The 52,760-nt window shown below is 58.3% G+C and carries 53 protein-coding genes and 7 pseudogenes (1 of these 60 only partly in view); 27 read left to right on the plus strand and 33 right to left on the minus strand.

Translation table 11 applies throughout. From position 1 onward, the window contains the following. From KX729_RS25935 to KX729_RS25950, 4 genes are all read right to left on the minus strand, one after another. A protein-coding gene (locus tag KX729_RS25935; RefSeq protein ID WP_219745378.1) for an MFS transporter crosses the window boundary here: on the minus strand, positions 1-705 show its 5' portion. The gene continues 549 nt to the left of window position 1, outside the view; only the first 705 of its 1,254 coding nucleotides appear in the window; it begins with the start codon at positions 703-705; the stop codon falls past the left edge of the window. Between the two features lie 123 nt (positions 706-828). Beyond that, positions 829-2,283: an NCS1 family nucleobase:cation symporter-1 gene (locus KX729_RS25940; protein ID WP_219745379.1), complete on the minus strand. Its 1,455-nt coding sequence runs from the start codon at positions 2,281-2,283 to the stop codon at positions 829-831. Positions 2,284-2,518: 235 nt separating this feature from the next. After that, entirely contained in the window at positions 2,519-2,968 is a 450-nt protein-coding gene (locus tag KX729_RS34610; protein WP_219745433.1) for an MFS transporter, read from the minus strand. 315 nt (positions 2,969-3,283) lie between these two features. Beyond that, the gene (locus KX729_RS25950; RefSeq protein ID WP_219745380.1) at positions 3,284-3,850 is read right to left on the minus strand and encodes an MFS transporter; all 567 of its coding nucleotides are present in this window, start codon (positions 3,848-3,850) and stop codon (positions 3,284-3,286) included. A 256-nt stretch (positions 3,851-4,106) separates the two neighbouring features. Between KX729_RS25950 and KX729_RS25955 the strand changes: the two genes are divergently transcribed. Together KX729_RS25955 and KX729_RS25960 are read left to right on the plus strand one after the other, a co-directional pair. Further along, complete coding sequence (locus KX729_RS25955; protein ID WP_219745381.1) at positions 4,107-4,523, plus strand: hypothetical protein; 417 nt, start codon at positions 4,107-4,109, stop codon at positions 4,521-4,523. A gap of 10 nt (positions 4,524-4,533) precedes the next feature. Beyond that, on the plus strand, positions 4,534-5,103 hold the full coding sequence (locus KX729_RS25960; RefSeq protein ID WP_219745382.1) for a DUF309 domain-containing protein: 570 nt from the start codon (positions 4,534-4,536) through the stop codon (positions 5,101-5,103). Positions 5,104-5,110: 7 nt separating this feature from the next. On the opposite strand, the gene rpsU is transcribed toward KX729_RS25960, so the two are convergent. The 4 genes and pseudogenes from rpsU to KX729_RS25980 form a co-directional block, all read right to left on the minus strand. Further along, positions 5,111-5,365, minus strand: coding sequence for a 30S ribosomal protein S21 (gene rpsU / locus KX729_RS25965; RefSeq protein WP_219745383.1), 255 nt, complete (start codon positions 5,363-5,365; stop codon positions 5,111-5,113). A gap of 142 nt (positions 5,366-5,507) precedes the next feature. Next, the gene (locus KX729_RS25970; protein WP_219745384.1) at positions 5,508-5,768 is read right to left on the minus strand and encodes a DUF982 domain-containing protein; all 261 of its coding nucleotides are present in this window, start codon (positions 5,766-5,768) and stop codon (positions 5,508-5,510) included. 283 nt (positions 5,769-6,051) lie between these two features. After that, a pseudogene (locus KX729_RS25975) lies at positions 6,052-6,258 on the minus strand (DUF2270 domain-containing protein); the annotation flags it as partial. A 90-nt stretch (positions 6,259-6,348) separates the two neighbouring features. Continuing rightward, positions 6,349-8,109 (minus strand): SLC13 family permease, encoded by a 1,761-nt coding sequence (locus KX729_RS25980; RefSeq protein WP_219745385.1) that lies wholly within the window; start codon positions 8,107-8,109, stop codon positions 6,349-6,351. 890 nt (positions 8,110-8,999) lie between these two features. Between KX729_RS25980 and KX729_RS25985 the strand changes: the two genes are divergently transcribed. From KX729_RS25985 to KX729_RS26000, 4 genes are all read left to right on the plus strand, one after another. Further along, positions 9,000-9,500: a YciE/YciF ferroxidase family protein gene (locus tag KX729_RS25985; RefSeq protein ID WP_219745386.1), complete on the plus strand. Its 501-nt coding sequence runs from the start codon at positions 9,000-9,002 to the stop codon at positions 9,498-9,500. A 150-nt stretch (positions 9,501-9,650) separates the two neighbouring features. Continuing rightward, complete coding sequence (locus tag KX729_RS25990; RefSeq protein ID WP_219745387.1) at positions 9,651-10,310, plus strand: DUF6766 family protein; 660 nt, start codon at positions 9,651-9,653, stop codon at positions 10,308-10,310. Between the two features lie 47 nt (positions 10,311-10,357). Continuing rightward, a complete protein-coding gene (locus KX729_RS25995) occupies positions 10,358-11,392 on the plus strand; it encodes an SDR family oxidoreductase (RefSeq protein WP_219745435.1) in 1,035 nt (344 codons plus the stop codon). A gap of 55 nt (positions 11,393-11,447) precedes the next feature. Then, positions 11,448-11,738, plus strand: a complete 291-nt coding sequence (locus tag KX729_RS26000; RefSeq protein WP_219745388.1) for a hypothetical protein — start codon at positions 11,448-11,450, stop codon at positions 11,736-11,738. 214 nt (positions 11,739-11,952) lie between these two features. On the opposite strand, the pseudogene KX729_RS26005 reads toward KX729_RS26000, so the two are convergent. From KX729_RS26005 to KX729_RS26020, 4 genes and pseudogenes are all read right to left on the minus strand, one after another. Then, positions 11,953-12,347, minus strand: a pseudogene (locus tag KX729_RS26005) (low affinity iron permease family protein); the annotation flags it as partial. A gap of 248 nt (positions 12,348-12,595) precedes the next feature. Continuing rightward, complete coding sequence (locus KX729_RS26010) at positions 12,596-13,579, minus strand: L,D-transpeptidase family protein (protein ID WP_219745389.1); 984 nt, start codon at positions 13,577-13,579, stop codon at positions 12,596-12,598. 2 nt (positions 13,580-13,581) lie between these two features. Further along, positions 13,582-14,105 (minus strand): annotated as a pseudogene (locus tag KX729_RS26015) (YidB family protein). Positions 14,106-14,166: 61 nt separating this feature from the next. Next, positions 14,167-15,071 (minus strand): annotated as a pseudogene (locus tag KX729_RS26020) (PhnA-like protein). Positions 15,072-15,380: 309 nt separating this feature from the next. Here KX729_RS26020 and KX729_RS26025 point away from each other — a divergent pair. The 3 genes from KX729_RS26025 to KX729_RS26035 are packed head-to-tail and all read left to right on the plus strand — an operon-like array spanning position 15,381 to position 17,909. Further along, entirely contained in the window at positions 15,381-16,136 is a 756-nt protein-coding gene (locus KX729_RS26025; protein ID WP_219745390.1) for a histidine phosphatase family protein, read from the plus strand. A gap of 5 nt (positions 16,137-16,141) precedes the next feature. Beyond that, positions 16,142-17,026, plus strand: a complete 885-nt coding sequence (locus KX729_RS26030; protein ID WP_219745391.1) for an NAD(P)H-hydrate dehydratase — start codon at positions 16,142-16,144, stop codon at positions 17,024-17,026. A gap of 1 nt (position 17,027) precedes the next feature. Further along, complete coding sequence (locus KX729_RS26035) at positions 17,028-17,909, plus strand: DUF72 domain-containing protein (protein ID WP_219745392.1); 882 nt, start codon at positions 17,028-17,030, stop codon at positions 17,907-17,909. 67 nt (positions 17,910-17,976) lie between these two features. Here KX729_RS26035 and KX729_RS26040 read toward each other — a convergent pair whose 3' ends face one another. From KX729_RS26040 to KX729_RS26080, 9 genes are all read right to left on the minus strand, one after another. Further along, positions 17,977-18,186 (minus strand): DUF3817 domain-containing protein, encoded by a 210-nt coding sequence (locus KX729_RS26040; RefSeq protein ID WP_219745393.1) that lies wholly within the window; start codon positions 18,184-18,186, stop codon positions 17,977-17,979. A gap of 54 nt (positions 18,187-18,240) precedes the next feature. Continuing rightward, positions 18,241-18,843, minus strand: a complete 603-nt coding sequence (locus KX729_RS26045; protein WP_219745394.1) for an SCO family protein — start codon at positions 18,841-18,843, stop codon at positions 18,241-18,243. After that, positions 18,840-19,748 (minus strand): copper uptake system-associated protein, encoded by a 909-nt coding sequence (locus KX729_RS26050; protein ID WP_219745395.1) that lies wholly within the window; start codon positions 19,746-19,748, stop codon positions 18,840-18,842. The genes KX729_RS26045 and KX729_RS26050 overlap by 4 nt, the downstream gene beginning before the upstream one ends. A gap of 11 nt (positions 19,749-19,759) precedes the next feature. Continuing rightward, complete coding sequence (locus KX729_RS26055; protein WP_219745396.1) at positions 19,760-21,133, minus strand: PepSY-associated TM helix domain-containing protein; 1,374 nt, start codon at positions 21,131-21,133, stop codon at positions 19,760-19,762. 84 nt (positions 21,134-21,217) lie between these two features. Beyond that, positions 21,218-21,625, minus strand: a complete 408-nt coding sequence (locus tag KX729_RS26060) for a hypothetical protein (protein ID WP_219745397.1) — start codon at positions 21,623-21,625, stop codon at positions 21,218-21,220. A 213-nt stretch (positions 21,626-21,838) separates the two neighbouring features. Continuing rightward, positions 21,839-22,807, minus strand: a complete 969-nt coding sequence (locus tag KX729_RS26065) for a DMT family transporter (RefSeq protein ID WP_312992027.1) — start codon at positions 22,805-22,807, stop codon at positions 21,839-21,841. A gap of 8 nt (positions 22,808-22,815) precedes the next feature. Continuing rightward, positions 22,816-23,577, minus strand: a complete 762-nt coding sequence (locus tag KX729_RS26070) for an ABC transporter ATP-binding protein (RefSeq protein ID WP_219745398.1) — start codon at positions 23,575-23,577, stop codon at positions 22,816-22,818. Next, entirely contained in the window at positions 23,574-24,581 is a 1,008-nt protein-coding gene (locus KX729_RS26075) for a FecCD family ABC transporter permease (RefSeq protein ID WP_512699458.1), read from the minus strand. The genes KX729_RS26070 and KX729_RS26075 overlap by 4 nt, the downstream gene beginning before the upstream one ends. A 47-nt stretch (positions 24,582-24,628) precedes the next feature. Continuing rightward, positions 24,629-25,633, minus strand: coding sequence for an ABC transporter substrate-binding protein (locus KX729_RS26080; protein ID WP_219745438.1), 1,005 nt, complete (start codon positions 25,631-25,633; stop codon positions 24,629-24,631). Between the two features lie 1,491 nt (positions 25,634-27,124). Here KX729_RS26080 and KX729_RS26085 point away from each other — a divergent pair. Both KX729_RS26085 and KX729_RS26090 read left to right on the plus strand, forming a co-directional pair. Then, complete coding sequence (locus KX729_RS26085) at positions 27,125-28,963, plus strand: putative bifunctional diguanylate cyclase/phosphodiesterase (RefSeq protein WP_219745439.1); 1,839 nt, start codon at positions 27,125-27,127, stop codon at positions 28,961-28,963. 33 nt (positions 28,964-28,996) lie between these two features. Then, positions 28,997-29,959 (plus strand): cyclic di-GMP phosphodiesterase, encoded by a 963-nt coding sequence (locus tag KX729_RS26090; protein ID WP_219745399.1) that lies wholly within the window; start codon positions 28,997-28,999, stop codon positions 29,957-29,959. A gap of 435 nt (positions 29,960-30,394) precedes the next feature. Here KX729_RS26090 and KX729_RS26095 read toward each other — a convergent pair whose 3' ends face one another. Together KX729_RS26095 and KX729_RS26100 are read right to left on the minus strand one after the other, a co-directional pair. Then, the gene (locus tag KX729_RS26095) at positions 30,395-30,781 is read right to left on the minus strand and encodes a type II toxin-antitoxin system VapC family toxin (RefSeq protein ID WP_219745400.1); all 387 of its coding nucleotides are present in this window, start codon (positions 30,779-30,781) and stop codon (positions 30,395-30,397) included. Next, positions 30,781-31,038, minus strand: a complete 258-nt coding sequence (locus KX729_RS26100) for a type II toxin-antitoxin system VapB family antitoxin (RefSeq protein WP_219745401.1) — start codon at positions 31,036-31,038, stop codon at positions 30,781-30,783. Before KX729_RS26100 ends, KX729_RS26095 begins: the two co-directional genes overlap by 1 nt. 218 nt (positions 31,039-31,256) lie before the next feature. On the opposite strand from KX729_RS26100, the gene KX729_RS26105 reads away from it, so the two are divergent. The 3 genes and pseudogenes from KX729_RS26105 to KX729_RS26115 form a co-directional block, all read left to right on the plus strand. Continuing rightward, a complete protein-coding gene (locus KX729_RS26105; protein ID WP_246617857.1) occupies positions 31,257-32,783 on the plus strand; it encodes an FAD-dependent oxidoreductase in 1,527 nt (508 codons plus the stop codon). A gap of 21 nt (positions 32,784-32,804) precedes the next feature. Next, the gene (locus KX729_RS26110) at positions 32,805-33,434 is read left to right on the plus strand and encodes a TetR family transcriptional regulator (protein WP_219745402.1); all 630 of its coding nucleotides are present in this window, start codon (positions 32,805-32,807) and stop codon (positions 33,432-33,434) included. A gap of 121 nt (positions 33,435-33,555) precedes the next feature. After that, positions 33,556-33,800: pseudogene (locus KX729_RS26115) on the plus strand (IS3 family transposase); the annotation flags it as partial. A 33-nt stretch (positions 33,801-33,833) separates the two neighbouring features. Here KX729_RS26115 and KX729_RS33705 read toward each other — a convergent pair. From KX729_RS33705 to KX729_RS26125, 3 genes and pseudogenes are all read right to left on the minus strand, one after another. Beyond that, a pseudogene (locus KX729_RS33705) lies at positions 33,834-34,191 on the minus strand (integrase); the annotation flags it as partial. Between the two features lie 258 nt (positions 34,192-34,449). Next, positions 34,450-34,827, minus strand: a complete 378-nt coding sequence (locus tag KX729_RS26120) for a type II toxin-antitoxin system VapC family toxin (protein WP_219745403.1) — start codon at positions 34,825-34,827, stop codon at positions 34,450-34,452. Then, positions 34,824-35,117 (minus strand): type II toxin-antitoxin system Phd/YefM family antitoxin, encoded by a 294-nt coding sequence (locus KX729_RS26125; protein ID WP_219745404.1) that lies wholly within the window; start codon positions 35,115-35,117, stop codon positions 34,824-34,826. Before KX729_RS26125 ends, KX729_RS26120 begins: the two co-directional genes overlap by 4 nt. Positions 35,118-35,244: 127 nt before the next feature. Between KX729_RS26125 and KX729_RS26130 the strand changes: the two are divergent. Next, positions 35,245-35,598, plus strand: a pseudogene (locus tag KX729_RS26130) (ArsC/Spx/MgsR family protein); the annotation flags it as partial. 337 nt (positions 35,599-35,935) lie between these two features. On the opposite strand, the gene KX729_RS26135 reads toward KX729_RS26130, so the two are convergent. Both KX729_RS26135 and KX729_RS26140 read right to left on the minus strand, forming a co-directional pair. Beyond that, on the minus strand, positions 35,936-36,553 hold the full coding sequence (locus tag KX729_RS26135) for an exopolysaccharide biosynthesis protein (RefSeq protein WP_246617858.1): 618 nt from the start codon (positions 36,551-36,553) through the stop codon (positions 35,936-35,938). Between the two features lie 2 nt (positions 36,554-36,555). Further along, complete coding sequence (locus tag KX729_RS26140) at positions 36,556-36,867, minus strand: hypothetical protein (protein WP_219745405.1); 312 nt, start codon at positions 36,865-36,867, stop codon at positions 36,556-36,558. 309 nt (positions 36,868-37,176) lie between these two features. Between KX729_RS26140 and KX729_RS26145 the strand changes: the two genes are divergently transcribed. The 8 genes from KX729_RS26145 to chrA all read left to right on the plus strand — a co-directional run bounded on the left by KX729_RS26145 (position 37,177) and on the right by chrA (position 43,170). Further along, positions 37,177-37,500 carry an ArsR/SmtB family transcription factor gene (locus tag KX729_RS26145; RefSeq protein ID WP_219745406.1) on the plus strand — a complete coding sequence of 108 codons (324 nt, stop codon included), beginning with the start codon at positions 37,177-37,179 and terminating at the stop codon, positions 37,498-37,500. Beyond that, a complete protein-coding gene (locus KX729_RS26150) occupies positions 37,497-38,024 on the plus strand; it encodes an arsenate reductase ArsC (RefSeq protein ID WP_219745407.1) in 528 nt (175 codons plus the stop codon). The genes KX729_RS26145 and KX729_RS26150 overlap by 4 nt, the downstream gene beginning before the upstream one ends. Further along, positions 38,021-38,482 carry an arsenic resistance N-acetyltransferase ArsN2 gene (arsN2, locus tag KX729_RS26155; protein WP_219745408.1) on the plus strand — a complete coding sequence of 154 codons (462 nt, stop codon included), beginning with the start codon at positions 38,021-38,023 and terminating at the stop codon, positions 38,480-38,482. The genes KX729_RS26150 and arsN2 overlap by 4 nt, the downstream gene beginning before the upstream one ends. Then, positions 38,469-39,509, plus strand: a complete 1,041-nt coding sequence (gene arsB, locus KX729_RS26160; RefSeq protein ID WP_219745409.1) for an ACR3 family arsenite efflux transporter — start codon at positions 38,469-38,471, stop codon at positions 39,507-39,509. The genes arsN2 and arsB overlap by 14 nt, the downstream gene beginning before the upstream one ends. 4 nt (positions 39,510-39,513) lie before the next feature. Then, on the plus strand, positions 39,514-39,936 hold the full coding sequence (gene arsC, locus KX729_RS26165; RefSeq protein ID WP_219745410.1) for an arsenate reductase (glutaredoxin): 423 nt from the start codon (positions 39,514-39,516) through the stop codon (positions 39,934-39,936). Then, positions 39,911-40,636 (plus strand): arsenical resistance protein ArsH, encoded by a 726-nt coding sequence (arsH, locus tag KX729_RS26170; protein WP_219745411.1) that lies wholly within the window; start codon positions 39,911-39,913, stop codon positions 40,634-40,636. Before arsC ends, arsH begins: the two co-directional genes overlap by 26 nt. Then, complete coding sequence (gene arsK, locus KX729_RS26175) at positions 40,633-41,841, plus strand: arsenite efflux MFS transporter ArsK (protein WP_219745412.1); 1,209 nt, start codon at positions 40,633-40,635, stop codon at positions 41,839-41,841. Before arsH ends, arsK begins: the two co-directional genes overlap by 4 nt. 102 nt (positions 41,842-41,943) lie before the next feature. Next, on the plus strand, positions 41,944-43,170 hold the full coding sequence (gene chrA / locus KX729_RS26180; protein ID WP_376776068.1) for a chromate efflux transporter: 1,227 nt from the start codon (positions 41,944-41,946) through the stop codon (positions 43,168-43,170). A gap of 973 nt (positions 43,171-44,143) precedes the next feature. On the opposite strand, the gene KX729_RS26185 is transcribed toward chrA, so the two are convergent. After that, complete coding sequence (locus tag KX729_RS26185) at positions 44,144-44,755, minus strand: hypothetical protein (protein ID WP_219745414.1); 612 nt, start codon at positions 44,753-44,755, stop codon at positions 44,144-44,146. A 394-nt stretch (positions 44,756-45,149) separates the two neighbouring features. Between KX729_RS26185 and KX729_RS26190 the strand changes: the two genes are divergently transcribed. Both KX729_RS26190 and KX729_RS26195 read left to right on the plus strand, forming a co-directional pair. Next, complete coding sequence (locus KX729_RS26190; RefSeq protein WP_219745415.1) at positions 45,150-45,317, plus strand: hypothetical protein; 168 nt, start codon at positions 45,150-45,152, stop codon at positions 45,315-45,317. 372 nt (positions 45,318-45,689) lie between these two features. Then, positions 45,690-45,995: an MgtC/SapB family protein gene (locus KX729_RS26195; RefSeq protein ID WP_376776069.1), complete on the plus strand. Its 306-nt coding sequence runs from the start codon at positions 45,690-45,692 to the stop codon at positions 45,993-45,995. A 239-nt stretch (positions 45,996-46,234) separates the two neighbouring features. Here the strand turns inward: KX729_RS26195 and KX729_RS26200 are convergent, their stop codons facing one another. The 3 genes from KX729_RS26200 to KX729_RS26210 all read right to left on the minus strand — a co-directional run bounded on the left by KX729_RS26200 (position 46,235) and on the right by KX729_RS26210 (position 48,066). Then, positions 46,235-46,774, minus strand: coding sequence for an ArsR/SmtB family transcription factor (locus tag KX729_RS26200; RefSeq protein WP_219745416.1), 540 nt, complete (start codon positions 46,772-46,774; stop codon positions 46,235-46,237). A 10-nt stretch (positions 46,775-46,784) separates the two neighbouring features. Beyond that, positions 46,785-46,958 carry an acyl carrier protein gene (locus KX729_RS26205; RefSeq protein WP_219745417.1) on the minus strand — a complete coding sequence of 58 codons (174 nt, stop codon included), beginning with the start codon at positions 46,956-46,958 and terminating at the stop codon, positions 46,785-46,787. Between the two features lie 829 nt (positions 46,959-47,787). Next, positions 47,788-48,066, minus strand: a complete 279-nt coding sequence (locus KX729_RS26210; RefSeq protein WP_219745418.1) for a DUF6894 family protein — start codon at positions 48,064-48,066, stop codon at positions 47,788-47,790. Between the two features lie 207 nt (positions 48,067-48,273). Here KX729_RS26210 and KX729_RS26215 point away from each other — a divergent pair, with 207 nt between their 5' ends. Together KX729_RS26215 and KX729_RS26220 are read left to right on the plus strand one after the other, a co-directional pair. Further along, the gene (locus KX729_RS26215) at positions 48,274-49,467 is read left to right on the plus strand and encodes an HlyD family secretion protein (RefSeq protein WP_219745419.1); all 1,194 of its coding nucleotides are present in this window, start codon (positions 48,274-48,276) and stop codon (positions 49,465-49,467) included. Between the two features lie 3 nt (positions 49,468-49,470). Further along, positions 49,471-51,429: a glycosyltransferase gene (locus KX729_RS26220; protein WP_219745420.1), complete on the plus strand. Its 1,959-nt coding sequence runs from the start codon at positions 49,471-49,473 to the stop codon at positions 51,427-51,429. Here the strand turns inward: KX729_RS26220 and KX729_RS26225 are convergent. Continuing rightward, entirely contained in the window at positions 51,398-52,507 is a 1,110-nt protein-coding gene (locus tag KX729_RS26225) for a cache domain-containing protein (protein ID WP_246617859.1), read from the minus strand. The genes KX729_RS26220 and KX729_RS26225 overlap by 32 nt on opposite strands. Positions 52,508-52,760 lie beyond the last annotated feature (253 nt).

Raw genomic sequence — 52,760 nt, forward strand, 5'->3', positions numbered from 1 at the left:
CAGGAGCATCGCCGCAAGGTGGGGCGGAGAGTTCCCTAGAGCCCTCAGGGCATCAATGAAATCCTTTACTGGCGTGAATGGCAGCACAACTCCGCCGGCCGGGGGTTTGGAAGATGGTTGATGGATGCTGACCATCAAGGCTGCGCTGGCGAGATAAAACACGACAATGAATGGGTAGGCCCATTGGATGCCGAGGAGGGCAACCACACTCGCGCCGGTCAATGCTCCGACAATCCGGGCAGAATCGGTGGTGATCCGCGACAGGCTGATCGCGCTCATGAGGCGGTCACCTGCCACCATCCGGGTTGTCAGCACGTTTCGCATGCCCATGTCGGAAGGCCGTAGAAGGCCAGCGAGCCCGGCTATGACAAGAGCTGACAGCGGCGAAAGGGTACAAGTTAATGCCAAAACCGCAATCACTACCGCCAGCAGTGCATACGTGGTCCGCATGCAAAGAATCACGTTGCGATGCCCCAGTCGATCGCCGGCTAGACCAAAGGCAGGGGCGATCAGCGTTCCGAAATACTGCAGCGAGGCAAAGAGTGTGAGCAACGGAACTGAGCTCGTCTCAATGAAAATGAACCACCCTAAAATAATAGTTTCCATCTCCGTCGCGCAGGATGTCATCAGATCAGAGGACCATTGGAAACGGTAATTACGAACCCCAAACGGAGAAAGCATGGAGGGCCGTTCAGTCATCTTCATCTACTCGCGAACTACCCGCCCGATTAAAATTGCCGCTTGCCGTCGTTCAGCTTCCGAGTAATGCCCGGAACTGAATTGGGGATTGGCGGCCGCGACTAGCCGCCAATAGATGAGCAGGCTGCTCTATACTCGTGCAGCCAAAGCGGGACGACGGGATCCCATCTTGAGCAAAAAGTAGATCGCCCCGCCGATCGCCACTCCGAAGAACCAGCCGTAGGTGCCCCACCACGATGGCAGGATCGACGTGAAGGTCGGCAGGATAGAGGAGAACAACGCACCTATCGCCAAGGCGATGAAGGCTGCAGCGTGCCAACCGTTCTGATAGCGGAACTCTCCGGCCTCACGGTAGAGCGCGCCCACATCCATTTGGCTGCGGCGGATCAGATAATAATCCACCATCATGATCCCGAAAATTGGCCCCATTGTTGAGCCGATGAAGTTCACGAAATGGGCAGCTCCCGTTTCCCACGGCGCGAACGGATACAGGAGCAGCGCAGTTAGCGCGGCGATATATCCGCCCCGCTTGAAGCTGATATGCCGTGGGAAGACATTCGCAAAATCGAAAGCCGGAGACACGAAATTGGCGACGACGTTGATACCAAGCGTTGCTACCGCGAATGTCAGAGCGGCGAGAAGGGCCAGCAACCAGCTGTCGAACTTTGCGGATATCTGCTCGGGGTGCAGGAGAACCTCGCCGTAAACGGCAAAGGCTGCCGTTGTCGTGACGCCGGCAACGAGGCAAAAGGCGAGCAGATTGATCGGCAGGCCCCAGAGATTACCTTTGCGAAGCGCCTTCTCACTCGTCGCATAGCGTGAGAAATCACAGAAATTGAGATAAAGCGCTGCGAAATAGGTGATCCAGGTGGCAGCGACCGCCGCCAGCGCCGTAAACGAGCCAGGCTCGCCCGGAACGCCGGCGTCCTTGGTCCTCTCGATCAGTATTTCGCGTGGTATTTCCGATCCGAAAGAAAACGTGCCCGACTTCACCACCAGGTAGACTGCAAGGATCAGCATCATGACCCACACGGCTGGACCGGCCCAGTCCTGGAATTTACGGACCGTCTCCATCCCGCGCTGGATGATCAACAACTGCAACGACCACACAATCACGAAGCAGATCAGTTCCAGCGTCGAGTGACCGAGCATGTGGCTGTTCTGATGGAAGGCAAGCAGTCCGTCGTTGCGGATCAATAGCGCAACAATTGCACCAGAGGCCGCAGCGGTTTGCGCTCCATACCAGAAGCAGGCGACGATCGCGCGCACAAGCGCTGGCACGTTGGCGCCGAATGTGCCGAATGACGCGCGGGCAAGGACGGGAAACGGCACGCCGGTGCGGACCCCCGCGTTGCCGACCATGCTCATGAGGACGAAGATCACCAGCGACCCGATACCGATCGCGATGACGAAGTTGATGAAGCTGCCGCAAAGAAGAAACAGGCTGGCGGCGAGATAGTACCCCCACAAGCTATGAACGTCGGACGTCCAGACGTTGAAGATACTGAAGGCGCCCCACTTGCGTTCCTCTGCAGGTGCAAGATCCTCGTTGTACAATGATGGTGACGTATTGCTGACTCTCACGACTTCCCTCCCGTGCGCTCCTCCAAGCAGGACATAATTGCTCGATTATTGTGCAACTGACAATTTTTATTCTCGCAAATTGCCGTCTCTGGGGCTGTATGCACAGATATATGGCGTTCAACCAGATGATGGTGCACACCTCTCGGGCGGCCAAAAATGCAGCATAACGATAAGCCACCCGACCTGGCGTGGTAGATCTGGTCCGCGGACAAGCGACGCTTATCTTCATTTCTAATCACGAAGCGCGGGCTACAGATAGCCGGGTCAAGCAGATAACAGCGCCAAAGACAGCGAAGCCAGCGCCGGTGCCGATAGACAACTGAGCTGCGTCCACGCCGCGCGCCAAGAAGATCAAGGCAACGATGGCAGAGCCCAGCGACCATCCGATTGTCCTTGCGACGGCCACCGTGGCACTGGCTGCGCTATTGCGTGCCGGGGGACCAGCCGTCATCAACACAGTGTTGTTCGGCGCCCGGAAGAACCCGAACCCGATACCACAAATCGCCATTCGCCAAGCGATCTCGTAGTTGCCTACCGATGGTGGCATCGTAGCGAGAAGAAAGAGACCGGCTGCCAAGATCGTCAACCCGAGACTTCCGAGTATCGACGCGGGGTAGCGCCTGGATAGTCGTCCCGCGACGGGCGCGGCGAAGGCAACGAGTACAGGCCAAGGCGTAATCAGCAGCCCAGTTTAGACTGTCGATCGGTCCAGCACCGTTTGAAACAGAAAAGGAAGGGAAACGAACGGCATGATGTGCGCCGTATAGGAGCAGATCGATGTCGCGGCAGAAAGTGCAAAAACCGGATACCCGACAGGTCAAGCGGCAGCATCGGCGCCACTCGACGGCGCTGTTGCAGGACGAGAACGGATAGACAAATCAAGCCGGCAAAGATCTGGACGAGGCTTGCCGTTATGCGGTCGCTGCTCATATTCCCGACACCAATCACGGCCATGCCGAGTCCTGCATCGTTCAACAGCGCACCTGTGTAGTCGAACTTCTTAGCTACGCCGGGAGTGGCTAGTGACATCGCCAGAAACAGCGGGACGGTGATGAGGCAGATCGGCAGTTGACGAGAAAAGCCAGTGCCGCGATGCGACCGACAAGATCCAAGCTGCAATCGTGGGCCCGAGGGCCGCCGATGCGGCAAAGACAAGCGCCAGCGCTGCGAAGCCGTCACCAACGAGGTGACGCGGATAGATGGATCGGATGATCGCCGGGGAGAGGGCAGCCACGCCTGCTCCTCCAATACCTTGAATGAGGCGCGCAGCGATCAAAACCTCCAGGTTTGCCGATAGAGCGCAGGCTAGAGAAGCGAGCGTGAAGACAACGAGACCGGAGGAATAGATGCGCGTCAGGCCAAAGATTTCATCGAGCGACGCCGCCGGTAGCAGACAAACCGCCGCCGCTAGCTGGTAGATGTTGACGATCCAAATCGTGGCTGCCTCTGACGTATCGAGGCTGTGGGCGATCGACGGCAGCGCAATGTTTGCGATCGCGGCATCGAGGTTGGTAAGGGTCGTTGCCAACAGAATGCACGCGATCACCCAGTGCCGCTGAGGCGTCATCAACCCATCGCTAGTTCAATGGCGAACTCGTTCGCGCACACATCCGTTGATCTATACAGCAACTGGTGGCTCGTCTGGTTGGCCGGTAGCGCGGAACACTGCTTACGACCTAGCTAGCGGTGAGATTGTGAGCTTGGTCCTCTAGAGAAGCAATTACCGTGGGTCGCTGACGGGCGACTGGTGTTTCCCGCAGATGGTCCTATTTGAAGGGAAGTTCTCTCACGCGTGAGAGCCCACGATTTCAGGGAGTTCAATTATGAAGTTCGGGCAATTCTGCGGTCTGATCGCTGATGAAATGGACCTTCAGCATAGTGACTTCCTGTTAGGCGCGGAGATCCTTTTTGCCCTAGACCCGGCCGGGGCAGCTGGAGAGAACATTCTATCGCTGCCGGACCGTCCGGTATCAGCCAAAGACGCGGCGCTGCTGATTTGCCTCGTCGTTGCCATGGATCAAGGGCATGTCGACCCTTCGCAGTCTGCTGAGGCCGCGGACGATGTCTCTGCCAAGGGGCAAAACCTTTCAACACTGGTTGACGCCATTGAGAAAGGTGAGCGGGCGGTCCTGGACATCTCCGGCCGTTTCGACGCCCAAGTCATTATCCCCCGAAAGCTGACGGCGAAGATTTCACCGCTGGTCCAGGGAGGGGTGGTTGCGCACCTCAGATCGGTTTAACGGTTAAAAGATGGGCCGTCCACGTCTGGTTCCCGACAGAGCTTTTCCAGCCTACGCGTATCTGCCGGGCCGGCATCCGCATCCTGTTCGCGATCCAGCAGGACATAGTTATCAAATACAGCCTGTCCATGTGGTCGCCAGGGTTGGATCGGAGGAGTTCTCCTGGGGCGCAGACCTGTTCAACCACGGCTACTACTGGGAAGCCCATGAGGCTTGGGAAGGGCTGTGGCAGGTAGCCGACAAGAGCAGCGAAATCCGCTCTCTATTGAAGGGCCTGATCCTGCTCTCAGCCGCAGGCGTAAAAATCAGAGAGGGCAAGCGTCCTGCAGCCGGGCGCCACGCAGGACGCGCGGCGGTGTTGTTTCGATGCCTGGGGAAGGTTCAGCAAGATGATTTTGAACGAGGGCTCGGCCTTCGGCTGAAAATGCTTGCTGACTACGCGGCGGTAACCGCAGCCGCTCCACGGATATTGCTGGGAACCCACGGGGGTCAGCCTGAGCCGGTCTTTGAGTTCATCCTCGGACGCGAATTTACGCCCACGAAACCACTTGGCGCGGGCAGAAGTGCTCAAGGCATCTGATCGGCAACTAGCCGGCAGGTTTCGGGCGTGTCCGGGGCTTCGCCTTCTTTGGCGCGCTTATTCCAAGTTCTCGGTTCAGCTTTTTCAGCGCGACTTTGCGCGTTCGCCGGATGCCTTCGGCCTTTTCACGGGCTCGTTTCTCGGAAGGCTTTTCATAATGCTCCCGAAGGCGCATCTCTCGAAACACGCCTTCCTGCTGCAACTTCTTTTTCAGAAAGCGCAAAGCCTGATCAACATTGTTATCCCGCACCAGAACTTGCAAGCCGTGCTCCTATCTATCCGCCGCTGGCCATCCATACGCGGACGGCTGGCCGCTTGCAATATCAACCCAGGAGCCGGAAACTCTATTGACCAGATGCAGCTAAGAAACATTGGCAGCGCCCGATTTCGAGACATTCTCGGTTTCAATGAACCACAGCTAAAGCAGCAATACCTGCTTCACCGGCTGCCCGTATCATGGCCTCTCTTAGCCGACCGGGTTCGGTCAGCCCGACGATGACGTCGAGACAAATCTTGATGGCGTCGTAAAATTGCTCGCCATCGTCCACAGGCCAATAGCGCAACAAGACTTCAGCTGCACGCGCAGTGCGAAAGACTGCCCGGTTGTTCTTTTCAGCGAAGAATAAAATTATCGGCTCAAACCGCCGGGAGGAATCCCACTTCATGGCGCCTGGCCCCACAGGACAATTCAAGATGGTAATCGGTGATTTCTACCACATCCGTTGGATAAAAAGAGATCATCAAACCCTGCGTTGGGGCGCAGGCTGTGAAGCGAGTTTTCGAACCTCAGGACCGAGAAGCCTGTTTGCGGGTTTTCTGGCGGCGCGATGGTCGCAAAAGGCAGGACCCGGCGAGCGTCTAGGACTAAGGGTTCAATCATTCCGAACCGTTCCGGTTCGTCTGATCTACAACGTGGAGTAACTTTCGCACAGCCTGCGACGTACAACGATAAAGAATGAAACCATGGTGTGAAGTCGGTGTTGACAGCGAGATCGACAGCAATGCTACGACGACTGTGATAGCCCAGGTGGATGTGCGGTCAATCCGATCTCGCCAGCTGGTCATCCTGCCCGTGCCACCCCGGTAGTAGTGGATGACTGCATTGACCTTCTCAGATGAAGTCACCGGCAGAGGCGGGCCAGTCCGGTGTTCGATATCAGTTTAAGTTCCCGGTTACGCTTCGATCAACGTTTCCATGGTCCAAATCCTCCAAAGCCGCATGTTTTAAAAGCCCAGTTTTTCGGCCTATATCGGCCAGACAAGCAGTAGCATCGGAACGCTCACGATGAGAACGATGAAGGACAGGGGCAGTCCCAAACGGGCGTAGTCGCCGAACCGGTATCCACCAGGACCCATCACCAGGGTATTGCACTGATGCCCGATAGGCGTCAGAAAATCACAGCCGGCGCCGATGGCGACCGCCATCAGAAATGCGTCCGGCTGAAACCCCAGCTTTGACGCGAAGGTGGCAGCGATCGGGGCCATAACCAGAACGGTAGCCGCGTTGTTGAGAAACGGTGTGACCGCCATGGCCGCGACCATGATAAGCGCAAGAGCACCATAGGACGGTAACATCTCGGCCGTCCGCGACAGCAAGTTGGCGATGACATCCGTCGTTCCGGTGGTTTTCAGCGAGTCACTGATCGGAATGAGTGCTGCAAGCATGATCAGGATTGGTGCGTCGAGATGGCGATACACCTCACGCAGGGGCAAGGACCCGCTCACAACCATAAAGAACGCGGCCGCGAAAAAACCGGCCGCAACGGGTACTCCACCGAACGCCGTTGCGGCCATCGCAGCGGCAAGGATGAGGACAGGGAGGATGGCGTTTCGGGCACTGCCCAGTTTTAGATCTCGTTCGACGAGCGGCAGGCATCCCCATTCGCGCAAAAGATCAGGTAGGGCTTGCAGATCTCCCTGCAGCACGACGACATCGCCGTTGCGGATCTTGATCTCTCCTAACCGTTCCGTGAAACGTTTGTCACGACGGCTGACCGCGAGAAGATTGAGGCCGGTATTGTCGAAGAGCGAAACGTCTTTCGCGCTGAGGCCGATAAGACGTGAATGCTCGCCGACAATCGCTTCGACAGAGGTGATGTCCTTGGCCTCATCCGGCGCGACCACGCGATCGGACAGCTGAAGCTTGGCCTCACTGACGATTTTGTCGAGCGCGCTTTGCTCACCCTCGATGATCAGAAGGTCGCCGTCTTTCAGAATGGTATCAGGAAGCGGGGTTCGCTTTTGACCCCCTTCGCCGATGATTGCCGTGACCATCGCGTCGCCACCACCCGGTTTCTGTAGCCAACTCACCGACTGGCCGATGGCCGAGGACGTTATCCGGGCCTCGGTCGTATAATTCTTGATCTTAACGGCCTCATCCATTGAGGCCTCCTGCCGCGCTCGTTCTGGAAGCAGTTTGTAGCAGAGGCCCAGAAAGAGAACGCCTGTGACCGTAAGCGCCAGCCCGACCGGAGTGTAGTCGAACATGGTGAACGGCTGCCCGGTGATCTCTTCACGAACCCGCGACACGATGATGTTCGGCGATGTTCCGATCTGCGTCATCAGTCCGCCGAGGAGAGACGCAAACGACATCGGCATCAAAAACATGGACGGCGACACGCTCGACTTCCGGGCCATCTGCATGGCGACCGGAATCATGATTGCGAGGGCGCCAATATTTTTGATGAACGCGGATAGCACGGCGACGATAAGCACCAGAATGATCAGCTGCGTCCGCGGGCCGCGCCGCTCCGGCGACAGCCGCCGCAACGCGACGTCCATAAGGCCTGATCTTGAAATGGCGGCGCTGACGATGAGCGCGCTACCGACAATAATGACGATATCATCTGAAAACCCCGAAAAAGCGTCATGTGCCGGTACAATACCCAAGGCGATTGCCGCCAGTAGGGATCCGACAGCGACCACATCGTACCGATATCGCCCCCATACGAAAGCGCCCATCATCAAAGCGATGATGAGAAGAGAAAGCCATTGATCTGTGCGCATGTTTGCATCCTGATGGGTGCTACCAAACGCGCGAGACGCGAATTAGATGCCGCGGGTCGGCACGATTTCCGCCGCCGGGATAACTAACGTCTTCGGTTACGTTGGCTGACCGCCTATTCGACTCGCTTACGCTACACAAGGCGATTTCGAGCGAGACGGTTATCAGATTGAACGCATCTGTAGGTCCAATAAACCCACCGGAGATCGGCGCGGCCTGTGCAATATCTCTGACACCGCGACAGGGATCAGGTTTGCGGGTCTTAGACTCAGAAAGAAGGGTGCGAAATCGGACGGGAGTCTAAGAGCGCGCTAACTGCTTGCGGCACGCGAAGCAAATTGCCTATGATGCTAATGGGCGGAGCAGCAGGGGCCTGGGTGGCATTCTCGTCTTATGATACATTACAGCCAGCAGATCTCCGCTTCCTCCGAGCGGTGTTGGACGAGGTCTGCGGTGAGAGATCAATTTCGCTCGATCTTCCAGACGCGGCGACGATCGCGCGCGACCTCGTGAACAGGTATCTGTTCAGAGTGAAGCACCAGTTCAACTGAAGAGGATGCTCGAACCGCTAACAGCTGAGGTGTGCTTCGGCTGATCGCCTGCGTGTCCGCATGGCGCCGGTCCAATCATTCGGCCGTAGCTCCAGCTATTGCCAGCCGCTATGCGCGCGACGGTCCCCTCCCTGCTTCACGATCAGGACTACTGCCGCAAGGCAAGACGCTGTCTTGTTGTCCCTCGGACCTCGACGACTGCCAGAATGCGTGAACAGTTCAAATACGCATGGGTCATCTAATCTCTGGGCTGGAACAAATGGCGCAGAATTGTCTTGAATGGGTTGTAGCCGCGGCGGCGTTCGCCGCACGACATCTTTTCTCAACCGGAGATTCACCACATGGCGACCAAGACATTGGAAGACCTTTTCATCGACGGCGTGAAGGACATTTACTACGCCGAGCGCAAGATCGTTGCGGCGCTGAAGAAGATGATCCGCGGCACGCAGTCGCAAGAATTGAAGGCAGCCTTCGAAACTCATCTTCAGGAGACAGAGGGCCAGGTCGAGCGCCTCGTGCAGGTCTTCGAGATCCTCGGCAAACCTGCTCGTGGCAAAACCTGCCCGGCCATCGACGGTATTGTCGAGGAAGGACAGGAGATCCTGGAGGAATTTAAGAACTCTCCGGCGCTTGATGCCGGTCTGCTGGCCGCCGCTCAGGCTGTCGAGCACTATGAGATCGCTCGGTACGGCACGCTTCGTAACTGGGCGCGCGAGCTTGGTAAGGAAGACGTTGCCCAGCTCCTCGAACAAACTCTGGCCGAGGAAGAGAAGACCGACGAACTGTTGACACAGCTGGCCGACGCCAAGGTCAACAGGAAGGGCAAGTCGAAGGCAGCTTGATAACGGCTGGAGCGGTACCGCTTGAATGCCGCTCCAGCTCCTTCTTGGGATGCCTTGGATGGGCGGGCGAAATGTCTCGAACCGACGGATTGTGTCATCGATTTCGCTCAGTCGCTTCGTCCTCGCGCCGTTCTGCAATAGGATGTGACCATGCGTTTCGCTCGAGATAACGGACTGACGATCGTTCTTGTCGTTTTATCGCTGCTGACAGTCGCGGGCATGCTTTTGACTGGCTGGAGCGTTTACAACGAAGAGCTCGCCGAGCATGGAGCCGAGCATCTTGCGCTTTCAAGCTACGCTCTCTCTGGCCATTTTCTATCCGCCATCTTCGAGAACTGGGAGAGCGAGTTTCTCCAGATGTCGGCTTACGTGATGCTGACGGCTATACTCTTCCAGCGCGGCTCGGCGGAATCGAAGGATCCTGACAAACCTGCCTCACAAGACGGAGACCCGAAACTGAAGCAAGGTGATGCAAAGGCCCCAGGGCCGGTCCGGACTGGTGGCATCTCACGCGCCGTTTACTCGTACTCGCTAGGGATCGCGCTAGCGCTCCTATTCATCCTGAGCTTCCTGCTGCATCTTCGGTACAGCGCTGAGGACGCCAACGCCGAGGCACTCATGCATGGCGAGCCGGCTTTACCGATCCTACAGCATCTTGGAAGTGCGCAATTTTGGTTCGAGTCGTTTCAGAACTGGCAGTCCGAGTTTCTGTCGACGGCGGTCCTGGTCGTCCTGTCGATCTTTTTGCGCTTCAGAGGATCACCGGAGTCCAAACCTGTGGCCGCGCCGCATTCGGAGACGGGCAGCTGAAGCGAGAGGCAATAGGTCTGACTAGCAGACGGGTGTTGGCGTTCAGAATGCAGATAACTCGGGAGGCCGCTATTTCCACGATACCCACCAAAAAACCGGTCGTTGTGATCACGGGAGCATCAGCCGGTGTCGGACGAGCTGTAGCGTTGCAATTTGCCAGGCATGGATGGCGCGTCGCCCTTATGGCACGGGGGAAACACCGGCTTGAGGCGGTGGCGTCAGAAGTTCGGGCAGCCGGCGCCGAGAGCCTCGTGCTCCCGGCCGACGTTGCGGATGCCGAGTGTGTGGAGGCTGCGGCATCTACGGTCGTAAATAGGTGGGGGAAGATCGATGTCTGGATCAACAACGCGATGGTCACCGTTTTTGGGCCAGCCGAGAGTATAGCCCCCGACGAGTTCAGGCGAGTTACCGAGGTCACCTACCTTGGTCAGGTTCACGGAACTCAAACGGCTTTGAAGCACATGCGTCAGGTTGGTGGAGGGAGGATCGTTTGCATCGGGTCGGCTTTGACTTATCGATCCATACCGCTACAGTCGGCCTATTGTGGAGCGAAAGCAGCAATTCGGGGATTTGTCGACGCGCTGCGCTGTGAGCTTCTTCATGAGGGCTCGCCTATCATGATCACCATGATCCATCTCCCAGCAGTGAACACGGAGCAATTCAGCTGGGCTCGCTGCAAGATGGATCGCGAGCCGCGTCCTGTTGCGCCGGTTTTCACGCCGGAGGCAGTGGCCGACGAAATCTATCGGGGTGCTCTCAGTGCCCCACGTGAGCTCTGGGTAGGGCGTCCAACGGTCAAGGCCATCCTTGCTGGCCTCATCCTCCCTGGCCTCACCGACAGGCTGGCGGCCCGTACCGCTTTCGAGGGACAGCTCGATGGGAAGCTTAAACAATCCCGGCGGCCGGACAACCTGTTCGACGCAGTGGATCCGTCCGCAGTGTCGGGTGGCCGGTTTGGCGACGAGGCGTCACCGGCGGTCGGATCCGTTTCAGGATCGAAGGCTCGCGCTGCTTTGGCAGTCGGAATTGGCACGATGATGTTGGCCGCCGTTTTAGCAAGCCGGCGTCTGAGAATCCGGTGATCCCTGCTATAGTTTTACCTACAGTCGGATTAGGATGTGAAGAGATGGAGAGGTCATGACAGATATCCGTATCAAGGGGAGGGGCAGCAGAGAAGCCCTTGAAGAGCACCTCGCTGAACTTGACAAGGTTGAGCTACCCGACCCGCTCGAAGATACTGAACCGGACCTTGATGCCGCCGCTAAGGAGATAGCGTGGTTGCGAAAAGAGGTCGCCGATCTGCGCGAACAGGTCCTCACAACTCACGGACGAACAAGGAGCATGGTTCGAAGCCGAAGCCACAAGCGCTTGGGGCTCCGAATTGCCGTGGTGATCGCCTCTGTACTTGCTTTTTCGAGGATGGCTTAGCGGCCCACTAGTGATGCCGCGAGCAATCTCCATTCAAAGGAGCTGTCTCAGTAGCTTAGCCCTTGTAGGCGACTTTGACGTGGCGACTTATCCAGGGGTCGACCGCTACTCGGCTCCACGAGATGACATAGCCGCGAGGAGTGAGCCGGCGGCTTTCATCAAACACGGCCTTCAAGCAGGCAGCCAAGGCGCCCGTCTGCAGGCTAGGAGCCTTTTTCTCCGACGCCTCTTCATCAGCAACGTCTTCGACTTGCTCGGCCTTCTCAGCGAGCGTCTTGCTCATTTTCCGCAAGGACTCTTCGTCCAGCTTTTCGATCCCGACAAATCTTGTTGTGTGCCTGCGATGTCAGGATAAGTTCATCGAGCTTTGCCTGAAGGGCCTTGCCGTCTCGATTTGCAAATCTTGCAGCACGAAACCATGAGAAATGTAATGATGGTCGTGCTCGTATTGATGACGAGCTGCCACGTCTCCGAGAAGCCGAAGAACGGCCCGGACAGGGCCCAGACCACGACGAGCCCAACCGCCAGAACAAAAGCGCCGGCTTTTCCGGAAAGGTCCGCAACTGTGGCAGCGAATTCGAAAACAGTTTCGACATCGGAATCTCGCAGGTTTCTGCCGCAGCGGCGAAGACAATGTTGGACCTTATCAGGCGCTCCTCGTCAAAACCCGGTTCGGCGCCCATGGCGGATGACTACGCACACGATTTCGCTGCAACACTCTACCAAATTGCCGCAGCGTATCGCTTTTCTACCCAGCTTGATATCAGACGGATTTTGTCCACATCTGAATATATCTTGTCCGCTGAACCCAAAGACGCCTATCTCGTTCAAGTCAGGTTGGCGGCTAAAGCCGTCATTCAATCGAGGAACTCGACAACGACACCCGGCTTGACCATTTCCGCCAATTCCTCGACATCCCAATTTGCCAATCGAACACACCCGTGTGAGCCGACCTTGCCAATCAGCGCGGGTTCAGGCGTGCCGTGGATTCCGTAAGTCGGCTCAGTAAGATCGATCCACACCGTGCCCACAGGACCGTTCGGACCGCCTGGCAGTTCCAGCACCTTTTTGTTGTTGCCCTGCTGGAAGTTGACCTTGGGGTTGTACGTGTAGACAGGCATGCGGGAAACGCCCTTGACCTTATGCGTACCTGACGGCGAGGGCGTGTCCTCGCTGCCAATGGTCGCGGGATAAACGGCCAGCAGCGATCCATCTTCTGCGTACGCGAACGCCTGCGCCACCTTTCGACGCACTTCGATCCGTGAGACGGAACCGATCTTTGAGCCGCTTGGGATCGCAACGGCAACCGTCTCACCAGCTTTGAATGCAGCCGTCGGATTAAGCGCCTTGAGAAGACTGATGTCCATGTGAAAGCGTTCGGCGAGCTTCTCGGCGACGCTGGTATAGCCGAGGCGCTTCATTTTTGCTTGTTCGGCATAGTCTTTGGGAATGCTTTCGACGATATCCTTGGCGTCATCCACGGTGATCGCATAGGCCTTAACGGCCGGGACTTCGTCGTTCAACCGTGCGAGCACTTCGAGATCGAGCTTTCCATCGACGGGGAGGCCTTGCAACGCTTCGAATCCGGCGATGGCCTCGGTCAGGTTATCTCCAAAGTACCCGTCGATCACTCCTGGCGATGCCCCCGCACGGTCGAGAAGCACCTGAAGATGGACGACGGCCGGTTCCGGGGCTTCCGGCTTTTCCGCCGGGGCTACGATCGGAACGGACGAGATAGCCGTCGTGTTGACGGCCTGGGCATCGATTGGAGCTGCGAACGCCTGACCGCAAAGGGCGGCCAGGGCGGCAGAGAAGGCCAGACGTCTGAATGGATATCTCATGCTCAGACAGCTGTCGGGGGTGTATTTTCGAGCTCTTCGTCGGCTGCGGGAAGCGTCCCATTCGGCGTCAGATCATCGACGGCCCTTGGCAGATCCTGACGCAGCCGGCCGAGAATGTCCTCGCGTGACAGTCCAGTCTTTGTCGCGAGTTCATCGAGGATCTCCGGTCCAATGGCTTGCTCCAATTCGGCGTGGTCGATGTTGGCATTGGGGCCGGGTCGAACCCAAGACTCCGCCTTATCGCCGTGCCCGTTCTGCTGGAAGGTTTTGAGCAGGTCGCCGAGACCTCCGCTCAGAATGCCACCGGATGTCATCCCGCTGAAGAGATCCCCGAAACCGCCTTGGCCGGCAGCCAGGCCCCGAGCAGGCCACCGAGCCCGCCCTCGTGCTGATTAGGTTCCCCTGGTGCAGTTCCTGGACCGCGTCCGGTTTGGATTCCGCGCAGCAGTTCGCCGATCTTGTCCCTGTTCTGGTAGCCGGCGAATGCAAGGACGCCGAGCAGGGCTTTCAATGGACCGCTTATCATGGTGAGAGCTTTCAAAAGTTGAGGCTGCGAAAGGGCCACTGCTGCCAGAGGCCCCTTAAAATCAGATCGTCCGAGGGGTGTCAGCGAGCAAAAGCGCCTTCTTGGCGCCGTAGGAACCGCCAAACCGGCCGGCGATTGCTCCTAGCAGAAGTGCGATGAAGCCCAGGATCGCGCCGGCCGACACTGCCTTTGTCGCGGTCTGGGCCGCGTCGAGCGCCTTCTGCTTGGCGGCGGCAATGTTGTCGCGGTAGGTCTTTTCATACTGGGCGACCTGAGTGCGCGCCTGCTCGACCGGAATATTCTGGGCCTTGGCAACCGCATCGGCTGCGCGATTGCGGGCGTCGGCGGTTGCTTCATCACCGGTGACTGCGGCTTGAACCGCTGATACGGCAGCATCTCGAAGTGCGGCTGGATCATTGCCGCCGGATGCATTGCGGATCTGCTGCTCGATCCCGGCCATAGGGTTGGCTGAGTTTGCCAGAGCGTGAGCGGCGGTCGTCGCGGCGGTAGCAGCCGTTTGGCCGACGCCACCAACGATACCGGAAAGGCCGCTGAAGGCACCACCAATCAGGGTGCCGACCGAGGTGGTCAGAAGATACAGGATGACCAGCGTAGTAACGGCCCAGGTGGTGACGCCTTGATATAGCCGCCGGTCGAATGACTCGGTCGACCCGAAAGCCGGCTGGCCGCATAGCCGCCTATAAACGACGCAATGATGCCGGCGACGACGAACCAGAGCCCGCCAGCGATCGAGAAGGTGCTGGCCGCGGGATTGTCATATTGGGCGGGATCGATGACCGCGGCGCCGATGCCGACGCCAAGGAGATTGAGCAGGAACTGGACAGCCAATGCCAGAACGACACCCGCAAAAATCGGTCCCCAGGATGCCTTGTTCAAAGACGCTGTGAGCGACGGATCGACATAGGCTGTTTCACGCGTCGTGTGGACGTAGACCGGTTCGGTCATGGCATTATCCTTAGACATTCACGGGTTCGTGAGTGACGCGATAACGCCGAAATCGGGCGAGAGTTCCGGCAGCGGTAACTCGCGAGGCCTGCGCCCCGGTGTAAGCGGACTTTTCATGTTCGGTTGGGCCGCCTCGCCCGTTCATTTGAAGCATGGCCACGTAAGAGAGTGATGCTCGTTCGCCGATGACCAAAATGCCAAGTCGATCCACAGCGGAACTATTTCGCGATACTACGGTTCTCCGAACCTCGGCGACACCAGTCGCGTCGCACCCCAGCCCAAAGACGCAGCTCGGAATAATGGGATAACATGCAGCAGAACTGGCCAAAGCGGATTTGGATCGTACGGCACGGCGAAAGCGCCGGGAACGTTGCTCGCGATGCTGCGGATCTTGCAGGCCACTCGCGCATCGATATCGCGGAAAGGGATGTCGACGTCCCATTGAGTGCGCTTGGCGAACGTCAATCACAAGCGCTCGGCGCCTGGTTCGGCACGCTGCCGGAACAGCCCGACGTTCTCGTGGCGTCACCGTATATACGCGCTCGAAGCACGGCGGAGGCGATCGCTCGGCAGCTTACTGTGCAGCCTCAACTCACTGTTAGCACCGATGAGCGGCTGCGGGAAAAGGAGTTCGGCATTCTCGATCGGCTAACGCGGCGAGGCATCGAAGAGCTCCATCCGGATCAAGCCGAGTTTCGTCGCGTCCTTGGAAAGTTTTATCATCGACCGCCAGCCGGTGAAAGCTGGTGCGACGTGATCCTCCGACTGCGAAGCGCGCTTGATACCATCTGCCTGCATTACGCGGATCGAAGCGTCCTAATCGTCGCGCACCAGGTCGTGGTCTTGTGCATGCGCTACATCATCGAAAATCTCTCCGAGGAGCAGATTTTGGAAATCGACCGGCAGGGCGACGTTTCAAACTGCGGTGTTACGGAATATGCGGCTGAGCCTCATACCGAAGCCGGCGGCGCCCTGGTCCTGATGCGCTACAATTTTGTGGCCCCTTTGATTGAGGCAGGAGCGCCTGTAACTGCTGAAAAAGACGCGAATGTTGCTGCTCGATGAGGGACATGCAGATCATCGACCGAGACCTTCTTCATAACCTGCCGCTGCCCCAGCCCGTGGAAGGCAGCAAGGAAAAGCGCGGTCGGGTGTGCATCATCGGAGGCAGCAGAGAGGTGCCAGGTGCAGTTCTTCTTGCTGCCCTTGGCGCAATGCGTGCCGGAGCGGGCAAGCTTCAAATCGCCACCGTCGAAAGCCGCGCTGGTGCGCTTGCATTGGCGATGCCGGAGGCAATGGTTATCGACTTGCCGGAGACGCCAGCGGGTGGGTTGCAGTGCCAAACCGCAGCGTCTGCCGCGTCGAGGTGGGTCGACGCTGATGCGCTTCTCATAGGTCCCGGGATGGTGGAAGAGCCCGACTGCGATGCCATCTTGAAAAATCTGCTGGAAAGCAACATGGAAACGATCATCGTAGTGGACGCCGGAGCCCTGCCGCAGCTCAGGGAACAGGGCGACGCGCTTCGAAGACGTTCCGGACGCGTTGTCGTCACACCCCATGCAGGCGAGATGGCAAATTTGCTCGGGATCGAGAAGGCCGTCATCGAGGCTGACCCGCGAACCGCAGCAAGCCGCCTAACGGACGATTTCGGGCTTGTCGTGGTCATGAAGGGAAGCCAGACGATCATCACCGCACCAGATGGAAATTGGCAGTATGAAGGGGGTGGCGTTGGGCTTGCAACTTCCGGCTCGGGAGACGTACTCGCCGGCATCATAACGGGGCTGGCAGCGCGTGGTGCCGACCTGGTAACCGCAGCGATATGGGGCGTTTTTCTTCATGGCGAGGCAGGCGCCCAACTGTCGGAGACGGTTGGCCCGCTCGGTTTTTTAGCGCGCGAGATTCCCGACCGTATCCCGGGGCTCCTGTCTGGCCTGTGCTATCGGTCAGGCGAATGAAGTGGTAGAGCGAAACCCGGAAGAAATCGAGCAACGACGAGCGCGGCGCGCCGAGCGGCGCCAGAAACAGCGCGAAGCCAATGTGATCCGCGCGTCCAAAATGCACCTCGCTCGCGCTGCAAATGCCCCGGTCCCTGTAGCGCCCAATGACGCGGTTTCCGACGGAACACATATTGGCTGTTCCGGATGGTACTACTGGCACTGGAAAGGCAAATTCTATCCGGCAGGAACGCCGTCAAACCAGTTGTTTTCCATCTACCAAGAGAATTTCTCGACGGTGGAGCTCAACGCACCCTTTTATTCATGGCCGACGATTGGCGCGGTCAAGACATGGATGCGTCAGGCTGCTCCTGGCTTCATCTACACGATCAAAGTGTGCGAGCTCATCACACACATCAAGCGGTTCGAGAACACGCAGGAACTCGTGGAGGATTTCGGCTACATCGCCGACCTGCTCGGCTCCCAAATGGGTTGCTTCCTGTTTCAACTGCCGCCTAGCGTGCGCTATTCCCCTGAAATGCTGCATTTGATCTTATCCCAGCTTGATCCGAAGCATCGCAACGTCGTCGAATTCCGCCATAAAAGCTGGTGGAACGAGGACGTTTACGCAGCCTTTAGGGAGGCTGGGGCGATCTTCTGCTCCTGTAGCGGGCCTCGACTGCCGGACGAGCTCGTGCGCACGAGTGATGACATCTACGTCCGATTCCACGGGACACAGCAGTGGTACCGTCACGATTACAGCGATGCTGAGCTGACGGTATGGGCGCAGCGCATTCGCGAAAGTGGCGCCAAGGCCGCTTGGATTTATTTCAACAACGACCGGGACGGCAATTCGATCAAGAACGCGAAGCGGCTATCCGAGTTGCTCGAGGCAGGCGGCTAACTGACTTTGGGGAGCAAGCCAGCAGGCTGGCATGTTGGTTGACGCCACAGATCAAATGCACATGAGCTCAAGTCCGCCCAGGGAAGCCCCTCTCACCTGCCGACCGGGTCACTGCCCAGCAGAAGCCGAGGAAAGCCAAGCCGTGAACCGGGCCCATCACACGTGTCGCCTCGGAAATGCCCGCGAGATGTTTCAAAGGGACCGCCACCAGTACAAGGATGAGTAAAGTCATGGCTTCGGCGATGACAAGCCATCGAAGTGTTGTCCCGCGCTTCATTTATGTTCCTCCGAATCCTGCTCTTTTGCACCGTCGGACTTTCTCCTCTTCATCTCAGGCACCCCTCGTATGCTTAAGGAGGAGGCTACGGATCTTGGCGAGTGCTGCGTCCTTGTCCGAACGATAAGGGATAAGCCCCTTCAGGCGCCCGTCGGCACCGATCATCAGAAGATCGACAGTGTGGTTCATGTGGTAGTTACCGTCGTCAGCAGGCTCCTTCTCAGCGTGAATGATCCAGCCCTTTGCCACCTTGCGCATCTCGTCAGGGTTTCCGGTGACTCCGGTGATGCGATCACCAAACGCCGTGACATAGTCATGCATGACATCTCTGGTGTCGCGCTCGGGATCGATCGAGAAGAACACGGCGCGCAGGGGGCTGCCCTCATCGCCCAGGTCATCCAGCCACCCGGAAACTTCATAGAGCGTGGTCGGGCACGCCTCCGGGCAGTGCGTATAGCCGAAGTAGACGAGAGACGGGTGGCCCTTGAAGATCGATTTGTCGACCGGGCGGCCCTCATCGTCGATCAGTGAGAAATTCTCGTTGAACGGTCCGGCTCTCGGCGTATCGAGATAGACGGAGAACACCAGCGCGACCAGCGATGCGATAAACAGCCCGCTGGCCGAGTAGGCGATTGTCAGGATCGTCTTCGGTCTCATTGGCCATGTCCTTCATGCGCAGAATGTCCGCTGGCGCCCTTGTCGTCTTCAGCCATGGCCAAGCTGCCCTCGAAACTCTCAAACAATTTGAGCGTCGGGCCATCGAGCTTCGCTTCTGCCTCGTTCACGTGACGCGAAAGCAGCTCCGCGTCACGCGGCGAAACCCCAGCGCTCTCATAACCAGCCGGAGATTTGAGCGCATCGCCAGCCAACATTTGAACCCGCCAACCGTGCGGCCATCGCTTGAGGAGCACGCGCCCGCCACGTCCGTCTTGCTTCCATCCGGCTATCGCCCATTCGTCCTGAACAGTGATCGGATCGACAGTAAGTGGTTTGTCGGGTGTCTCGAACATGGTCTTCAGCACGTCCCGGACCGCAGCTTGCGGATCCTCGTCCTCGTGACGCATGTGCACCATGTCCATGGACATCTCTGCGGCATTAGGCGCTGCAGTACCCGCATCGTCGCCATCCAGCGGCCCGGCGAAATTGCCGATAACCAGGCCGACTTGGATTCCGCCAGCCTTTTCGAAGGTTAGAGTTGCCTTGATCGTCTCGCCTTTGCGAAAGGGCTTATCGACATTGTTGAACATCAGGTGGTAGTTCAGGGCCAGCCGGACCGTCGTATGAGGTGGGATTACCAATCCACCTTTGAACTCACGCATCTTCATGATCCCGTTCGCCATATCCATGCGGTGAAGCTGCACGGAATGGGCCCGGTCGGATGCTGCTGCGATCAGCCGGTCAGGCTGATCGCCATCGTTGATAATGGTCAGGTACCCATCGCCAACCTTGGCGCCTGGGACCATTGCATGTGAGGCCGCGTGATCGATGCGGATATCAGCCGCGAACACCGGCAAGGTGGAAGCAAACAGCAGGCCGGCGACAATCGAAGTGATTTTGTTCATAGCCGGGCTCCTCACGAAAATGCGCGCTTGAGAGGCGGGACGAGCCGGATCACCACCTGATCGAGCGCAACAATCGCCAGGATCGCCAGGCCGGTTAGCGGGAAGGCCACGGCAAAGATCGCCGCGACGATCCAGAGGCCACTGTAGACCGAGCGCCGGGGCGGCATCGGTGGAACGCCGACGCGGCCCTGTGGCCGTCGCTTCCACCACATCACAACGCCGGTCACGCAGGACAGCACGATCGTCAGGCAGGTCGCGAGCATCAGGATTTGGTTGAAGCGTCCGTATTCTTGACCTTGGTGGACGCTGATGCCCCATTCGATGCTTTTCCCGAAAATGGGGTATTGGCTGTAGGAGAGGTCGACGAGCGGTTTGCCGGAATACTGGTCGATATGGATCATGCGTTGTCCGGCCACGTCGTCTGGGTAGATGGCCGCGGAATAAACCCCCGCGGCGTCGGCCGGGATTGCAATGTCAAAACCCGGTCGGATGCCGGCTGCTCTTGCTGCCTCGATGGCGACGTCCACCCCGACAGGTTTCTTGGATTGGGCGGCGGCGATATCGGAAAGCGGGACCGGTGCCTTTTCCACCGTCCAGCCGACCTTTGGTAGAATGTCTGAAGTAACCTTTTGCGACTTCGGAACATCATCCCAAAGCTGCGTCGGATAGCCGAGACCATGGCTTCCGAGCCAGGAGTTGACGTTCGCGCCCCAGTAGCTCGACCAGGGCATGCCCGTCAGCGCCAGGAAAAAGATGAGGATGCCGGCGAACGCGCCGGTGACGGCATGGAGGTCACGCCAGAACACACGGCGGGCGGGCGTTCCGCGAACGGTCACGACACCACCTGTCTGCTGGCGTGGCCACCAGAGGTAGATGCCGGTCACCACCAGCACCATTGCAAAACCGGCCGTGATCTCGATCAGCCTGTTGGTGAAATCACCGAACAGGGCAAGGCTATGGATCCGTTTGACGACATAGTTGAACTCTTGATCGCTTGCGACCGCGTCGAGGAGTTTCCCGTCATATGGGTTCAGGAATACCTGGGTCGCGACCTTGTCCTTCGACACGGTAACAATGGCCGATCGTTCCGGTGAGGCGGGATCCTTATAGGAGGTCGCCATAGATCCCGGAACAGCGGTCACTGCGAGGTCCACCAGCTTTTGCGGCGAAAGGGTCCCACCCTCGGGCTTAACGAGATAGCGGTACCCGAATATGGTATCGTTGATCTCGTCCTTGAACAGGTAGAGAGAGCCCGTGACGGACAGGTTGAGCAAAAAAGGGATGACCAACAGTCCTGCGAAAAAGTGCCAGCGCCAGATAGCGCGGTAGAGTGAAACGCTTGAAATAGCGGTATCCGCCGGGTCGGCGGTCGTAATGGAAGACATGAGACTGATCCAGATCCAAAGCCATCTGCGCGAGCAGGCTCGCGACCGTTACAGCACGCGCGACGGCGCCTGCCGAAACGCGGTTCAGACGATGATCAGATCAAGTGGAGGCGCACGCGGACCGGTATTGGGTGGGTAGATCTGGCGGCGGATGCTTTCGGCGCGCAGCGGCAGTTCAGCAACCGAGACGAAGCTGACCGAAATCCCGCCGGTGTCGGTCGGTCCTGGCAGGATGACCCCGGCGTCGATCCTGCACGCCTCGCATCCTTGGGAATGGACCTTATGGGGGGAAGAGGAACCCTTACCGCCATCCTCGGTGGAGGTGATGCAAAGTGTTGGCAAGGTGCCGTCAGGAAGGACAAAACCGGCAAATTCGGCCGCGCGAGCATCGCTTGTCGGCATTGGTGGCTGATGCACGAGACCGAGAAACAGGAGCGCCAGGACGCAAAGCGTCTGAACTATCCATGTCTCGACCTTCCAGAACCGGCTCACGTGCTCACTCCATGTGCGGAAAGGAATAACGGCTTCCGCACCAGTTCTCAACGTGTGATCTCAGATACAACCCTACCAAAATGCCGGACGTTCGCTATGGTGCAATTGGCGCCGGTAGCAGGCAGCCGCTCGGCGAGGGCCTCAAAGACTGTTACTCGGAGTTCCTGTCACCTGTCGCCACGAGGCGGGCCTTTGGACCGTTCGCACTGATTTTCAGCGCCGTCTCCGGCTCTCCATTGCAGCGATCGCAGCTCCGACAAGCACCAGCGGAAGGGCTGCCAGAAATGCTGATGAGATCGGCATATCGAACAACAACAAGTCCGCAAGAACCGGCCACAGGATCGCCATATATTCGAAAGGAGCAAGTAGCGAGGCCTCGGCGTGGCGGAACGAGAGGGTCATTGCGATATGCGCGCACCCTCCGAGCAGCCCTGCCATAACAAGAATGGTAAGGGCATAAGAGTCAGGTATGACCCATCCGAATGGCACAGTCGCAATGCCGCCAATCATGGAAGCGATCACGAAGTAGAATGCGATCGCTCCTGGATTTTCGGTTCGGTTGAGACTGCGGACCATGATCAACGCGAAGGCCGTCAGGATCCCCATCAGCAAGCCCCAGATGTATCCCCACATGCGCCCGGCATCCATGTCTTGATGCCCGAGTTCTGGCCAGACGAGCACAAGAACGCCGGCGAGGCCAAGTACCACACCGCCGATGCGCCAGATTGTGACTTTTTCCGACAGGAGAAGGACACCGGCTATGCTTGTGAAGGTCGGCGACAGATAGGTGAGCAGTGTCGCTTCAGCTAGCGGAAGCCGGGCAATCGACGCGAAGGATGCAAACATAGCGGCAGCGCCAAGGCTTGACCGCAGCAAATGGCCAAGTGGCCGCCGGGTTGCAAGACCCTGCGGGAACTCTTTTCGCATCCACAGATAGACCATGAGTGGAATAAGCGCAAACGCCGAGCGGAAAAAGACGATTTCACCGACGGGGACGTCTTCCGCAACTGCTTTGATGCAGATCGACATTCCGGCGAACAGAAAGCCTGACAGGATGCGAAGCAGAATTCCGATCCGCGGATTTGCTATCACCGGCTCGCTGGCCGCTGTCGGAACGTTATGCTGAGCTCTGGTGATAGCGGCGTCCCCATGAATAAGAAGGCCGTGCTCCTCAAAGGGCACGACATCAACTAGCGCACAAAGTGGATATGTGGTCTCGAATGATATGGGGAGCTCTCGACCCGCGCATCTACAGAAAATACGTCACGCAGCAATTCTTGCGTGATCACGTCCTCCGGCGAACCCGATGCGACGATCTTCCCGGACTGCATGACGATCAGACTGTCGCAGAACATCGCTGCATGATTGATGTCATGCAGCGCGATGACGCTCGTGATTGGCAAAGCCGATACGAGCCGCATCAGGTTGATCTGATGGTGGATGTCGAGATGATTGGTCGGCTCGTCGAGAACCAGTTCCTTTGGGGACTGCGCTAATGCGCGGGCGAGGTGAGTACGCTGCCTTTCGCCGCCCGACAGGCTTTGCCAGCGGTCGTTTCGCTTCGCTGTCATTTCGGTGCGTTCGAGAGCAGAGGTCACGGCCGCATCGTCCGCCACCGTCCACCCGGAAAACATCGAGCGATGCGGAAACCGGCCCAGTTTGACGACGTCGATAACCTTCAGGCTGGCGTTGGTGGTGGCGTGCTGCTCGATGAACGCAACACGTTGGGCCATGGACCGGCGCCCGATCTGTGCGATGTCCTTTCCGTCGAGGGTGACGCGCCCCGCCGTCGGCTTCTTCAGGCCGGCAAGCAGTCGCAGCAAGGAGGTTTTTCCAGAGCCGTTCGGGCCGAGCAAACCTAGCATCTTCCCTGGCTCGGCGGCGAACGACAACCCGTCGATGATAGTCTTCGGCCCAATCTTCCAGATCAGGTTGTCAGCCTCGATACTCATGACGCACGCCGGAACCGGTAAAGGATAATCGCGAAAAACGGTACGCCGACCAGCGCCGTTACCACGCCGATCGGAAGAACCTGCTGCGGGATGAGAACACGGGAGGCAATGTCGGCAGCGACCATGAAGACGGCTCCTACAATGGCGCAAGCCGGCATCAGTCGTACATGCAAAGGCCCGACGGCGAAGCGCGCTGCATGCGGAACCACCAGTCCGACGAATCCGATCGTACCAACCATGCTGACGATGGTGGCAGTCATCACGGCTGTAACGCCGAACAGGATAAGCCGGGCCCGGCCGACGTTGACGCCAAGCGATGCCGCAGCCTCGTCACCAAATGCAAACGCGTCCAGCACGCGCGCGTATAGGAGGCATACGACCAGCCCGATGCCAACGACGATAGAGACAAGGGCGAATTCGGGCCAGCGCACCGCCCCGAAGCTGCCGAGCAGCCAGAACATCACGTCGCGGGCCTGCTGGGCATTGCCTGACGTGGTGACGATATAGGACGTCGCGGCGTTGAACAGTTGCGAGGCGGCGACCCCGGCAAGAATGGTCTGGTCAGCACCGCCGCGCGCGCCATTCGAGAGCAGGGCCACGAAAAAGAAAGCCGCAAACGCGCCGATAAAAGCGCCGGCCGAGAGAGATATCGAACCGGCGCCAAGGCCCAGGATGACCACGGCCACCGTTCCGGTGGAAGCGCCGGCCGAGATGCCGAGAACATAGGGTTCTGCCAGCGGATTGCGGAGCAACGATTGCAGGATGGCGCCGGAGAGTGCCAGGCCTGCCCCGCAGAAGACAGCGACCAGAGCACGGCTGAGGCGATAATCCCAAATGATCGTTTCGTGGATACGGTTCAGCTCGACGTGCGTCCAGCCCAGGCGATTTGCGATGGCGGCATACGTTGAAGCAAGCGGGATCGGCATGTCTCCGATCCCGACACTGATACCCACGATCATCGATATGCAGGCAGCTGAGGCCAGCAATACCGCGACAAGCAACAGGAAGCGACTGTACCGTTGAACGCCGTCGCTTTTGATGGCGGCGATGCTCACTGACGCAGACCGAGTGCCTTGAGCTGCGCGGCGATGCTTTCCGCGCCGAATATCGTCTGGATTGTTGGGTTCATGGCCTGCCCCTCCATCATCACGATGGCGTTGTTCTTGACCGCCGGCATCTGGCTTGTGGCAGAATCGGTCTTCAGAAACTTTATCTTTGCCTCCGCCTTGTCGAGCTCCCAACGATTACGGTCAACCTGGGCAACGACGATGACGTCCGGGTCCGTTGCAATGATGCTTTCCCAGCCAAGTGCGGGCGAGTCGGCCTCAGATGTGATGGCATTTGTTCCTCCCAGAACATCGGCGATAAAGCCCGATGGCGTGTTCTTGCCGCCGAGATATGCGTCCGCAGCCGGGGAGGGGCTGGAGAACCAGAAGACATACGAGAGCTTCTTGCCATCCTTGGGAGTCTCTGCTCTGAGCGCAGCCTCGCGCTTTTTGAGGTCCTCGATCAGGGCTTGCCCGCGCTCGCTGACGTCGAAGATCTGGGAAAGCTCCCCGATCTCCTGGTAGAGCGTCGCCATATTCCAGAGCTGGCTGCGGTTGCCGTACCCGAATTTGTCCTTGGCGGCGCCTTCGGCAACACACGCGCTCGGTGACAGGTATGCCGGGATGCCAAGCTTTTCGAAATCGTCGCGTTTGGCGACCTTACTGGATGGTCCCATGAGACTTGGAAGGGCGGCTGCCACGAAGTCGGGCTGCTGTGCAAGAACGGCCTCGAAGCTCGGAAACTCGATGGTCAGCAGCTTCACTTTGGCGTAGGCCTCCGACACCTGTGGCAGGGGCTTGTTGGGCCAGAAGGCGGTTCCCGCCATCTTGTCTTCCAGGCCGAGCATCAGCATGATTTCTGCGCTGCCCTGACCAAGTCCGACAGCGCGCTCCGGCGCCTTCGTAAAGGTAACCTTCACACCGCAATTCTCGACAGTCAGCGGATATGTTGTGGAAGCTGCCGAAGCCGAGTTGGCCGTCGCGCCGAGCAAAACGCATAGACCTGTCATCGCCAGTAGTGTTCTCACGCTTTCCGACCCCTCATGTCCGCCTGCTGTCAGGCCGCTTCTTGAAGGGTCGTCTAACTATTTTTAGACCTTAAAACAAGAGCAGTACGGTCATGTTTCGTCGTCTCGGCAATCTCGCGGAGATCGGGCGACTGGCATTGTGAGCCTTCTTCGACACCACATAAGGGCCTTCAATCCGCGGTGCCGACTACGGTCTTTGTCTGTTTATATATTGGCTGCTTGTCATCGCGACAGTGGTTTGGCCGCTCTGCGCTCTTTGCGTAGCCGCCCCGACTATCAAGACGCTGCATCGTCAAAGTTGGCCGTTGCCCCGACAATGATCGGGACCGTCACTCTCAAACGGTCTCGCTGTTCTGCAAGGAAGTGCGCAACGGCGTCATGAGGCAGTTATCCTGCACGAGCCATGTAGGACGTGGATCGAGCTTCCGCGCTCAGGGCGCGGGAGATGATTGTGCGGCTTTCCATATAGCCCGAATTTCGCGGCCGGCAGGCCGCCCTTCTTATTCCCCCAGCGTTGGTTTGTACTGCCGCGCGACACGGGCAACCCGCGCCCCATAGAGACGCGCTGTTTCGAGATCGCCCAAAGACATTTCGTCCCGGGCTGCGTCAGCGTCGGACTGCGCCATCGGCCCAATATATGGTCCCGTCCGGTTCGCGTCGTGACGCTTGGACGCTTTCGTGTTCGAGCCTTGATGCCCAGGCTCACCCAAACGCCACCATGCTGCCCGGAAAGAAGGACAAAGTATTGCGGCGTATCTAGCTTGTCGCATAACGCCCCGCCCGAAGGCTATCGGGACCGGTTGGTGTCAATTCAAGAATGATTGCCAGCGGACCTATGGATCCGGAATAGGTAACCGCGTCGGCCACATGGGCGGTGAGAGCTCCGGTGAGAAAGGCGATCACAATAGAGGAGAAAACGCGCATGTGAGCAATTCCAGTCCGTGCGGCCTCCCCAGGTCCTGCTTGCCGATCGGGCCGCTTCTCAGGATAGCTCTCCTTGATCAGGTGTTGCGCCGCGTGCTGTCGGCACCATATTGTTTTTCCTGCGGCACTAATGCCTTCAACGACTATTATCATCTGCGTTTGGCGCTTGTTCAAAACGAGGTTTTTCGGCGACGCTTTTGCCGTGAATCTCACACTCTCGCAATGTCCTACACCGTGAGCAATACCTCAAAGGAAGGACGCTTGTTTCTCAACCCCGGCGCATTTCTCCCCTTGAAAATGGATCCGACTGCTCGCGCCGCCCTTTGTATCTGAGATGGGGGCGACGGCGGTCCTCACACTGCAGATCGGCTTGGCTGAGATGCTGTCAGACGATCTTGGCAAGGGGTCCTAAATGGTTTGATCTCAAACCTGGTCGCCAGATCGACGGTCGGGACTTCGGAGCTTGTCGTATCAAATTTTAACGAATTGGATAACCTGATTTGAAACCGCTCTCGGTAGATAAGGGCGTCCTTTTCGAGACGGTGCATGATGATCCTCACGCTGCAGAATGCCATTCTTGAAATGATTGCCAAAGGGGAGCCCTTGGCGAGCACGATGGCGGAGCTGTGCTTGAGGGTCGAGGCCGCCATTCCCGGCATATCCGCCTCGGTTCTGGCATACGATGGTCGCTGCCTGCGAACGCTCGCCGCCCCTTCGCTTCCGGTGTCGTATTCCGCGGCGATCGACAACTTGACGGCCGGCCCATCGGCGGGTTCCTGTGGCACGGCCGCCTACCATGCGGAGCCGGTGATCGTCACCGACATCGAAACAGACCCACGCTGGCAGGATTATCGGGCCCTCGTTGCTCCGATCGGCATCCGTGCCTGCTGGTCGAGCCCGATCAAGAGCGGCGACCGCGTTGTGGGTACGTTCGCATTTTACTTTCGGGACGCGCGAGGCCCCAGCAACCTGGAACAGAAGGTTGTCGACGCTTGCGTCTATCTTTGCTCAATTGCTATCGACCGCGAAGAGCGTGTTATGGAGCGCCAGCGCCTGACCTACACGGACGCTTTGACCGGCCTGCCGAACCGCGCCGCATTCGATCGCGTCCTGAGCGGTCCGACTGTCGCCAGCCGGCGTTGGGGAATACTGCTGGCCGACATCGATAATCTGAAGCTCGTGAATGATACGTTCGGTCATGCGGCCGGCGATTCGCTGATCAAGGTTGTTGCCGACCGCTTCCGGGCCGCCGCTGAGCCAGAGTTCATCTTCCGGCTCGGCGGCGATGAATTTGCCTTGATCATGTTTCCCGAACAGGATCTCGATCTGAGCCGGTCGGCGACGGAAATCCTCGCAGCATTGGCGCTGCCCGCCGATTGTGATGGTCATGTCGTCTTTCCCGCCGCAACCATCGGCGGGGCGGTGCCAGAAGACGGACTGACGCCCGACCAGATCCGGCGAAACGCCGACGTGGCACTTTATCACGCAAAGGAAAACAAACGCGGCCAGTATTTCCAGTTTCACCGCGGCCTCGGCACCGCGATAACCAGGCGTTTCAGAGCGGTTCGGGACGTCAGTCTTGCGCTCTCGCAGGATCGCATTAATCCGCATTATCAGCCCATAGTTCGCATCGACACCAGAGAGATTGTTGGCTTTGAAGCACTGTGCCGGATGACTACGCCGTCGGGCGAGGTTATCGCGGCGGCGCACTTCCAGGAAGCCACGAAGGATGCTCGCGTGGCGGCTGAACTGACTCAGCGGATGATGACAAGCGTGGCGCGCGACATGCGGAGCTGGCTTGACGCGGGTCTCCCTCTGCAGCATGTCGGCATCAACCTTTCCGCCGCAGACTTTCGCGCCGGAGCCTTGAGGGAAACGATCTGCAAAGCTTTCGACGATGCTGAAGTTCCGCTCGACCACGTCATACTGGAGGTGACGGAATCGGTCTACCTCGGGCAGCGCGACCATGTTGTTGCGGCAGAGATCCGGGCACTGCGCGCAGAAGGCATAAAAGTGGCCCTGGACGATTTTGGGACCGGATTTGCCTCCCTTACGCACTTGCTGACCATGCCGGTCGATATCCTCAAAATAGATAAGTCCTTTGTCGATCGAATGACGCCTGGAGATGCTGGCGTATTCATCGTCGAAGGGCTGATCGGAATTGCCAGCAACCTCGGCGTCCGGGTGGTAGCAGAAGGAATAGAATCTGAAGCCCAGGCCGAACAGCTGGAAAAGCTCGGTTGCAAGCTCGGGCAGGGATATCTTTTCTCAAGGGCAGTCAACCGCGTAGAGGCAACGACGTTGCTCAGAGATCGCGCTCAGCGGCCTCCACATCAAACTGCGGCCAACAGTTTCGTATCGACGCAGGGTTCTTTGCCGCGCCACTAGTTAATTAAGCTATTTTAGAGCCAAGGATAGGGAATGCAGAAGCGGATTCAGGTGAACCAGCTACGGGTCGGGATGTTCGTCGAGGACGTTGAGCTGGGCGGCTATGGTGATGCAACCCGATCCGAGCCATTTCTGATCAGGTCTAATAGCGACGTCAGACGCATCATGGCAAGCCCCGTCAAAAGTGTGGTCATCAATGTCGCCAAAGGCATCGATCTTGATCGAAACCCGGCTCCGCAAGGAGAGGACGCTGCGAGCTATAAGGCAAGGCTGCTGATGGTGTTCACTCCCCAGGAGATCGGGCGAGCGCGACAGTCTATCAGGGAGATCGATCCATATCTCCGGCAAGTTCTTAGCGACGCCCGCTTGCAAGCTTGCTTCGCTGACGGACCGGCCAGCACAGCCGTGGAGCGGATCATGTCCGCATCGCTCGAGAATGCCGGCGCCCTGATTGCTGTTGCCAAGCTGAAGGAGAAGGACGAGGTCACCTTTCTTCATTCGCTGGCGGTCAGCGCGCTCATGGTAACGCTCGGACGTAGCCTCGGCCACAGCGAAGACGAAATTCGCCTGCTGGGCCTCGGCGGGCTGGTGCATGATCTGGGCAAGATGACGCTCTCCGACGACATTCTGACCAAGACTGGCAAACTGACGGCCAAGGAGATGGAGCTTGTTCGACAGCATCCGCAGCTTGGCTATGAGATGGTCTCAAGAGCAGGCACGGCGCCGAAGGAGGTTCTGGACATCTGTCGCTATCATCACGAACGGTATGACGGTGGGGGTTACCCCGGCGGACTTTCCGGCAGGAAGATACCCTACGTCGCGCGGCTGGCTGCGATCTGCGACGTCTACGAGGCGCTCACCACAATCCGCCCCTATAAACGTGCCTTCACGCAGACCGAGGCCATCAACATGATGATGAATTCGCCGGGGCACTTCGATGCGAAGCTCCTATCTGCTTTCGTTTCAAGGATGGTCATAAGCGGGACGATCCATTAGCCGCCTGTCTCCGCAGATCTCGTCCCGGCATTACTACCGCAAGCGCCGAAACCAGTAGTTAGATCTCGTTAACCATATTCCTCTAGTGTGGTCTTCTCGACGCGGTTCTCCTCCCTACGCTGTCGATTGAAAAACTTAAGGCCGTGAGACTTGTCTCCGGCCTTATTTCGTTCGTTAATCATCACCCGCTTTTCCAGGCGAGACGTATCTGACCCCAACGTCGGCTTCGCGCGACCTAAGCGCTGTACCGCATTTGAGTCTGAGGCATGGGACTCGGTATAAGAGGGTGAGCATCCGGCGAAGGCCGCGCTCCTGGTCACTGATCTCTCTGTGACCAACTTCTTAAGTTGGGCCGACAGGCTGGACACCGGCTCAAGGGAAGGGGAGGGGCGACCTGCGATAGATCTTCCTTGAGAACGAATTCGCCTAGGCTGTTCATGCTGCCTCGATGTCGGTCTGATTAAAATCCTCTCCGATAAACAAAAGGGCATCATCGGCGCGTTTTGCCAAGGCGTATGAAAAACAATCGGCGAAGTTCAGGCTGGCGGGATGTCGGCCCTTGCCATAGGTCAGCCACGCCCGAGTGGCGAGGTCGACCAGCTCGGAATCGACGGGAATAATCTCGGCTGCGATCTTGGAAAGCCACACATCGATTTCGGCCAATGCATGCTCGCCGCGCCGGCTGACCATCACCATACGCGCCTCGAACACGCATGTGGCTGGAATCAATCGGATCGGGTCGGAGACGATGGCTCTCTCAAGTCGTTCCGCCTGCGGCTCGTCGCGCAGGATTGCGACGATGGCCGATGTATCGATGACCATCAGTTGGGAATTCCGTCTTCGTCGAACCCGACAATGTCCTCATCGCTGCGCTTTTCCAGTTCAGGGAGCCGTGCTATTCTTTTGCGAACGGAGCGCAGCTCATCAAGCAAGCGGTCTTTCGGAACCTCGCCATGCCCTAGCCGGTGGAGGCGTTCGGTCAAGGCCTGATGGATCGCCGCCGTTTTGCTGATTCCCTGGCGCCGAGCAAGTTCGTCCACCAGCGCTACCGTAGCTGGATTCTTGATGTTCAGCGACACGAACACCTCCAAAATCTACCTTTTCACAGTTTTCTACCAACAACATGAGCTCGTGTCAAATACGGCCCGGTAAGCTTCTGTAGTGATTTAGATCCGCGACAGCCATCGCCGTTGCACCAGTAACGTGGCGAAGCTGCAGTATGCACTTCCCTTTTAAACCTTGACTTCTAGATTACAGCGTCATTTAGTGACTCAAAAGTCATTAAACGGAGAAAGCCATGAAACAAATGGAGGTTCTCATCGTCGGAGCAGGACCGACCGGCCTGGCTCTGGCACTCTGGCTCACCAAACAGGGCATTAAAATCCGGATCATCGACAAAAGCAGCGGCCCAGGCGAGACCTCGCGTGCAATGGCTGTCCAGGCTCGCACATTGGAATTCTACCGCCAGCTCGACCTGGCAGACGCGGTCGTGAATGCGGGATACAAGACCCCCGCTATGAACATGTGGGCGCGCGGCAAGCGGCAGGTGCAGATCGAACTAGCTGACGCGGGCGAGAAAATCTCGCCTTACCCGTTTGTCTTGGTGTTCCCCCAAGACCGCCATGAACGGCTGCTGGTAGAGCGGCTTGGCGTCCTCGGGATCGAGGTCGAGCGCCAGACCAAACTGTTATCGTTTGAAGACAAGGGCGACCACGTGAGCGCTCTCTTGAGACTTCCCGACGGTCAGGAAGAATCCTGTACCGCTGCTTACCTGGCTGGCTGTGATGGCGCACGCTCGCCGATCCGCCATGAGATTGGCGCTGGATTCGAGGGAGGTACCTATAAGCAACTGTTTTACGTCGCGGACGTTGTGGCGAGCGGTGTAAACCCTGCCAGCGAAGCGCACGTGGCTTTCGATAAGTCCGATTTTGTGCTCGTCATGCCCTATGGCGAGGTGCAACAATACCGTTTGATCGGAACCGTGCGCGGTGAACGTGCCGAACACCCTGAAACACTAAGTTTCGAAGATGTTGGCCAAGACGCTATTCGGGGCCTCAATGTCACGGTGGATAAGGTTAATTGGTTCTCGACGTACCGCGTCCACCACCGCGTCACGGATAAGTTCCGTCGTGGGCGCGTGTTTCTCCTTGGCGACGCCGCGCACGTGCACAGTCCGGCGGGTGGCCAAGGCATGAACACCGGTATTTTGGACGCCATTAATCTGGCATGGAAGCTCGCGGCCGTGATTAAGGGCCAGGCACCCAACAGCCTGCTCGATAGTTATGCGGTGGAGCGCCAGACGTTCGCGCGCAAACTCGTCGAAACCACCGATAAGCTATTCACCTTCGCCACCGCCGAAGGCAGTTTTGCTGAATTTGTTCGCACGCACATCGCGCCAACCTTCATCAGCGTTGCCTATCTCAGCGAGAATGTGCGTGAGTATATGTTCCGGATCGTCTCCCAGACGACGCTCAGCTATGACGACAGCCCACTCAGCGAAGGGAAGGCGGGAAGCGTGCAGGGCGGTGACCGCCTGCCATGGGCGCCCGTCGCAGGGTCCGATAACTATGCGCTACTCACGGCGATCGGTTGGCAGGTGCATGTGTACGGTGAAGCCCAGGCCGATCTCAGCAGCTGGTGCCAAGACAAGGGCATTCCGCTGCACGTCTTCAGCTGGCAGCCAAATCACAAAAAGGCGGGGCTGGCGCAGAACGCGGCCTATCTTCTACGCCCCGATACATACGTGGGCATCGCTGACCCTCAAGGATCGGCGGCCGCGCTTGACAAATACCTGCTTGATCGGGGCATCAATTTGAAGGTTTAGCTTCCAGGTCAGGGAAACCATATGAAAGACCCGACACCCAAGAGGCGCCGCCGGAAAGATGCTCGTCCAGGAGAGATCATCAACGCGGCTATGGACGTGTTCGTAGAACACGGTTTTGCTGCCTCCAAGCTGACCGACGTCGCCATACGCGCGGGCGTCGCCAAGGGGACGCTGTATCTCTATTTCGAAACTAAGGAGGATCTGTTCCGCGCCACAGCGCGTCAGGCGCTGACCACCAATCTGGAGGCGGTCGAGCAAAGTTCGGCCGCTTTCAATGGCTCCATAGCGGATCTGGTGCCCGTGCTGCTGAAGCGGGCGGCCGGCCGGATGGGCGATGGGCGCATCGCAGGCATCGTGCGCATGGTTCTCGCAGAAAGCAGGGCTTTTCCTGATCTGGCGCGGATATGGCATGACGAGGTCGTCGCGCGTATCCTCGGCCGGCTGGCGGAGCTGATCGCAGCGGCACAAGCGCGGGGTGAAGTGCGGGCGGGGGACCCGGGGCTGTTCGCCATATCGATCGTCGGGCCGATGGTGCTGGGCGTGCTGTTCCAAGAGGTGTTTGGATCGGACAGCCGACACGCCCCCGACCTTGATTTACTGGCCACCCAGCATGCTGAGACGGTCCTGCAGGGGCTACTCGCTAAGCCGTGAAGGGAACGAGCTTGCGCGATTTTGGTTGGAAATAGAGTAGGTGGAAGAGCGAGTGGCGTCGACGCTTTCATAGACCCCGACAGCGGACTTTTACCTTCTTCGTACAAGTCTTTGGTAGACTTCGTTCCTCAAGCACCACAATCTGGTTCACTCGATGAGCCGCCGCGGCAACCGCCATGACAATGAGGTGGCCGAGAGCTTCTTCAATCTTTTGAAGTGGGAGCGGACGTCGCAGGCTACCGTTCACGTGATGATGCTCGCCAGGATGTATTCGGCTACATCGATATGTTCTACAATCCGAAACGCAAGCACGTCAGAAACGGAATGCTGTCGCCCGTCGAGTTCGAGAAACGGCAGAAAATCTAATCCGAGGATGTCGACGAAACCCGGGACTATTCACTTCAAGAAGCCCTGACCGCTAAGGTTTTGTTCGACCTCTGCCGGCATGCCATGATCCGTATTCTCGGCCCGCTTTTGCGGATCCCGTAAATGATGGGCCACGAATTTCAGGAGCAGGGCTTCCGGCGCCGGCCAAGGCAGTGACTTGCCTGATGCCGCCAGCGACCAGGCCCGCAGATAGGCGAGATCGGAGGTCAAGGGCGCGTAAAGTGTTTGCGCCCATGCCTTCGTTGACCAGATGCCGAAGCGTTTCGACGTCCTGATCGGTGAGCAGCTCAGCGAGTTCGTCGCACCGCTCCATCGGCCGCACGGCTGCAATCGTATCGAGATCCTGGGCACGGCGATCGACGGCGCTCATTTTGGGAGACCGTGTTCGTCGTAAAATTCGTCATGATTTGAGGTGGCGCCCGCCGGCACGTTGAAGCGCTCTGCGTCCATCATCGCCCAGAGCTCCTCCCACATCTCGGAGCCTTTTGAGATCGGATTCATTTCTACGACGGGCGTTCCATCAGGGCAGATCAAAAACGTGATCGCCGCGCGTTACCAATTCAAGCTATTCTTCAAACCGGTCCAAGATTTCGGCAATTTCAACGAGGATCTTCATGTCTCATCGATCTCACCAAAGGCGTTCATGAAGCACGACGTCGAACACGGTATCCGTCGAGACGAAGGTGCAATGTTCAAGCCTGGCCTGTGCTGCCAGGATGCGGTCCCACGGGTCACGATGCTCCCAGTCGAATGCTGCTGCCAGTTCGGCATGCAGATCGCTGATGGCTACGGTCTGCAGGCCGCTCGCTGTTACCGCGGCCCGCAACTCTTGCGGCTTTAGGTCAAGCTTTTTCAGGCGCATCTTGTTGTCCAGCTCGTAGAATGACACGGCGCTGACGAGGACAATGTTGGCCTTGTCCTCGATAAGCAATCTGGCTTTTGCCGACAGTCGGTCACTGCCGATTGTCCACCAGTAAACCGCATGGCTGTCGAGCAAAACTTTCACGATCGGCTTTCGCCATCGGGGAGGGGGCCACGAAAAACACCGGTATCGTCATTCCAGTCGCCGGCGTCGATCGCCGCTTGGTCGGTATCGTGATCATCAAACAGGTCGTCGGGCAGACCACGCTGACGCAGCAGGCCGAAAGGGCGCTTGGCGCCGGCGTCAGCCGGGACGATGCGAGCATAGACCTCATTGCCCCGCATGATGATGATCTCTTCACCTCGGTTGGCGCGCTCCAGCACATGGGCAAAGTTCTTGCGGGCCTCACTGATGTTGTAGGAGGTTTGCGGCATCATTTTTAACCCTGACAACAGACTGGCCACGAGGATAACACGTTGGACGAATATGTACAAACGCGCTGTACGGATACGCTCCGGGATACCTATCGATGGTTAGGCACCCAACCCACAGAATCTCGCCGCCGGGATCGAACCCACCGTCATCGAGTACCTGAAGAACCCGCCATCGCGCGAGCAGCTATCCACGATGATCGCAGATGCCGGTCTGACTGCTCGCGAAGCGGTCCGTGAGAAGGGCACGCCCTATGCGGAACTCGGCCTCAACAATCGGAGTTGACTGATGAGCAGTTGCTGGATGCGATGATCGCGGCCCCAATCCTGATCAACCGACCGCTCGTCGTCACGCCGCTGGGCACCGGACTTGCCGCCCCTCGGAGGTCGTGCTCGAAATCCTGCCTGCCGACGCATTCTCGGGGCCTTTCACCAAGGAAGACGGCGAACAGGCCTCGACCAGGAAGGAAAGCGTATCGTCTGAGACATTTCCCGCATTAGTCGACGCCCACCTTCCCTGGAGCTCGCGACGGGAGGCGGGACCGAAATGGCAAACGTCAAGCGCGGTAAGCTTCGGTTAATATTGCCACCCATAACTAGGAGTTGGGTCAACTTGAAGCGAATACCATGAGCGTCAGCACACTGCGATCGGTGTGACAAGAGCGCGGCGCGAAATCTGACTTGAAGGACCATCCCGACCTTGGGAGATTTTTGGATTTTGCTACGTCATCCGCACGAAGGATAACGCTTCGAGAAAGCTGAAAACAGGCCAAATCGCAACGGCACCACAAGGAAAGGAGACCGAGGTCGGCAGACTGAGTTCAAATCCAGGGGATGACGCCAGCTGCCGTGTAAAGCAGCGCTCCAGTCACGGCAAGCGCGATCAAAGTCATGCAAAGGCCGAGAAGAACTACCAGCCCGTCACGCTCGATCAACCCGATGGCGATAACACAGAGTGCTGTGACCGGGGCGAGGTTTCCAAACGGGATCGGCAAAGCAACGGCAACCGCAAGACAGAAAACCGGCAAAGCAAGCAAATAAGGCATGCGCGGCCCGGCAAACGTTGTCATTCGGCCCGGCTGCACGAAGCGCTCGATCCGTCGGACCAGCGGCGATGCATACCGCTCCAGAGCCTCGAATGTATTCGCCGATATGCGCCGATTGGCGAGGAGTGATGGCAGCCAAAGGGATTTAAGCCCGATCGCGAACTGAAGAGAAACGATCGCCAGCGTGGATCCGAAGACCAGACCGAAAGGGCCGGGGATGGGGATGAGCGCGGGCAGGGCCAGAAGCAACATCACGAAACCAAAGCCGGACTTCCCCATCAACTCGAGGGCATCAGCAATTGTCAGGCCGTCCCGGCTCCGCGCTTCTCTCACAAGACAGGCCAATGTCGCGGATGCGGTGCTCGTAGCGCGGTCGCCGCCCGGGATCGCCAAGGTCAGCCTTCCGCTTCGCGCGCGTTTTGGGCGCCGATCAGACTACGCAACGCGCTGCAGCTCGGATCGGCTCCATCAAACAGCCGATCCGGTGATGTCCATCCGGTCGAGATGCCGATGGCCGTGGCGATTGCCCAGCCTGGTTCGTTACCGGCTCTATCGACAAGACGCGGGACATGAGAGGCCAAACATTGGCGAGACTGCTGCACGACCTCTACCGGCGCATTCGCGTGTTCGAGATGTTGCCGCATCTCGGCGTGAAGAGGATCTACAACGAAAAGGGTGAACATCCATGCAGCAATCTCTGCGATCATAATCTGGCCCCGTGGCGTGCGGCATTTGTCGGTTTAAGGTCCGACATCGTGAAAGCGCCGGAGACTTTCACCAGAGGGGCCCGGACCAGCGGGTCGAGCATGATTTGGGAAGTGGAGCTGACGTGTTCAAGCCCGCAATGTTCTTGGCGGCGTGAGACCTTCTTGTCGATCAAACTGCCTTGCGCACTGAAAGAGCAGTCTAGGTGCCTTATTACTTTGTCACACGGGCGTCGCTCGTGAAAGGCGGGGCTTGTCGATCGCCTCCATTTGCGTTACTCCTCTGTTCAACATTTCAAGGATTGTAGAAATATGGAAGAGCGTCAGGCTCTCATGTCATTCGCGGCGCTGTCGCAGGAAACCCGTCTGCATATCGTTCGCATGCTGGTGGTCGCCGGTCCCGATGGCATGGCCGCGGGCGCAGTCGCAGAAAAGGCTGACGTCTCACCGTCGAACGTCTCGTTTCACCTGAAGGAGCTGGAGCGCGCTGGCCTGATCAATCAGAAGCGTGAAGCCCGTTCGATCATCTACACGGCCAACTATGACGGCCTCGGCGCGCTTGTCCGCTTCCTTATGGAGGACTGCTGCGCGGGTCACCCTGAAATCTGCGCACCAGCCACGGAGAAGCTGCAATGACCGATCGCGTTTACAACGTCCTGTTCCTCTGCACCGGGAATTCCGCTCGCTCGATCCTGGCGGAATCCATTCTCAATGGCGAGGGCAGGGGCCGGTTCAAAGCCTATTCCGCCGGAAGTCAACCCAAAGGTGAGGTTCACCCGTTGGCGCTCGAAACGCTGCGCGGCCTCGGCTACGAAAGAAGTGGCCTCAGTTCCAAGAGTTGGGACGTCTTTGTCGAACCCGGCGCGCCGCAGATGGATTTCATCTTCACGGTCTGCGACAACGCCGCCGGTGAGGCGTGCCCGGTTTGGATTGGCCACCCCATGACCGCCCATTGGGGGGTCGAGGATCCTGCCGCCGTCGAAGGCTCGCTGATCGAGAAGGGCCAGGCGTTCTCCCAGGCCGCCCGGTTCCTCAAGAACCGCATTACCGCGTTTTTGAGCCTGCCCCTTGCGTCGATCGACAAGTTGGCACTGGAAACCCAGCTGCGCGGCATCGGTGCGATGGAAGGTTCAACCAACCGCTGGAGCGATGTCGCGTGAGGCCGCAACTGGATCTGCAGCCGGTCGCCGGGACCGATGGCGAGCTTCTGGCGGCGCTGCAAGCTGCCAACCTGCCGACCGACGATCTTACCGAAAGCGGACGCAGCTTCTTCCAGCTGAGCGATCAGGGCCGCAAGGTAGGTTTCGGCGGTCTTGAGATTTATGGTCAGCACGCCCTCCTGCGCTCGGTGGTCGTGGTTCCGGAACATCGCGGGCGTGGTAACGGCGCGGCTGTTACCAACCTCGTGCTGGGCCAGGCCATCGGTCATGGCGTCCGCACCGTCTATCTTCTGACGGAGTCGGCGACATCCTTTTTCGAACACCTGGGGTTCGCCCGGATTGATCGCGCGGCTGCACCCGCCGCCATTCTGCAGACCCGCCAGGCAGCAAGCCTATGTCCGGCATCTGCCGCACTGCTTGCCAAGACAATAATAGAGTGGATCGATGTCTACGTTTGAACGCTACCTGACCGTCTGGGTGTTCCTGTGCATTGTCGTCGGGGTCGCCCTCGGCCACGTCATGCCGGGTTTCTTCCAGGCCATCGGCATGGCCGAAGTCGCCAAGGTCAACCTGCCGGTCGCCGTGCTGATCTGGCTGATGATCATCCCGATGCTGCTCAAGATCGACTTTGCCTCTTTGAGCCAGGTCGGCCGCCACTGGCGCGGGATCGGCGTGACCTTGTTTATCAACTGGGCGGTGAAGCCATTCTCGATGGCGCTGCTCGGCTGGCTGTTCGTGGGCTACCTGTTCCGGCCGTATCTGCCGGTCGACCAGATCGACAGCTACATTGCCGGATTGATCATCCTCGCCGCCGCACCCTGCACCGCCATGGTCTTCGTCTGGTCCAACCTGACGAAGGGCGAGCCGCATTTCACGCTAAGCCAAGTGGCGCTGAACGACACGATCATGGTCGTCGCCTTTGCACCAATCGTCGCCCTGCTGCTGGGTCTTTCAGCTATCACCGTGCCGTGGGATACGCTGATCCTGTCGGTGGTGCTCTATATCGTCCTGCCGGTGATCGCGGCACAGGTTCTGCGCCGGGTTACAGACGTCGACCGCCTCGGCACCAAGCTCCAACCGGTATCCCTGCTGGCATTGCTCGCCACGCTGGTGCTTTTGTTCGGCTTCCAGGGCGAACAGATCATCGCGCAACCGGGCGTTATCGCGCTGCTCGCCGTGCCGATCCTGATCCAGGTCTATTTCAACTCGGGCCTCGCCTATCTGCTGAACCGCTGGAGCGGCGAGGAACATTGCGTTGCCGGCCCCTCGGCGCTGATCGGCGCCTCCAATTTCTTCGAGTTGGCGGTGGCCGCTGCCATTAGTCTGTTTGGCTTTCATTCCGGTGCGGCCCTTGCCACCGTCGTCGGCGTCCTCATCGAGGTGCCGGTAATGCTGTCGGTGGTCTGGATCGTCAACCGAAGCAAGGGCTGGTACGAGCGCGGCCCCGCCGTCCGGGCGAACGCCACTACCATCAGGAGGGCATGACATCATGGACGTCACCATCTACCACAACCCCGACTGCGGCACCTCACGCAACACGCTGGAGATGATCCGCAATGCCGGTATCGAGCCCACGGTCGTCGAATACCTGCAGAGCCCGCCCAGCCGGGAGCAGCTGGTTCGCATGATCGCCGACGCCAGCCTGACCGTCCGCGAGGCCATCCGTGAAAAGGGTAGCCCCTATATCGAACTCGGCCTCGACAACCCGGATCTGACCGACGACCAGCTGCTCGATGCCATGCTCAAGGATCCGATCCTGATCAACCGGCCGTTCGTCATCACACCGATGGGCACGCGCCTGTCGCGGCCATCCGAAGTGGTTCTGGACATCCTGCCGGACACCCACAAGGGCGCGTTCACTAAGGAAGACGGCGAACAGGTCCTCAATGCGGAGGGCAAGCGCATTGTCTGATTTGCCCGCCGCATCCCTTGAGCACCTGCAGCTTCCCGATCTGCAGGCGCTGCGCCCGTCGTTCTCAACGCACAGGCCAAGGATCCTGATCCTCTACGGCTCGCTGCGCCAGGTGTCCTACAGCCGCTTGCTGGCGCACGAGGTCTCACGCCTGCTCGAGCACTTGGGCTGCGAGGTGCGAATCTTCGATCCTGCCGGCCTGCCATTGCCCGATGCGGAATCGGTGAGCAATCCCAAGGTGCAGGAGCTGCGAGACCTGTCGGCCTGGTCAGAGGGTCAGGTTTGGATCAGCCCAGAACGCCACGGCGCCATGACCGGCATCATGAAGGCGCAAATCGATTGGATCCCGCTCTCGATCGGCTCGGTGCGCCCGACCCAGGGCAAGACGCTAGCCGTGATGCAGGTCTCCGGCGGTTCGCAGTCGTTCAACGCCGTCAACCAGCTGCGCGTCCTCGGCCGCTGGATGCGGATGATCACCATCCCCAACCAGTCGTCGGTCGCGAAGGCGTTTCAGGAGTTTGACGCGGACAGGCGTATGAAGCCCTCCTCCTATTACGACCGGGTGGTGGATGTTTGCGAGGAACTGGTGAAATTCACATTTCTCACCCGCGACGCCTCTCCCTATCTCACCAATCGCTATAGCGAGCGCAAGGAAGACGCCGAAAAGCTGGAGCAACGTGTGAGCCTGAAATCCATATGAGCGACCGGGTTCCGATCGCAGCGGTCGTCTCCCTTGGTGTCACGCAGAATATCGGCTACGGCACCCTCTATTATAGCTTCAGCATCCTGGCGCCGGATATGGCGGCGCATTTCGCCTGGCCCACCGAGTGGATCTTTGGCGCGCTTTCGGTCGCGCTGCTGATCGGTGGGCTCACCGCCCCGTGGCTGGGAAGCCTGTTCGACCGTATCGGTGCTGGTCGGGTGATGACCATCGGCTCTGCCGTTGCCGCCGCCGCCCTGATCGCCTGCGCCTATGCACCGGGCAAGGCGTCCTTTGCCGCAGCGCTGATCGCGATCGAAGTGTCTGCCAACCTCGTGCAATACGGCGCGGCGTTCGCGCTGCTCGTGCAGATTCGACCCCAGGTGGCCTCGCGCAGCATCACTTATCTGACCCTGATCGCCGGCTTCGCCTCGACGATGTTCTGGCCGATCACCACGGCCCTGCACGCACAGATGTCGTGGCAGGACGTCTATCTGGTCTTTGCAGCCCTTAATCTGCTCATCTGCCTGCCCGTCCATGCCTGGCTGTCGCGTGGCGCGATCCGCGGGAGGGCGGCTACCAAAACCGCTCCCCCCAAGGTCGAAGGTGTGCTGGCCCCCGAGCATCGCCCGCTGGGATTCCGGCTGATGGTCACCGGGTTTTCGCTGATGTCGCTCGTTGGGGCCGCTATGCTGGTGCATCTGGTGCCGCTGCTCTCCGGTCTCGGCCTCGGCGCCACCGCAGCCCTGGTCGGCACATTGTTTGGCCCATCGCAGGTCGCCAGCCGCCTGATAAACATGGTGTTTGGCAAACATCTGGCCGCACTGCATCTCGCGGTGATCGCCGCACTGCTTATCCCGGGCGGTGCAATGATCCTCTTGCTGACGGCGCCTTCCGTACCCGGCGCCATGGCCTTCGCGGTCATCTTTGGCATGGGCAACGGCCTATTGAGCATTGTCACCGGAACTCTGCCGCTGCATCTGTTCGGCAGTGAAGGCTATGGCAAGTTGCAAGGGAAGATGATCGCGGCGCGCTTGATCCTTTCGGCGCTGGCGCCTTTCGCTTTAGCGCTGTCGATCGCTCATATTGGCATTATCGCTTCTCTGGCAATTTGCGTGACGCTTGGCGCCTGCGCGATCATTGCGCTATTGAGACTTTCGCCGTTAGTCGAAAGGCTTCCTCCCGAAAGTCCGGCCTCGTTTTAAAAAAGAAGGATAGGCGCGAATGCCGTCGTCGCCTTCATGAAAGCGTCACGTAAGAACACGACAACGGCAAAGTCTGATGAGGGGATATTTGGAGGAACTGTCGTGAACCCAGCAACCGAGACAACGGCCGAAATCAATGTTGGGCAACAACGCGGTACCGCAAGCGAGGTCTTCCTTGCCTTCCTGAAACTTGGCCTCACTTCATTTGGAGGCCCGATCGCGCATCTGGGATACTTTCGCGACGAGCTGGTTCTACGTCGGAAATGGATCGGCGAGGCCGCATATGCGGATCTCGTTGCTCTGTGCCAGTTTTTGCCGGGTCCTGCCTCCAGCCAGGTTGGATTTGCTTTGGGCCTTCTGCGCGCAGGACCTCTCGGGGCGCTTGCGGCCTGGACGGCATTCACACTTCCTTCTGCCTTGCTGCTGGTCGCTTTTGCCATGACGGCGACTGCGTTCAGCGGGCCTGTTGGCATCGGCCTGCTCCATGGCCTCAAGATTGTCGCCGTCGCCGTCGTCGCGCAGGCAGTCTGGGGCATGGCACAGAATCTGACGCCGGACCGGCGACGCGCTGCCATCGCCCTGACAGCGATGCTGATGGTAATTTTCGTTTCCAACGCCATTGGGCAGGTCGTGGCGATCGCCCTTGGCGGCGTGCTCGGATTGATGGTTTGCCGAAGCGGCGCAACGGCGGGCGAAAGCGTGCTATTGTTCACAGTACCGCGGTGGATTGGCGTAATCAGCCTCATCGCATTTTTTACACTGCTCGTGCTTCTCCCGCTTGCCGCGTCCTCAGGATTACCAGGTGTCTCTCTGTTCGACGCGTTTTACCGCTCGGGCGCTCTGGTCTTTGGTGGAGGCCACGTCGTCCTGCCTTTGCTGCAAGCGGAAGTCGTCGATCCCGGCTGGGTCAGCAACGATGCTTTTCTCACAGGCTATGGAATCACCCAGGCAATGCCAGGTCCGCTCTTCACATTCGCCGCCTATCTCGGCGCTGTCATGGGTCCAGAGCCGAATGGTCCTGCCGGTGCAGCAATCGCACTCTTGGCGGTGTTCCTTCCGGGTTTTCTGCTGCTTTTAGGGGCACTTCCTTTTTGGGAGGATTTTCGAAAGCGTCCCCCCGCACAGGCGGGAATGCGTGGAGCGAATGCAGCTGTCGTCGGCATTCTGGCGGCCGCCCTCTATAGCCCGGTTTGGACGAGCGCAGTCATGCGGCCCTACGACTTTGCGCTGGCTGCGGCTGGCTTCTTGTTGCTGACCGTATGGAAGGCGCCTCCCTGGATAGTTGTCATCACGATGGGCGTCGGCGGGATAGGGTTGGCGTATCTCTAGACGACATCGAGCCTTATCCGTCACCGGTGATTTACGCCGCTGACAGCGAAGCGACCACGCTCGGCCATTGGCCCCACCTGCCAAATTCGCAAAAATTGTGCCGCCGCAAAAGAGATGGACATCTACCGCCTGATTGACTTCACGTTGCAGGGGCCAGACCAGTATGTCCGGGTCATCGTTTCAGACTGGTTCAAGGCGCCACATAGAGTCATGTCTCCGGAGCGGGCTTTCTTTGGCGCGTCGCTCATTTCTTCTTTCTGGTGTAATTCTCAACTGGAAAATCTTCGCCTTTGCGGTGGTTAGGCGGCCCGACGGCTAAACCGCCCAGAGATCGATGGTCGGCAGTGTCCATTCGGGCAGTACGCGCTGAAACACACCATTTAAAAGTTCCGGCGCGAAAATGCACTCGGTCGTCACCGCCATTGAATTTCAGGCATGCCGGCTCGAAAGCCGTTGCATTCTTTGTCGAAGGAACATAATCACAAAGAGAGTTTTCGTTGAGGCCCACCGGTTTCGGTACACAACTACCAACTGTCAGATCCGGTACCAAATATAAAGACAAAGGTTAAGCTGGGTTCAAAGGACGCGATTTTTCGGTCGTGGCTTCGTGGGATGATCGCTACCCCATGACACAAAACTCGCACCGCCGTCGAACGATGTTAAGAACTTGAACGACAGGAAGGTCCGATCCGCCGGAGCTGCTGTTCTGCTCTCCCCACAAGCTAAATCTTGATTTGGCCCTGAATATACGCCAGCGTTTTCCCTGATCCCTGGTGTCACCAGCTGCTGTCGTCAATATCGACCCGCCACCGTCGGGCAGGACAGCGATGATATGGGCAAAGTTGACATAGATCCGGTCACCTTTAACTGCTGTCACTTCAAGCCATAGCTCAGGCATACTCAGTCATCCGGCGGGCAGGAGCCGGCAGCAGTTGCTGCCGGCTTTAACGAAAACGATACCCTGCACGGGCTGCTATTCTCGCGCGTCCGCCTGCTTCTCCATCGCCTCGCGGACCTGGTCGATCTTGCCGACCGAGCTGCCCACGCCGAGGACGTCTTTGGCCCAGCTGAGCTGACGAGATGTGATTGTCGCCTTGGAAAAGCCGCTTAGGGCCGCCGTCAGAGCAGCATCACCGAGTTCGGGGTCCTCCAGGGCGGGGATGGTGCCTGTCCGAAGCTCATAGCGGGCATAGTCCTGCACGTAAGAAGCAACACCCGCCAACCGCGGATCCTTCGAATCGAAGTAGGCGTGGTAATTTCTCTTGAGCGAGTTCAAGCCGCGCAGTTCCGACGCCATTGACTTCTCCGCACGATGCAGCGCCCTGTCCTCACGCTGCGTCGCGGCGCGCGAGGCAATTTTGTCGGGGCGCCCGTGGCTGTTCTTGCTGTTGTTTGTGTTGGAGGCATGGTCTTTGCCAGATCCGTTGCCGTGTCCTCCGCTTCCACCATTGCCCCCGCCGCCGCCCGAGTTGCCGTTGCCACTTTTGGCGAGAGCGTCGCCGTCGAAGCCACCCGAAGCGACCAGACCCATTGAGGCGAGAGACACAGCGACGATCGCGGTCTTCAAGATTTTTTGCATAATCATGACATCCTCCTTCTCGGTTTTTTGCTGATCGTTCTAATAAGGATGCGCATCGCCCCCCTGGATTCCAGAGAGGTCGGACCTATGCCGCAAAGCCGGGTACGAAGGTCCTATAAGATGAGGGACTTTGGGCCGGCCGTTTGCGTTGCGTGCGGCATCTTCGTTATGCCTCGGGTCTGAGTCGTTTGTTAAAGACGAACGCCGGCGACACTTTTGCCTTGGCCGGAACGAAGAAAACGTCTTCGGAATCGAGGCGGCCAAGTACGACGGATCATTCAATCCTCCGCCTCACGGTCCGGTTCAGGCGGAGTTTCTTCAGGCGAGAGGGGATGCATGACAGTGATCAGTGGCGAAGCGCTGCGGTGAAAAGCTTCCGAGCTCAACGAAATGCTCGATCATGTTCGAGGCTTTGGTCCACGGCGCCGAACTGCTGGCCGGCGAGCTTGCAGTATTCGAGCAGCAGCTCGACGACGACCTTCAGGCACTCGCAACTGCCGTTGAGACGCTCAGGGGCAGGTTCGACCAGATGAGCGGCGATTCGGAAGATTTGCGCAAGGCTTCTTAAGCAGGTACACTGCTGCACGGGATCTTCATCTGGTGGTATCGAGGACCTGCTCTTGTGGCGTCGCTAGGATGATCGGGTTCATCGACGCCAGGATTATGGACCGTACGGCGGGAGCGATTACACGCGATCGAAGATGCTGCCGATTGCGTTCCCGAAACCAAGCGCCAAAAAAAGGCGCCGAGATAACATCTACCCTGTCCAATATGCCCTTCGCCTTCTTGGTGCATGTTGTCGAACGCGAGATCTGGCCCAGACCAAATTCGCTTGATCTCCCAACACAACTATCTCCAGGCAGAAACGACGGGAGGGTAAAAACATGTTGGAACAGCTGGCAGCGATAGGAACAACGTCGTTCCACATCTTGGAGCGCTTGTGGCGGCCTACTTGCTGGCGCTTCCGATCGGGTGGGACCGCGAAAAGGGCGAGCGAAGCGCCGGGTTGCGCACGTTTCCGCTGGTCGCCATAGCCAGTTGCGGATTTATCCAGGCGACCGAGAACTTGACAGCCGGAAGCCCGGAGGCGGCGGCCAGGAGGCCTCATCACAGGCATGGGCCTCATCGGCGGCGGTGCGGTCCTTGTCGTGACGAGGCAATCGCGCCCGTCCACAACCGCATGCCGGTCCTGCTTCACCGTGACGACTACGAGAGATGGCTGCTTGGGAGTTCGAAGAGGCGTTAGCTCTCCAGAAACGGACTTTTCCGCCAGAGCTGATCAACATGGATCGAACGACGGAGCTGTGGGCTAAAAAGAAGGCGAGCGCCGAGACACCACTTCTGCTCTGACAGCCCGTCCGTAAAAGCGAAAGGCTCGCCGTCGAGAGCGAGCCTTTGCTATAAGACGCACCGTACATGGGAGGAGATCGCGGTGCTGACCTTAAAACTACGCGATCATGGTTAACGAATCCTTGCGTTGTTCGCTCACTTGTCGAGGGTCGATTGTAAAAGAGGCAGCTGCCGGACGCATTCAATCAGGCGACGCATCTCCACACTTGCGAGACGATAATATTTGGTCTGGCCTGCTCGGCGCGGCACCACTATCCCAGCGACGCGGAGCTGTCGGAGATAACTCGATGCGAGACTGGAGCTGATCCCGGCAATCGTAGCCAAGGTGCCAACATCCCGCTCCTGGTCCAACAGCAGGAAGATCAACAGGTAACGCGTCTGGTTATCCGCCGCCGCGAGCAGTGTTGCCGCTTTTTCGAAATCGAGGCTCTTAATCCCCGGGCTTGCGGCTTGGCGCTCCGGGGTCCGTTTGCTCTTTCTTGTGCGGGGATGAAGGGACAGCTGCTCGGCAAAAAGGCTCCCCATCAGTCTGCGAATAGAGTTCGGCCCTTTAGGGATCCTTTGCCACTCGACAGCGCCGGAAGACCTGACATGGTATAGCACGGGTTCATCCGCCATTGCAGGAATGGTGACCCGGTAGATCAGACCTGCGTAGCGTTTCTCGTAATAGTGCATGAAGATTCCCCTACTGGACCGTTACTTCGGCGAGCTGATTAGGCAGTGAACTCATAAACGAGAGTCGATAAGTATTGACGCCAGATTCGTCTTCGAGCGCAATTACCCTTTCCATGATCTCAAGAGAATCCGCCCCGAGATCGCCGAGTTGCCCGATAATGACCCGAATACCGATTTCGCTCACGACTTTCCTGTTCTTGCTGTCCAGCGAGTGCCTAGTTGGCACCTGATGCGTTGGGCATTTTTTCGGCTGCGTTTCAATTTGGCAGGGTGCTGTGCTGCGACCTCTAACAGAACGCGGAGTAGGTGTTGGTATACTCCTACTGAGGTGCCCCTAACATCCCCGAGCTACCACTCCGGTGACCAACGAGGGTACCATGCCGCCGTGTCGAAGGATGTTGTGATGAAGTTTGGCCAGTTCTGCGGCTTGCTCGCCGACAAGATGGACCTTCAACACCGGGATTTTGTTCCAGAGCCCCGACGAGGCGGCGTCGCTTCCCGACCGCAACGTCAGCGCAGCTGATGCTGCTATGCTTGTCTGCCTGATTGATCGCTACTATTGATCTCGGGGCGGCTGGCCCTTCCCAGGCTGCTGAGACAGCTCGGGATACTGCGCGCTTGACCAAAATATGCCCCTCCTGCTTGCAGCGATGGAAGAGGGGAAGGACGCGACGCTAGATATCATTGGGCGATTCAAGATCAAGATAACGGTCCCAGCTTTCTCTGGCGTTGAAGATAACCCCTTGATCCGCAGCAGGAATGGCCACTACTTGAGATCCGTTTAAGCCAACTTGCTATCGAGCGCCATCAGACGCAGTGCAACTGCACCGCAGAGGAGAGATGCCGGGGGCAAGCATCCTGCATGAGCATCCCCACGCAGAGTACCGCAATCTGCGGGTAATGGCGTTATAGCGTCTTCTCGTCAAGATACTCCCTGTGCGTTAGCCGTCTAGGCCGTACGGACCCGGCAGAGATGGCGATTGGGCCTTGGGGGCATCGGCCCCTTTTGTCAATCACTCACACGGTTGGGTTTCTTCAGCATGAAGCTCACCGGTCAAGCGGCAAGGAAGCGTGCGGAACTTCAGTTCCCCATGGTGGATAACGGTTCCATCGTCTTCACGAACATTCACCTCGATCGCTAGCTCCTCGGTATGATCGATTTCGAACTTTGCGATGTCGGTAAGGATCCGGCCGGCCTCGCGCCGCATCTCCACACGATCGGCGAGTTCGACGCCATGTTCATCCGTCTCTGTGTCGTTGCCAATGATAATATCAAAAAAGAACCGCGTCATGAGCTGTAAATTAGAACGATCTCAAACGTCGTCAAGAACGGAGGGCCACCAGATAACAGAACTGTCGGAGCTAGGTCTCCGGTGAGAGTTGTCGCGGACCGGGACATCCCATTAAGGACTTGGTAGCCGTGCAATTGCTAACCGGCAAAGCGCGCTTCTCCGCCTCATCTTTCGCTCTAGTTGCCTACCTAAAACACAGGGTGCAGCATGAAACTCGTCAAGATAATCGTTGGGCTCATCATCGTCCTGGTCGCGGGCTATGTCGTCGTCGGCGAGCAGCTCACTGGCGCCAGTGCTGATGCTGTCATAAATGCCCGACTGACCACAGTAAGATCATCAATCTCAGGAAGGCTTGGGCTGCAGGATCGTCCACTGGGAGCTCAAGTTCGCCGGAATGAACAGATAGGAGATGTCACCGATGATTTGGTCGATAATGTCCGGGCTGGCGATCTGGAAAATGAGAAAGCTCAGGGAGCCGCGGAGCACACCAGACTTCTCAAAGACCTTATGTCTGTACAGGAAGCGATCGTCTTGCTCCGAGAGCGCTCCCGCAACTACTCTGCGGATCGTATACGGCAGCTCGAAGCGCAGGTCGCGGCGTCGCAGTCGCTAGGTGATGCTGCCGAGGCCAAGCTCAAGTCGGCTACCCTGGAACTTCAGCGAACCTCATCCCTTGCCAACCGAGGCATCGAGACTGGCGTATCGTATCAGCGTGCTCAATCGCTTGTGGAAGTGTCCCGACTAGAACTGGCGAACGCAAGAGCCGAGACAGTTGCAGCGAGCGTTAGCCTTGAAGCTGCGCGGCGGGGAACGTTTCTAGGAGATGGCTATAACGACGCGCCCTATTCAGAGCAGCGCATAGCGGAGCTTGAACTACGCCAGGCGGAGCTGAAAAGCCAGGTGGACGCGCAGGCAGCCCGTCTCGCAGCCGTTGATGCGCGATTGTCCGCGGAGAGGCTTCGCGTCAACAGGCTGGGATCTGCCACCTTACAGTCGAATGTTAATGGGCTACTCTGGGATGTGCTTGCAGCAAGCGGCGAAACGGTTCAGCGAGGTGAGGACGTGGTGCGGCTGGTTGATTGTGACTCGACAATCGTGACCCTGTCGGTATCAGAAAGCGTTTATAACTCTTTGACCGTGGGCGGCTCTGCTCAATTTCGATTGAACGGCCGCACTGAAGTCATGAGCGGTACGGTGACGCGTCTGGCAGGTGCGGGCGCGGAGACAATTTACAAGAACCTTGCCATCGCTCCCAGCCGAAGGCACCTGGAGCGTTACGACGTGACGGTCACTGTCCCGGCCTTGCAAGATGATGCAAAGTTGCGCTGCTTAGTTGGGCGAACAGGTAGAGTGTTCTTCGATCGCCGACCGCTGGACTGGCTGCGCTCGTTCTGGACCTAAGATATGATTTATCTGAGCGAACTCCAGGCTAGCATAGCGCAGCTACTACTTGTGACGGGCATCGCGCTGGTGGTGCCAACGGTTCTGAGTAGCGGTCGCACGCGCGATAGGAAGATCCTGTTCAGTATCGGCATATTGCTATCATGTCGCTATTTCTGGTGGCGCGCATCTGAGACCATAGCGCCTTTCGGATTTACAGCCGATTGCCTGCTCAGCTGGAGTTTCCTTGCTTTAGAGGGGGCGTCACTTCTTTCGTCGATCAGTGCCTTCACGATCATGATGAGGAAAACCGATCGGTCTGCGGAGGTCGAACGTTTCAAAGCTTGGTGGTCTCCAAATCCCGCACCTCGAGTCGCCATCTTGATCGCGACGTACAACGAAGATCGCAAAGTGCTGGAACGAACGATTGTCGGTTCGAAGGCGGTCGATCATCCCAACAAGCAAGTTCTTGTACTGGACGACGGGCGCCGTGACTGGCTGCGGGACTACTGTCTGGTGCAAGACGTGCGCTACGTGCGGCGGCCGGACAACAAGGGTTCCAAAGCTGGAAACATCAATCACACGCTACGCCTTCTCGCCGAGGACACCACCCCTCCCGATTTCATAGCGGTCTTGGATGCGGACTTCGTGCCGCACGGGGATTTCCTCGAGCGTGCGCTGGCGCTGTTTCACGATGACGATGTCGGCCTTGTTCAAACACCGCAACATTTTTTCAACGCGGATCCGATACAGCACAATCTGGGCCTCAGCAGATCATATCCCGACGAGCAGCGTTTCTTCTTCGATCATCTTCAACCGTCCAGGGACGGATGGGGTATCGCTTTTTGCTGCGGCACGTCGTCTGTTATCCGCTTTTCCGCGGTGCAGAAAATCGGCGGCTTCCCAACTGACAGTATCACCGAAGATTTCATGCTGACGCTTGCGTTACAAGAGAGAGGGTTTCGGACGGTCTATCTGAACGAGGCGCTGACGGAGGGTCTCGCGCCGGAGGGCCTTAAAGAATACGTGACCCAGCGGGCGAGATGGTGCCTTGGGCTCATGCAGATCGCGCGCGGCCGGCTGGGGCCGCTGTCGCGAAACAAACTCAGATTTCGCGATCGCTGGAGTGTCGCCGACAGCGTGCTCTTCTGGCTCAGCAGCTTTTCGTTTCGCCTTGCCTGCTTCGTCTTTCCGCTTTTCTATTGGTTCTTTAATGTCACCATCGTCGATGCGTCGGTCTCGGATGTCATCCGGTACTTCGGCGTATACTTCGCCTGGATCCTGTTCGTCCTGAATTTCGTCTCAGGAGGTCTAGTCGTTCCGATCGTCAACGACGTCAGCCAGCTTCTTGGCGCCATACCGATCACGCGCGCTGCGATCACCGGCCTTGTTAAACCTCATGGTCATCCTTTCAGCGTGACAGCGAAGGGCGGCGACCGGACAAAGGTCGTGGTGCAATGGCGCCTGATGCGTCCTTTCCTGATTATCCTGGTGCTGACGCTTTTTGGCGTCGTGCTCGGAATTTTCTCCGACCGCTTTGCGTTCAACGACGCAGGGGACGGGAAGGCTATCATTCTGTTCTGGACGCTCTATAACGTGTTGACCTTGACTGTAACCCTTGTCGTTTGTGTGGAGCTACCGAGGGTGGAACAGCATCTCGGTGACAGGCCTGAACGCTGTGACCTGATAACGAAGACGGGGCTACAACGGGTCTGGCTTACCGATCTATCACAAGAGACGGCCAGGGTGCGTGGAGCGGATCTGGCCGCTGGAATAGCATTATCTCTTGTCGTTGCCGACGTCGGCACCATTGAGGCGCAGGTTCTTGAGACGACGGACGATGGAGGGGTTCTCTCCCTGCAGCTCGTTGCTGCGCAACATGAAGCTCTGTTGCGCCGGCTTTACGCAGGCGGCGACGTGCCGAGTGTTACTAAGACGCGTATTGGAGCTCTCATTCGCGACGCGTTTGGCCGCTTTTTGTAGGGGAGAGAGCCACTTTCGCTTGCAGCTTGGCAATGGACGAGGCGATCATGTTCAGCTCCCTCGTTCTCCTGGATTCAAACGGGTACACATCATCGCCCGCTGCAATTCGGGCCGCGTTATCGGCGAGCTGGCCAAACGGCCTGATGAAGACGACCACAAAGACGGCGCTCATCAATATCAACAGAAGACCGAAGAGAGCGAGGTTCCATAGAAGGCCAGTGGAGAACTGGCGGTTCGGCTCCGCTAGCTTGCTCGCGTCGATCCTGGCGATCATACTCCAGCCAAAGCGGGGCAGATCCTGATAATCGAGTTCGGGCAACACGGCCGTGAAATAAGGTCTTCCGTCCGGCCACGTCTCGACGTTGACAGCAGAGGCACCGGTTCGCGCTGTGCGGAAGCTGGCAAGATCCGGCGAATGGTAAATGCCGCCGTCCGTCGCGATCACGGCGTCCCCATTGACGTTGACGAGAAACAGATCCACGTCGAGAGACGTAGCCATTTCTTTCAAAAGACGTTGAGCCCACTTGTAGTTCAGGTGATAGCCGAGAACACCCGCGACAGAACCATTCGCGCTTCTGATCGGCGAAGCCAGGTCCAGGAACCGGCGGGGTTCTGTCCCTTGCGGCGGCAAAAGCGAGGCCAGTAAAACGGCTTCATGAACGTCGCCAGCGAAATCCCCTTTTAGCCCCTGCTGATACCATGGGCGAGAAGCGACGCTTGCGTTCAAGAGCAGGCCGTTCGAAGCTGTTCTCACGACGCCGTCAATTCCAGCGTAGCCGGCCCAGGATATTAAACTACCTGATCCGACAACTAGGCTCAGCGCCTGATCCAGTTCTGTCGGCTTGTCCGGATCAAGCTTTTGTGCAACGGCCTTCAGCCCTTCCCATTCTCGATGCAGCGCGGATGAGAAGGCAACTTGTGCACCACGCACACGGGTCTCGACGGCAACAGCCAGGGCGCTCTCCTGATACGCTGTCACCCGCTCGTTAAGAGTCGCATAGCCTAGGGCGCCGGCTAACAAAGCGCTGAGAAATACGAAGGTGATGGTGGCCGTGGCGAGACCGGGGAGACGGGACATGGCTGGCTCCTTGCAGACCCATGAATGTAAGAGGATCATGCAGCTAATCCAGCAGCCCCGGAAAACACGTTTAAATGTTCTTTATGGATGTTTCATACCGAAACGCAAAGCGGGACAAGACAGGTAATACCAGTTGTCACTGATGCTGACTCTTGGGGTTCCCAAAGCCGGACGAATCTGAATCGATGGCGCAAACAGGAGGTTTGCGATGGGTTCAGCGCTTTCATTACGGTCGGACTTCGACGGAGCCAGG

This window comes from Neorhizobium populisoli, assembly GCF_019430945.1.
Classification (GTDB): domain Bacteria; phylum Pseudomonadota; class Alphaproteobacteria; order Rhizobiales; family Rhizobiaceae; genus Neorhizobium; species Neorhizobium populisoli.

Bases quoted from the DNA above. Each gene is read 5' to 3' on its own strand.
- KX729_RS25950 (WP_219745380.1), bottom strand. From the start codon at position 3,850: ATGACGCCTCAGCGGCACTGGGTGATCGCGTGCATTCTGTTGGCAACG.
- KX729_RS25955 (WP_219745381.1), top strand. From the start codon at position 4,107: ATGAAGTTCGGGCAATTCTGCGGTCTGATCGCTGATGAAATGGACCTT.
- KX729_RS25960 (WP_219745382.1), top strand. From the start codon at position 4,534: ATGGGCCGTCCACGTCTGGTTCCCGACAGAGCTTTTCCAGCCTACGCG.
- KX729_RS25970 (WP_219745384.1), bottom strand. From the start codon at position 5,768: ATGAAGTGGGATTCCTCCCGGCGGTTTGAGCCGATAATTTTATTCTTC.
- KX729_RS25980 (WP_219745385.1), bottom strand. From the start codon at position 8,109: ATGCGCACAGATCAATGGCTTTCTCTTCTCATCATCGCTTTGATGATG.
- KX729_RS25985 (WP_219745386.1), top strand. From the start codon at position 9,000: ATGGCGACCAAGACATTGGAAGACCTTTTCATCGACGGCGTGAAGGAC.
- KX729_RS25990 (WP_219745387.1), top strand. From the start codon at position 9,651: ATGCGTTTCGCTCGAGATAACGGACTGACGATCGTTCTTGTCGTTTTA.
- KX729_RS25995 (WP_219745435.1), top strand. From the start codon at position 10,358: ATGCAGATAACTCGGGAGGCCGCTATTTCCACGATACCCACCAAAAAA.
- KX729_RS26000 (WP_219745388.1), top strand. From the start codon at position 11,448: ATGACAGATATCCGTATCAAGGGGAGGGGCAGCAGAGAAGCCCTTGAA.
- KX729_RS26010 (WP_219745389.1), bottom strand. From the start codon at position 13,579: ATGAGATATCCATTCAGACGTCTGGCCTTCTCTGCCGCCCTGGCCGCC.
- KX729_RS26025 (WP_219745390.1), top strand. From the start codon at position 15,381: ATGCAGCAGAACTGGCCAAAGCGGATTTGGATCGTACGGCACGGCGAA.
- KX729_RS26030 (WP_219745391.1), top strand. From the start codon at position 16,142: ATGCAGATCATCGACCGAGACCTTCTTCATAACCTGCCGCTGCCCCAG.
- KX729_RS26040 (WP_219745393.1), bottom strand. From the start codon at position 18,186: ATGAAGCGCGGGACAACACTTCGATGGCTTGTCATCGCCGAAGCCATG.
- KX729_RS26045 (WP_219745394.1), bottom strand. From the start codon at position 18,843: ATGAGACCGAAGACGATCCTGACAATCGCCTACTCGGCCAGCGGGCTG.
- KX729_RS26050 (WP_219745395.1), bottom strand. From the start codon at position 19,748: ATGAACAAAATCACTTCGATTGTCGCCGGCCTGCTGTTTGCTTCCACC.
- KX729_RS26055 (WP_219745396.1), bottom strand. From the start codon at position 21,133: ATGTCTTCCATTACGACCGCCGACCCGGCGGATACCGCTATTTCAAGC.
- KX729_RS26070 (WP_219745398.1), bottom strand. From the start codon at position 23,577: ATGAGTATCGAGGCTGACAACCTGATCTGGAAGATTGGGCCGAAGACT.
- KX729_RS26080 (WP_219745438.1), bottom strand. From the start codon at position 25,633: ATGACAGGTCTATGCGTTTTGCTCGGCGCGACGGCCAACTCGGCTTCG.
- KX729_RS26085 (WP_219745439.1), top strand. From the start codon at position 27,125: ATGATCCTCACGCTGCAGAATGCCATTCTTGAAATGATTGCCAAAGGG.
- KX729_RS26090 (WP_219745399.1), top strand. From the start codon at position 28,997: ATGCAGAAGCGGATTCAGGTGAACCAGCTACGGGTCGGGATGTTCGTC.
- KX729_RS26095 (WP_219745400.1), bottom strand. From the start codon at position 30,781: ATGGTCATCGATACATCGGCCATCGTCGCAATCCTGCGCGACGAGCCG.
- KX729_RS26105 (WP_246617857.1), top strand. From the start codon at position 31,257: ATGAAACAAATGGAGGTTCTCATCGTCGGAGCAGGACCGACCGGCCTG.
- KX729_RS26110 (WP_219745402.1), top strand. From the start codon at position 32,805: ATGAAAGACCCGACACCCAAGAGGCGCCGCCGGAAAGATGCTCGTCCA.
- KX729_RS26125 (WP_219745404.1), bottom strand. From the start codon at position 35,117: ATGCCGCAAACCTCCTACAACATCAGTGAGGCCCGCAAGAACTTTGCC.
- KX729_RS26140 (WP_219745405.1), bottom strand. From the start codon at position 36,867: ATGATCGCAGAGATTGCTGCATGGATGTTCACCCTTTTCGTTGTAGAT.
- KX729_RS26145 (WP_219745406.1), top strand. From the start codon at position 37,177: ATGGAAGAGCGTCAGGCTCTCATGTCATTCGCGGCGCTGTCGCAGGAA.
- KX729_RS26150 (WP_219745407.1), top strand. From the start codon at position 37,497: ATGACCGATCGCGTTTACAACGTCCTGTTCCTCTGCACCGGGAATTCC.
- arsB (WP_219745409.1), top strand. From the start codon at position 38,469: ATGTCTACGTTTGAACGCTACCTGACCGTCTGGGTGTTCCTGTGCATT.
- arsC (WP_219745410.1), top strand. From the start codon at position 39,514: ATGGACGTCACCATCTACCACAACCCCGACTGCGGCACCTCACGCAAC.
- arsH (WP_219745411.1), top strand. From the start codon at position 39,911: ATGCGGAGGGCAAGCGCATTGTCTGATTTGCCCGCCGCATCCCTTGAG.
- arsK (WP_219745412.1), top strand. From the start codon at position 40,633: ATGAGCGACCGGGTTCCGATCGCAGCGGTCGTCTCCCTTGGTGTCACG.
- KX729_RS26185 (WP_219745414.1), bottom strand. From the start codon at position 44,755: ATGATTATGCAAAAAATCTTGAAGACCGCGATCGTCGCTGTGTCTCTC.
- KX729_RS26190 (WP_219745415.1), top strand. From the start codon at position 45,150: ATGTTCGAGGCTTTGGTCCACGGCGCCGAACTGCTGGCCGGCGAGCTT.
- KX729_RS26200 (WP_219745416.1), bottom strand. From the start codon at position 46,774: ATGCACTATTACGAGAAACGCTACGCAGGTCTGATCTACCGGGTCACC.
- KX729_RS26210 (WP_219745418.1), bottom strand. From the start codon at position 48,066: ATGACGCGGTTCTTTTTTGATATTATCATTGGCAACGACACAGAGACG.
- KX729_RS26215 (WP_219745419.1), top strand. From the start codon at position 48,274: ATGAAACTCGTCAAGATAATCGTTGGGCTCATCATCGTCCTGGTCGCG.
- KX729_RS26220 (WP_219745420.1), top strand. From the start codon at position 49,471: ATGATTTATCTGAGCGAACTCCAGGCTAGCATAGCGCAGCTACTACTT.
- KX729_RS26225 (WP_246617859.1), bottom strand. From the start codon at position 52,507: ATGTCCCGTCTCCCCGGTCTCGCCACGGCCACCATCACCTTCGTATTT.